At 65.6% G+C, this 57,671-nt stretch carries 46 protein-coding genes and 1 riboswitch (1 of these 47 running past the window's edge); of the genes, 20 read left to right on the top strand and 26 right to left on the bottom strand.

The genetic code is table 11. The features are described from left to right. Positions 1-263: 263 nt before the first annotated feature. The 6 genes from JMF82_RS08900 to JMF82_RS08930 all read left to right on the top strand — a co-directional run bounded on the left by JMF82_RS08900 (position 264) and on the right by JMF82_RS08930 (position 6,924). Complete coding sequence (locus JMF82_RS08900; protein WP_201314175.1) at positions 264-461, top strand: hypothetical protein; 198 nt, start codon at positions 264-266, stop codon at positions 459-461. Between the two features lie 215 nt (positions 462-676). Next, on the top strand, positions 677-1,177 hold the full coding sequence (locus JMF82_RS08905; RefSeq protein WP_201314176.1) for a formate dehydrogenase subunit gamma: 501 nt from the start codon (positions 677-679) through the stop codon (positions 1,175-1,177). After that, entirely contained in the window at positions 1,174-2,733 is a 1,560-nt protein-coding gene (locus tag JMF82_RS08910; protein ID WP_201314177.1) for a formate dehydrogenase beta subunit, read from the top strand. The genes JMF82_RS08905 and JMF82_RS08910 overlap by 4 nt, the downstream gene beginning before the upstream one ends. A gap of 14 nt (positions 2,734-2,747) precedes the next feature. Beyond that, positions 2,748-5,852 carry a formate dehydrogenase subunit alpha gene (fdhF, locus tag JMF82_RS08920; RefSeq protein ID WP_236585373.1) on the top strand — a complete coding sequence of 1,035 codons (3,105 nt, stop codon included), beginning with the start codon at positions 2,748-2,750 and terminating at the stop codon, positions 5,850-5,852. Positions 5,853-5,926: 74 nt separating this feature from the next. After that, positions 5,927-6,697 (top strand): formate dehydrogenase accessory sulfurtransferase FdhD, encoded by a 771-nt coding sequence (gene fdhD / locus JMF82_RS08925; protein WP_236585374.1) that lies wholly within the window; start codon positions 5,927-5,929, stop codon positions 6,695-6,697. Then, complete coding sequence (locus tag JMF82_RS08930; RefSeq protein WP_201314179.1) at positions 6,694-6,924, top strand: formate dehydrogenase subunit delta; 231 nt, start codon at positions 6,694-6,696, stop codon at positions 6,922-6,924. The genes fdhD and JMF82_RS08930 overlap by 4 nt, the downstream gene beginning before the upstream one ends. Before the next feature lie 7 nt (positions 6,925-6,931). Here the strand turns inward: JMF82_RS08930 and JMF82_RS08935 are convergent, their stop codons facing one another. After that, complete coding sequence (locus tag JMF82_RS08935; RefSeq protein WP_201314180.1) at positions 6,932-7,321, bottom strand: molybdopterin-dependent oxidoreductase; 390 nt, start codon at positions 7,319-7,321, stop codon at positions 6,932-6,934. 347 nt (positions 7,322-7,668) lie between these two features. Here JMF82_RS08935 and napE point away from each other — a divergent pair, with 347 nt between their 5' ends. The 6 genes from napE to JMF82_RS08965 all read left to right on the top strand — a co-directional run bounded on the left by napE (position 7,669) and on the right by JMF82_RS08965 (position 12,921). Continuing rightward, positions 7,669-7,830, top strand: a complete 162-nt coding sequence (napE, locus tag JMF82_RS08940) for a periplasmic nitrate reductase, NapE protein (RefSeq protein WP_201314181.1) — start codon at positions 7,669-7,671, stop codon at positions 7,828-7,830. A 45-nt stretch (positions 7,831-7,875) separates the two neighbouring features. Beyond that, entirely contained in the window at positions 7,876-8,172 is a 297-nt protein-coding gene (locus tag JMF82_RS08945; protein ID WP_201314182.1) for a chaperone NapD, read from the top strand. Continuing rightward, positions 8,169-10,670, top strand: a complete 2,502-nt coding sequence (napA, locus tag JMF82_RS08950; protein ID WP_201314183.1) for a periplasmic nitrate reductase subunit alpha — start codon at positions 8,169-8,171, stop codon at positions 10,668-10,670. The genes JMF82_RS08945 and napA overlap by 4 nt, the downstream gene beginning before the upstream one ends. A 14-nt stretch (positions 10,671-10,684) precedes the next feature. Further along, positions 10,685-11,272, top strand: a complete 588-nt coding sequence (locus tag JMF82_RS08955) for a nitrate reductase cytochrome c-type subunit (RefSeq protein WP_201314184.1) — start codon at positions 10,685-10,687, stop codon at positions 11,270-11,272. Between the two features lie 2 nt (positions 11,273-11,274). Continuing rightward, on the top strand, positions 11,275-11,874 hold the full coding sequence (locus JMF82_RS08960; protein WP_201314185.1) for a cytochrome c3 family protein: 600 nt from the start codon (positions 11,275-11,277) through the stop codon (positions 11,872-11,874). 165 nt (positions 11,875-12,039) lie between these two features. Then, positions 12,040-12,921, top strand: coding sequence for a hypothetical protein (locus JMF82_RS08965; RefSeq protein WP_201314186.1), 882 nt, complete (start codon positions 12,040-12,042; stop codon positions 12,919-12,921). 73 nt (positions 12,922-12,994) lie between these two features. Here JMF82_RS08965 and JMF82_RS08970 read toward each other — a convergent pair whose 3' ends face one another. Continuing rightward, positions 12,995-13,288, bottom strand: a complete 294-nt coding sequence (locus JMF82_RS08970; RefSeq protein WP_201314187.1) for a GYD domain-containing protein — start codon at positions 13,286-13,288, stop codon at positions 12,995-12,997. A gap of 192 nt (positions 13,289-13,480) precedes the next feature. Next, positions 13,481-13,897 carry a VOC family protein gene (locus JMF82_RS08975; protein ID WP_201314188.1) on the bottom strand — a complete coding sequence of 139 codons (417 nt, stop codon included), beginning with the start codon at positions 13,895-13,897 and terminating at the stop codon, positions 13,481-13,483. 201 nt (positions 13,898-14,098) lie between these two features. Then, positions 14,099-14,192: riboswitch (glycine riboswitch) on the top strand. 54 nt (positions 14,193-14,246) lie between these two features. Here JMF82_RS08975 and gcvP point away from each other — a divergent pair. Together gcvP and JMF82_RS08985 are read left to right on the top strand one after the other, a co-directional pair. After that, a complete protein-coding gene (gcvP, locus tag JMF82_RS08980) occupies positions 14,247-17,138 on the top strand; it encodes an aminomethyl-transferring glycine dehydrogenase (RefSeq protein ID WP_201314189.1) in 2,892 nt (963 codons plus the stop codon). A gap of 565 nt (positions 17,139-17,703) precedes the next feature. Next, a complete protein-coding gene (locus JMF82_RS08985) occupies positions 17,704-19,257 on the top strand; it encodes a carbohydrate-binding protein (RefSeq protein WP_201314190.1) in 1,554 nt (517 codons plus the stop codon). A gap of 87 nt (positions 19,258-19,344) precedes the next feature. Here the strand turns inward: JMF82_RS08985 and JMF82_RS08990 are convergent, their stop codons facing one another. The 11 genes from JMF82_RS08990 to JMF82_RS09040 form a co-directional block, all read right to left on the bottom strand. Next, positions 19,345-21,993, bottom strand: coding sequence for a M1 family metallopeptidase (locus JMF82_RS08990; RefSeq protein ID WP_201314191.1), 2,649 nt, complete (start codon positions 21,991-21,993; stop codon positions 19,345-19,347). Between the two features lie 732 nt (positions 21,994-22,725). Next, a complete protein-coding gene (locus JMF82_RS08995; protein ID WP_201314192.1) occupies positions 22,726-24,018 on the bottom strand; it encodes an adenylosuccinate synthase in 1,293 nt (430 codons plus the stop codon). A 147-nt stretch (positions 24,019-24,165) separates the two neighbouring features. After that, positions 24,166-24,351, bottom strand: a complete 186-nt coding sequence (locus JMF82_RS09000) for a DUF2065 domain-containing protein (RefSeq protein ID WP_201314193.1) — start codon at positions 24,349-24,351, stop codon at positions 24,166-24,168. Positions 24,352-24,364: 13 nt separating this feature from the next. Further along, positions 24,365-25,234: a protease modulator HflC gene (hflC, locus tag JMF82_RS09005; RefSeq protein ID WP_201314194.1), complete on the bottom strand. Its 870-nt coding sequence runs from the start codon at positions 25,232-25,234 to the stop codon at positions 24,365-24,367. Beyond that, positions 25,231-26,391, bottom strand: a complete 1,161-nt coding sequence (hflK, locus tag JMF82_RS09010) for an FtsH protease activity modulator HflK (protein ID WP_201314195.1) — start codon at positions 26,389-26,391, stop codon at positions 25,231-25,233. The genes hflC and hflK overlap by 4 nt, the downstream gene beginning before the upstream one ends. A 186-nt stretch (positions 26,392-26,577) precedes the next feature. Next, positions 26,578-27,894 (bottom strand): ribosome rescue GTPase HflX, encoded by a 1,317-nt coding sequence (gene hflX / locus JMF82_RS09015; RefSeq protein ID WP_201314196.1) that lies wholly within the window; start codon positions 27,892-27,894, stop codon positions 26,578-26,580. A 151-nt stretch (positions 27,895-28,045) separates the two neighbouring features. Then, positions 28,046-28,312, bottom strand: coding sequence for an RNA chaperone Hfq (gene hfq, locus JMF82_RS09020; protein ID WP_038619551.1), 267 nt, complete (start codon positions 28,310-28,312; stop codon positions 28,046-28,048). A gap of 175 nt (positions 28,313-28,487) precedes the next feature. After that, entirely contained in the window at positions 28,488-29,426 is a 939-nt protein-coding gene (gene miaA, locus JMF82_RS09025) for a tRNA (adenosine(37)-N6)-dimethylallyltransferase MiaA (RefSeq protein WP_201314197.1), read from the bottom strand. A 48-nt stretch (positions 29,427-29,474) separates the two neighbouring features. Then, on the bottom strand, positions 29,475-30,227 hold the full coding sequence (locus tag JMF82_RS09030; protein WP_201314198.1) for a carbonic anhydrase: 753 nt from the start codon (positions 30,225-30,227) through the stop codon (positions 29,475-29,477). 136 nt (positions 30,228-30,363) lie between these two features. Beyond that, positions 30,364-32,499, bottom strand: a complete 2,136-nt coding sequence (locus tag JMF82_RS09035; RefSeq protein WP_236585375.1) for a S46 family peptidase — start codon at positions 32,497-32,499, stop codon at positions 30,364-30,366. A 176-nt stretch (positions 32,500-32,675) separates the two neighbouring features. After that, positions 32,676-34,757, bottom strand: a complete 2,082-nt coding sequence (locus tag JMF82_RS09040) for a hypothetical protein (protein ID WP_236585376.1) — start codon at positions 34,755-34,757, stop codon at positions 32,676-32,678. 379 nt (positions 34,758-35,136) lie between these two features. On the opposite strand from JMF82_RS09040, the gene tdh reads away from it, so the two are divergent. The 3 genes from tdh to kbl all read left to right on the top strand — a co-directional run bounded on the left by tdh (position 35,137) and on the right by kbl (position 41,571). Next, a complete protein-coding gene (gene tdh / locus JMF82_RS09045; RefSeq protein WP_201314201.1) occupies positions 35,137-36,171 on the top strand; it encodes an L-threonine 3-dehydrogenase in 1,035 nt (344 codons plus the stop codon). Positions 36,172-36,361: 190 nt separating this feature from the next. After that, the gene (locus JMF82_RS09050; RefSeq protein WP_201314202.1) at positions 36,362-40,075 is read left to right on the top strand and encodes a DUF748 domain-containing protein; all 3,714 of its coding nucleotides are present in this window, start codon (positions 36,362-36,364) and stop codon (positions 40,073-40,075) included. 302 nt (positions 40,076-40,377) lie between these two features. Beyond that, positions 40,378-41,571 carry a glycine C-acetyltransferase gene (gene kbl / locus JMF82_RS09055; protein WP_201314203.1) on the top strand — a complete coding sequence of 398 codons (1,194 nt, stop codon included), beginning with the start codon at positions 40,378-40,380 and terminating at the stop codon, positions 41,569-41,571. A gap of 475 nt (positions 41,572-42,046) precedes the next feature. Here kbl and JMF82_RS09060 read toward each other — a convergent pair whose 3' ends face one another. The 4 genes from JMF82_RS09060 to JMF82_RS09075 all read right to left on the bottom strand — a co-directional run bounded on the left by JMF82_RS09060 (position 42,047) and on the right by JMF82_RS09075 (position 47,293). Next, positions 42,047-42,805: a pseudouridine synthase gene (locus tag JMF82_RS09060; RefSeq protein ID WP_201314204.1), complete on the bottom strand. Its 759-nt coding sequence runs from the start codon at positions 42,803-42,805 to the stop codon at positions 42,047-42,049. Positions 42,806-43,034: 229 nt separating this feature from the next. Continuing rightward, the gene (locus JMF82_RS09065) at positions 43,035-44,132 is read right to left on the bottom strand and encodes an OmpA family protein (RefSeq protein ID WP_201314205.1); all 1,098 of its coding nucleotides are present in this window, start codon (positions 44,130-44,132) and stop codon (positions 43,035-43,037) included. 371 nt (positions 44,133-44,503) lie between these two features. Next, the gene (locus JMF82_RS09070) at positions 44,504-45,634 is read right to left on the bottom strand and encodes an OmpA family protein (RefSeq protein WP_201314206.1); all 1,131 of its coding nucleotides are present in this window, start codon (positions 45,632-45,634) and stop codon (positions 44,504-44,506) included. A gap of 207 nt (positions 45,635-45,841) precedes the next feature. Next, the gene (locus tag JMF82_RS09075) at positions 45,842-47,293 is read right to left on the bottom strand and encodes a bifunctional 2-methylcitrate dehydratase/aconitate hydratase (protein WP_201314207.1); all 1,452 of its coding nucleotides are present in this window, start codon (positions 47,291-47,293) and stop codon (positions 45,842-45,844) included. Positions 47,294-47,586: 293 nt separating this feature from the next. Here JMF82_RS09075 and JMF82_RS09080 point away from each other — a divergent pair, with 293 nt between their 5' ends. Both JMF82_RS09080 and JMF82_RS09085 read left to right on the top strand, forming a co-directional pair. After that, a complete protein-coding gene (locus JMF82_RS09080; protein WP_201314208.1) occupies positions 47,587-48,273 on the top strand; it encodes a TerC family protein in 687 nt (228 codons plus the stop codon). Between the two features lie 57 nt (positions 48,274-48,330). Beyond that, positions 48,331-48,942 carry a glutathione S-transferase N-terminal domain-containing protein gene (locus JMF82_RS09085; protein ID WP_201314209.1) on the top strand — a complete coding sequence of 204 codons (612 nt, stop codon included), beginning with the start codon at positions 48,331-48,333 and terminating at the stop codon, positions 48,940-48,942. Positions 48,943-48,960: 18 nt separating this feature from the next. Here JMF82_RS09085 and JMF82_RS09090 read toward each other — a convergent pair whose 3' ends face one another. The 7 genes from JMF82_RS09090 to prpB form a co-directional block, all read right to left on the bottom strand. Then, positions 48,961-50,427, bottom strand: coding sequence for an acetate kinase (locus tag JMF82_RS09090; RefSeq protein WP_236585377.1), 1,467 nt, complete (start codon positions 50,425-50,427; stop codon positions 48,961-48,963). A 104-nt stretch (positions 50,428-50,531) separates the two neighbouring features. Beyond that, positions 50,532-51,119 carry a hypothetical protein gene (locus JMF82_RS09095; protein WP_201314210.1) on the bottom strand — a complete coding sequence of 196 codons (588 nt, stop codon included), beginning with the start codon at positions 51,117-51,119 and terminating at the stop codon, positions 50,532-50,534. Between the two features lie 9 nt (positions 51,120-51,128). Beyond that, on the bottom strand, positions 51,129-51,812 hold the full coding sequence (locus JMF82_RS09100; protein ID WP_201314211.1) for a C39 family peptidase: 684 nt from the start codon (positions 51,810-51,812) through the stop codon (positions 51,129-51,131). Beyond that, complete coding sequence (locus tag JMF82_RS09105) at positions 51,809-52,183, bottom strand: hypothetical protein (RefSeq protein ID WP_236585378.1); 375 nt, start codon at positions 52,181-52,183, stop codon at positions 51,809-51,811. Before JMF82_RS09105 ends, JMF82_RS09100 begins: the two co-directional genes overlap by 4 nt. 177 nt (positions 52,184-52,360) lie before the next feature. After that, the gene (locus JMF82_RS09110; RefSeq protein ID WP_201314212.1) at positions 52,361-53,452 is read right to left on the bottom strand and encodes a hypothetical protein; all 1,092 of its coding nucleotides are present in this window, start codon (positions 53,450-53,452) and stop codon (positions 52,361-52,363) included. A gap of 342 nt (positions 53,453-53,794) precedes the next feature. Then, positions 53,795-54,940 carry a 2-methylcitrate synthase gene (prpC, locus tag JMF82_RS09115; protein WP_201314213.1) on the bottom strand — a complete coding sequence of 382 codons (1,146 nt, stop codon included), beginning with the start codon at positions 54,938-54,940 and terminating at the stop codon, positions 53,795-53,797. 72 nt (positions 54,941-55,012) lie between these two features. Then, a complete protein-coding gene (gene prpB, locus JMF82_RS09120) occupies positions 55,013-55,903 on the bottom strand; it encodes a methylisocitrate lyase (RefSeq protein ID WP_201314214.1) in 891 nt (296 codons plus the stop codon). A gap of 140 nt (positions 55,904-56,043) precedes the next feature. Here prpB and JMF82_RS09125 point away from each other — a divergent pair, with 140 nt between their 5' ends. Then, on the top strand, positions 56,044-57,258 hold the full coding sequence (locus JMF82_RS09125; RefSeq protein ID WP_201314215.1) for a citrate synthase family protein: 1,215 nt from the start codon (positions 56,044-56,046) through the stop codon (positions 57,256-57,258). Positions 57,259-57,275: 17 nt separating this feature from the next. Here the strand turns inward: JMF82_RS09125 and prpE are convergent, their stop codons facing one another. Beyond that, positions 57,276-57,671, bottom strand: partial view of a propionate--CoA ligase gene (gene prpE, locus JMF82_RS09130; protein WP_201314216.1) — the final stretch only. Its footprint extends 1,494 nt past the window's final position; only the last 396 of its 1,890 coding nucleotides appear in the window; its start codon lies beyond the right edge, outside the window; its stop codon occupies positions 57,276-57,278.

Here is a 57,671-nt window from a genome sequence, read left to right on the forward strand (position 1 = left end):
CCTATCCCCTGTGTGCCTTGAACGCTATGGGGGTTGTGGTGAAGGGCCAGTGGACGTATATCCACGCATACCCACCGTCTCCGGGCAAGCCCAAGTTGGCCGCATGCCCGCACCCAAGGGTCGGTTGAACCGGTCACGACGCCGCCTCGACACGCGTGCCTGCCTTTCGGCCGGCGAGCCCGATCGGCCACCGGGTGCCATGCCAGCGTAGGCTACGGGGAAACGGCGGTGGCTTCTGCCTGTCGGACATCGTCGGCACGCGGATGGTTGGCGCGATCCATCGACGCCTGCTGACGATGTGGTCGGTGGCAGGCATCGCCGCGCCGCTACTCGTTGTGGCGGTGCATGAAACGCAGCTCAACGCCGGTGTTGCCAGGAACCTGGTCCATGACCGCACGCTTTGCATCCTCGCGGTGCTCCTGCTGATCGCATGCTCTGCAACCTGTTGGTCAAGCCGGTGACGGAGAGTGCCCTGATGACGGACGAGGAACGGGAGCGCGAGCGTTCGCTGCCGCACGAAGCGGCATCGTCTCGACCACCGTCCAGAACGCGGCACGCGGCCGTTTCGGCCTCGTGGGCCTGATGGCCCGGGCGGCGGTTGGCATTCCCTTCCTGATCGGTGTATGGATAACCATTGCCAAGGCTGCCGCACCGTTCTGAAGGGATCCACCAAGACATGAAACGAGCGATAGACATCGCCGTGCTGCCGGCCATTCCCGAGCACATCCGCGTTGCGGTGCTCGAAGTGACCGCCCGGCTCAAGGACACGCCCGGCGCCCTGTTGCCCATTCTCCACGGGGTGCAGGACGCGCTGGGTCATGTGCCGAAAGAGGCTGTCCCCCTCATCGCGCGCGAGTTGAACCTTTCGCGTGCCGATGTCCACGGCGTAGTCACGTTCTACCACTACTTCCGGCAACAGCCCGCGGGGCGGCGCGTGATCCATCTCTGCCGCGCGGAATCTTGCCAGGCGATGGGCGCTGTCGCGCTGGAGCAACATGTCAAGCATCGGCTGGACGTGGACTTCCACGAGACGACGGCCGACGGCGCCTACACGCTGGAGCCGGTCTATTGCCTCGGCAACTGCGCGTGCTCACCCGCCATGATGGTGGATGGTGAGCTCAAGGGTCGCATGACGCCTGACCGTTTCGACGCCTGGCTCGAGGCGGAGGCACGATGAGCATCACCGTCTACGTGCCACGCGACGCCGGCGCTCTTTCACTGGGCGCCGAAGACGTGGCCACCGCCATCACCGCGGAGGCTTCGCGGCGCCGCCTGGACGTGCGAATCGTACGCAACGGCTCGCGGGGGCTGTACTGGCTCGAACCTCTGGTGGAGGTCGAGACGTCCGTGGGCCGCATTGCCTATGGCCCCGTGCAGAAGGAAGACGTGGCCTCGTTGTTCGACGCGGATTTCCTCCGCGGCGGCGGGCACGCGCTCGCACACGGCCCGACCGGCGACATCGGCTACCTCAAGAGCCAGCAGCGCCTCACCTTCGAGCGCGTCGGCGTGGTCGATCCGCGAAGCCTGGAAGACTATCGCGCGCATGGCGGCTATCGCGGCCTTGCCGCCGCCCTGCACATGAGCGGCGAGGAGATCGTGCAGACCGTGCTCGATGCCGGCCTGCGCGGGCGTGGCGGCGCGGCGTTCCCGGCAGGCATCAAATGGAAGACCTGCCTCGACGCGCCGGCGTTCCGCAAATACGTGGTGTGCAATGCCGACGAGGGCGACTCGGGCACCTTCGCCGATCGCATGATCATGGAAGGCGATCCGTTCGTGCTGATCGAGGGCATGACCATCGCCGGCCTCGCCGTGGGCGCCACGCAGGGCTATATCTACCTGCGCGTCGAATACCCCCATGCCCAACGCGCGATGGAAGCAGCCATCGCTGCCGCCAAAGCGGCCGGGCTTCTTGGCGACGATGTCGCCGGCAGCGGCAAAGCCTTCCATCTTGAAGTGCGCATGGGCGGCGGGGCCTATATCTGCGGCGAGGAAACCTCGCTGCTGGAATCGCTGGAAGGCAAGCGCGGACAGGTACGCTTCAAGCCGCCGCTCCCGGCGGTCGAAGGCCTGTTCGGCAAGCCCACCGTGATCAACAACGTGGTCACGCTCGCCTCCGTGCCGATCATCCTCGATCGCGGGGCGGGCTATTACCGCGACTATGGCCTGGGCAAGTCGCGCGGCACCCTGCCCATCCAACTGGCCGGCAATCTCAAGCGGCCCGGGCTGGTGGAGCGCGCGTTCGGCCTCACCCTGCGCGAACTGGTCGAAGACTATGGCGGCGGTACGGCAAGCGGCCGTCCGATCCGGGCCGTGCAGGTCGGCGGGCCGCTGGGCGCCTATATTCCCGCCTCCCGGCTGGATACGCCCATCGACTACGAAGCGTTCGTCGCCATTGGCGCCATGCTGGGCCACGGCGGCGTGGTGGTGTTCGACGACACCGTCGACATGGCGGCGCAGGCGCGCTACGCGATGGAGTTCTGCGCCATCGAGTCGTGCGGCAAATGCACGCCGTGCCGGATTGGCTCCACGCGCGGCGTCGAGGTGATCGACCGCATGGTGGCGGGCGATGCGCGGCAACGCGAACGCAACGAAGTGCTGCTGCGCGACCTGTGCCAGACCATGATCGCCGGCTCGCTGTGCGCGCTCGGCGGCATGGCACCTTTCCCGGTGCTCAGCGCGCTCGATCATTTCCACGAAGATTTCGCAGGTGCGGCCGGCGAGGCCGGCGCCTGAGGAGGAAGAACGCCATGCTGTCCATCGTCGAAATCGACTACGGCACACCCGAGTCCAAAGCCGAGAGCCTGGTCGAACTGCATATCGACGGTCGTAGCATCCGCGTGCCCGAAGGCACGTCGGTGATGCGCGCCGCGGCGCAGGCCGGCATCGCCATCCCCAAGCTGTGCGCCACCGACATGCTCGAAGCCTTCGGCTCGTGCCGGCTATGCCTGGTCGAGATCGACGGGCGCAAGGGCTATCCCGCCTCGTGCACCACGCCAGTGGCCGACGGCATGCGCGTGCACACGCAGACACCGAAGCTGGCCGAGATCCGTCGCGGCGTGATGGAGCTTTACATCTCGGACCATCCGCTCGACTGCCTCACCTGCCCCGCCAACGGGCATTGCGAACTGCAGGACATGGCCGGCGTCGTCGGCCTGCGCGAGGTCCGCTACGGCTACGACGGCGCCAATCATGTCTATGCGCGCATCCCGGCGCGCGAAGATCAAAAAGCGGCCATCCACGACCGTACTGTTGACTATGCGCGCATCCCGGCGCGCGAAGATCAAAAAGCGGCCATCCACGACCGTACTGTTGACTATGCGCGCATCCCGGCGCGCGAAGATCAAAAAGCGGCCATCCATGGCCGCACTGTTGACTATGCGCGCATCCCGGCGCGCGAAGATCAAAAAGCGGCCATCCATGGCCGCACTCTTCAGATGGAGCTGAATCCGCTCTTTGCACCGAAGGACGAGTCCAATCCCTACTTTGCCTTCGATCCTTCCAAGTGCATCGTCTGCTCGCGCTGCGTGCGCGCATGCGAAGAGGTGCAAGGCACCTTCGCACTGACCATCCAGGATCGCGGCTTCGCATCCAAGGTATCGGCCAGCCAGGATGTACGCTTCCTCGATTCCGAATGCGTGTCGTGCGGCGCCTGCGTACAGGCCTGCCCCACGGCCACGCTGTCGGAGAAGTCGCTGATCGACAAGGGCCAGGCCGAGCACAGCGTGGTCACCACCTGCGCCTATTGCGGCGTGGGTTGCAGCTTCCGTGCGGAGATGAAGGGCCAGGACATCGTGCGCATGGTGCCGGACAAGGACGGCCACGCGAACCACGGGCACTCCTGCGTGAAGGGGCGCTTCGCCATTGGTTATGCCTCGCACCCGGACCGCATCACCACGCCGATGGTCCGCGCGAAGGTCTCCGACCCATGGCGCGTGGTGAGCTGGGAGGAAGCCATCGCCCACGTCGCCAGCGAGTTCAAGCGCCTGCAGGCGACCTACGGCAAGCAAGCCATCGGCGGCATTACATCATCGCGTTGCACCAACGAGGAAACCTACCTGGTGCAGAAGCTGGTACGCGCCGGCTTCGGCAACAACAACGTGGATACCTGCGCGCGCGTATGCCACTCGCCTACCGGCTACGGCCTGAAATCCACCATCGGCGAATCGGCCGGCACGCAGGATTTCGATTCGATCGAATCCACGGACGTGGTGCTGGTGATCGGTGCGAACCCGACGGACGCGCATCCGGTGTTCGGCTCGCAGATGAAGCGCCGGCTGCGCGAAGGCGCGCGGCTGATCGTGATCGATCCGCGCCGCATCGACCTGGTGCGCACGCCGCACGTGGCGGCGGATTTCCACCTCAAGCTGCGCCCCGGCACCAATGTCGCCATGCTCAACAGCCTGGCCCACGCCATCGTGACCGAGGGCCTGGTCGATGAGGATTTCGTGGCTCGCCGTTGCGAGCCCGAGGCCTTCGCCAGGTGGCGTTCCTTCGTCGCCCAGGACAAGTACAGCCCGGAGGCGATGGAAGAGGTGACCGGTGTCCCGGCCGAACTCGTGCGCGGCGCGGCGCGCCTGTATGCCCGCGGCGGCAATGCCGCGATCTACTACGGCCTGGGCGTCACCGAGCATGCGCAGGGCTCCACCGCCGTGATGGGTATCGCCAATCTCGCCATGGCCACCGGCAACATCGGGCGCGAAGGCGTGGGCGTCAATCCGTTGCGCGGGCAGAACAACGTGCAGGGTTCGTGCGACATGGGTTCGTTCCCGCACGAGTTCACCGCTTACCGGCACGTGAGCGACAACGCTGTACGCCACAGCTTCGAGGAAGCCTGGGGCGTCACCTTGCTGGCCGAACCGGGCTTGCGCATCCCCAACATGTTCGAGGCCGCGCTGGACGGCACGTTCAAGGGGCTCTACATCGAAGGCGAGGACATCGCCCAGTCCGATCCGGACACGCAGCATGTGACCGCAGCGCTCACCTCGATGGAATGCATCGTGGTGCAGGATCTGTTCCTCAACGAGACGGCCAAGTTCGCGCACGTGTTTCTGCCGGGCAGTTCCTTCCTCGAGAAGGACGGCACCTTCACCAATGCGGAGCGGCGCGTGTCGCGCGTCCGCAAGGTGATGGCCCCCAAGGGGGGCTATGCCGACTGGCAAGTCACCCAGTTGCTGGCGCAGGCCATGGGCTATCCAATGCGCTACACGCATGCCTCGGAAATCATGGACGAGATCGCCCGGCTGACACCCACGTTCCAGGGCATCAGCTTCGCCAAGCTCGACGAGCTTGGCTCGGTGCAGTGGCCCTGCAACAACGAGCGGCCTTTCGGCACGCCGGTGATGCACGTCGACGAATTCGTTCGCGGCAAGGGCCGCTTCATGCTGACCGAATACGTGCCGACCTCCGAAAAGGTCAACGCCGAACACCCGTTGATCCTCACCACGGGCCGCATCCTCAGCCAGTACAACGTGGGGGCGCAGACGCGGCGCACCGCCAACGTGATGTGGCACGACGAGGACCGCCTGGAGATCCATCCGCACGACGCTGAAGAACGCGGCATCGAGGAAGGCGACTGGGTCGGCATCACCAGCCGCTCGGGAGAAACCGTATTGCGCGCGCGGATTTCCGAGCGCATGCAGCCGGGCGTGGTCTACACGACGTTCCACTTCCCAGGATCCGGCGCCAACGTGATCACCACGGACAACTCCGACTGGGCCACCAACTGCCCCGAGTACAAGGTAACCGCCGTGCAAGTCACCCGTGTCACCCAACCCTCCGAATGGCAGCGCCGCTACCGTGCCTTTACCGAGGCCCAGGAAGCCCTGCTCGACCCATCGGTGAAGCCCGCTTGAGCGCCCCCGAACAAGAGGAACCCGCAAAGGGCTATGTGATCCGGCCGGTCGACCGGTGGCGGCATGGCGAATCCATGCGCGAGAGCGATTTCATCGCCGAAGAAGTACCCGTGGCCATGGTCTACAACGGCGCCACCTTTGCCGTGATGATGGCTACGCCGCATGACCTCGATGATTTCGCGCTGGGCTTCTCGCTCAGCGAAGGGCTGATCAACGATCCTTCGCAGCTGCTGCAGATGGAAAGCCATGCGCTGATCGAAGGCATCGAGCTGGCCATCCGCGTCACCGACAACGCTTCCGCTGCGCACCTCGACAAGGAACGCCAGCGCCTGCTGCCGGGCCGCAGCGGCTGCGGCATCTGCGGCACGCGCGAGCTTGAGCAGGCCATCCGCCATGGCGAGGCGGTCGGTGAGGGCCAGGTCATCGCGCGTGACGCGCTGGAACAGGCGCTGCAACAGCTCCACTCGCGCCAGCCGATGAACGCCGCCACCGGCGCCGTGCACGCGGCTGCCTGGGCCGATCGCGAGGGCCGGATCCTGCTGGTACGTGAAGACGTCGGTCGCCACAACGCGCTGGACAAGCTGATCGGCGCGATGCGCCGTGCCGGCTTCGATCCCGGCGACGGCATGGCGCTGGTCACCAGCCGCGCCAGCTACGAAATGGTGACCAAGGCCACCAGCGCCGGCATCACCGTGCTGGCCGCGATTTCCGCACCCACGGCACTGGCCATCGAACTGGCGCGCAGCGCCGGCATCACCCTGGTGGGCTTCACTCGGCCAGGCAGCCACAATATCTACACCCATCCCCATCGCCTGCAGCCGCCGGCTCCGCGGGAGACGCCATGAGAATCGAACGCCTGGTCACCATGGCCAACGACATCGCCACCTATTTCACCAGCGAGCCCGATCATGACGCTGCCGTGACCAGCGTGCGCGATCATCTCAAGCGATTCTGGGACCCCACGATGCGCCGGCAGATCAAGGCTCATCTCGCCCAGGGTGGCGAGGGACTGATGCCGCTGGCCAGGGAAGCCATCGTCGACCTGGAAGTACCGCCCGTCGACGACGCCTGAGCAAACGTCACGGACTCGCCGGCGCCGCCCCATCGACCACGTCGATGAAGGCCACGTTGCGAACCCAGCGCGCGGGCCGTTTGTCCCCTGGAACCAGCAACCGGTAGGGGCCGTCCTTGTCCAAAGGCTTGCCGTTGCGTTGATCCACCAACAGCACCTGGCTGTGACCAAGCGTCGGGTCCAGGTCGGACAGGGCAAACACGACCTGATAGCGGTCGGATGCCGTGACGCGGACAAACAACGCCAGGTCCCTGCCCCGCAACGGCTTGTCCAGCGCAACGCCTGCGCGCAACAGCACGTCCACCAGGGACACGCCCCTCCACGTGCTGGGGGATTCGTCATGCGCCGCGGCAGTGACATCGACATGCGGCATGTCCGCCAACATGGATGCGCTCAAGGTGGTGACCTTTCCAGTCACGTTGACTCGCATGCCCGGCAACGCATCCGACGCTATGTCGGCCGCGTGAACGGACAGCACTGACAGTGCGACAAGACCCATGACCAGGCAACGGCAGAACTTTCCGGATCGGCTCGACATTCATCACTCCCTTGGCATGATTTCACGCACCCTTCACTGCATGGCACAAGCCTGCTGCGTAAACTTGCCGCTGTCCACTTGAGTCGTCCAGTGTAGGCGCGTGCCCATTGTGATGCTGCCCTGACTTGAGTCAGAAGATGCAGGGGGCGATGCGCTTAGCTTGAGTGCCGGGAGTAACGCGGAAGCTTCCTGCTTGAGGGGTGTGCATGGAAACGTCACCGAAGGCGGCCTCAAAACGTCAGGAGAGGAATACGTTCCTCCTGCTTGCCGTTGTCCTCTTCCCCGTAGTGGCCGTGACATTCGTCGCCGGCTACGGATTCGTCGTCTGGTTCTGGCAAATGTTCGTCAGCGGCCCGCCCGGCCACTGAGGCGTGCACGCGCCGTTGGCCAACGCATCCGGCAAAGGGGACATCATGAAGGGCGAACAACACATATCCAGCCTCGTCGTACTTCACCGGCCCGACAGCGCCTCGATCGTGCGCGGGTTTACCACCACCCACGAGTCGCTGCAGATCGCCGCCGAACGCGACTGCCGCTGCGTCCTGCTGTGCGAGACGGACAACCAGCGGGCCATCGTCGATCACATCGACGCCCTGTCCCTGCTTCCCGGCGTGATCAACGTCTCACTGGTCTATCACCATGTCGAGTCCGCCGACGAGCTCGACCAACCCGCCATGACCATGGCATTGCACCAGGAAACCGACGCATGACAGCCCAGATGACGCGACGCGAGTTTGTCCGCAACACGGCCGTCGCCATTGCCGCCAACGTCGCCGGCATTGCGCTTCCCGCCAGCGCCACCAACGTACTGCTGGAGGGCGACCTCACGCAGCTCAAATGGAGCAAGGCGCCCTGCCGTTTCTGCGGCACGGGCTGCGGCGTGAATGTCGCCGTCAAGAACGGGCGCGTGGTGGCGACGCACGGCGACGTGCACGCGGAGGTCAATCGCGGCCTCAACTGCATCAAGGGCTATTTCCTCTCCAAGATCATGTACGGCACCGATCGGCTGACGCAGCCGCTGCTGCGCAAGAAGGACGGTGCCTATGCCAAGGATGGCGACTTCACGCCGGTGTCCTGGGACGAGGCATTCGATGTCATGGCCGCGCAGTTCAAGCGCGTGCTCAAGGAAAAGGGTCCCGGCTCGGTCGGCATGTTCGGGTCCGGCCAGTGGACCGTCTGGGAAGGCTATGCCGCCAACAAGCTCTACAAGGCGGGCTTCCGCAGCAACAACCTCGACCCCAACGCGCGCCACTGCATGGCGTCCGCGGTGATGGGCTTCATGCGCACGTTCGGCATGGATGAGCCGATGGGTTGCTACGACGACATCGAGGCCACGGATGCGTTCGTGCTGTGGGGCTCGAACATGGCCGAGATGCATCCCATCCTGTGGACGCGCGTCACCGATCGGCGCCTGTCGAACCCACAGGTGAAGGTGGCGGTGCTGTCGACATTCGAGCATCGCAGCTTCGAGCTGGCCGACATCCCGATCGTCTTCAAGCCGCAGACCGACCTGGTGATCCTCAACTACATCGCCAACCACATCATCAAGAGCGGCAAGGTCAACAAGGATTTCGTCAACCAGCACACCACCTTCAAGCGCGGCGTCACCGATATCGGCTACGGCCTTCGCCCCGACGATCCGCTGGAGGTGAATGCCAAGAACGCGAAGGACCCGACGGCCAGCGATCCCATCGACTTCGAACAGTTCGCCGCGTTCGTCGCGCCGTACACGCTGGAAAAAGCCGTCGAGATGACGGGCGTCGAAAAGGGTTGGCTGCAGCAGCTCGCCGAACTCTATGCCGACCCGAAAACCAAGGTCGTTTCCTTCTGGACCATGGGCTTCAACCAGCACACGCGCGGCGTGTGGGCCAACAACATGGTCTACAACCTGCATCTGCTGACAGGCAAGATCTCCACGCCGGGCAACAGCCCGTTCTCGCTGACGGGACAGCCCTCCGCCTGCGGCACCGCGCGCGAAGTGGGCACGTTCAGCCATCGCCTTCCCGCTGACATGCTCGTGGCCAATCCCGAGCATCGCAAGCATGCGGAGGAAATCTGGAACATCCCGCACGGCATCATCCAGCCAAAGCCCGGGTTCCACGCGGTGGAACAGAACCGCAAGCTGCGCGACGGCGTGCTAAACGCCTACTGGGTGCAGGTCAACAACAACATGCAGGCCGGTGCGAACCTGATGCAGGAGACGTATCCGGGCTACCGCGATCCGCGCAACTTCGTCGTCGTTTCCGATGCCTACCCCACCGTCACGGCCCAGGCCGCGGACCTCATCCTGCCGGCGGCCATGTGGGTGGAGAAGGAAGGCGCCTATGGCAACGCCGAACGGCGTACGCAGTTCTGGCATCAGCTGGTGAAGGCCCCCGGTGATGCGAAGTCGGACCTGTGGCAGCTGATGGAATTCTCCAAGCGCTTCACCACCGATGAATGCTGGCCGGCGGACATCCTCGCGGCCAATCCGCAATACAAGGGCAAGACCTTGTTCGAGGTCTTGTTCAAGAACGGCAAGGTGGACAAGTTCCCCACCTCGCAGATCGAAGCGGGTTATGACAACGACGAATCGGCGGCGTTCGGCTTCTACGTGCAGAAAGGCCTGTTCGAGGAGTACGCCGAGTTCGGTCGCGGCCATGGCCACGACTTGGCGCCCTTCGACGCCTACCACCAGGCACGCGGCCTGCGCTGGCCGGTGGTGGATGGCCATGAAACGCGGTGGCGTTATCGCGAAGGCACAGACCCTTACGTCAAGGCCGGCACCGGCTTCCAGTTCTATGGCAACAAGGATGGCCGCGCGGTGATCTGGGCCTTGCCTTACGAACCGCCCGCGGAAAGCCCCGACAAGGAATTCGACCTGTGGCTGGTGACCGGCCGCGTGCTCGAGCACTGGCACTCCGGCTCGATGACGATGCGCGTGCCCGAGCTCTACCGTGCGTTTCCGCAGGCCGTGGTGTTCATGAATCCCGATGATGCGAAGGCGCGCGGATTCAAGCGCGGCGATGAGGTCCGCGTGGTGTCACGCCGCGGCGACATGCGATCACGCATCGAAACGCGCGGGCGCAACCGCATGCCGCCCGGCGTGGTATTCGTGCCGTGGTTCGATGCGGGCCAGCTGATCAACAAGGTCACGCTGGACGCCACCGATCCCATCTCCAAGCAGACCGACTACAAGAAGTGCGCGGTCAAGGTCGTGGCCGTCTAAAAGGGGACATCGAAATGCGCGACAAGCCTCTCATCGCCATCGGCCTGCTGGTTGTCATCGTCGTGGCAGCGATTGCCTTCGTGGCGGGCCGGAAGGCAGGCAGTGCCCCGCCACCGGTGGTCGCTACCGCATCGACGTCGGCCAACCAGCCGCCGCAGGCTGCCAAACCCGCGACGGAGGAGGCGCCGCAGGGCAGGCAGATCGACGCCATTCGCCGAGGCATACCGATCGACCTGGAAGGCATGGCGCCTGCGCTTGCCCATGTGGAAAACGCGGACGTCAAGCGCAACCGCGCCTATCCCATGCAACCGCCGACCATTCCGCATTCCATCGACAACTACCAGATCGACAAGAACTCCAACCGCTGCCTGCTGTGCCATGCACGCGCGAATGCAGACAAGTTCCAGGCGCCACCGGTCAGCGTGACGCACTACATGGACCGCGACGACCAGTTCCTGGCGACCATTTCGCCGCGACGCTATTTCTGCAACCAGTGCCACGTCGTGCAGACCGACGCGCAGCCGCTGGTCGCCAACAACTTCAAGGATATCGACACCATCCTGTCCGAGCAGTCCGAACAGCCCGAGCACAAGGCGAACTGACCATGTGGACACGGATCAAGTCGTGGGCCCTCGCCGTCTGGCGGACCATGCGCCGCCCCAGCGTGCATTACAGCCTGGGCTTTCTCACGCTGGGCGGCTTCATCGCCGGCGTGATCTTCTGGGGTGCCTTCAATACCGCGCTCGAGGCGACCAACACCGAAGCGTTCTGCACCGGTTGCCACGAAATGCGCGACAACGTGTTCCAGGAGCTGAAGACCACGATCCACTACACCAATCGCTCGGGCGTGCGCGCCACCTGCCCCAACTGCCATGTGCCGCATGACTGGACCGACAAGATCGCCCGCAAGATGCAGGCTTCCAAGGAGGTCTGGGGCAAGATCTTCGGAACGATCGACACGCGCGGGAAATTCCTTGATCACCGGCTGGAACTGGCCGAGCACGAATGGGCGCGACTGAAGGCCAACGACTCGCTCGAATGCCGCAACTGCCACAACTACCAGTCGATGGACCTCACGCGGCAGTCGAGTCGCGCCGCGGAGATCCACCAGCGCTGGCTGGGATCGGGCGAAAAGACCTGCATCGATTGCCACAAGGGCATCGCGCATCACCTGCCGGACATGGCGGGAATTCCGCAGGGTTGAGCACCGCAAGTTCAAACGAAAACCATGCCGTCGGTGACATGGCGGCAAGCTCCTTCACATCGCCTGCACTGTCCGTGTCATCCAGCGACGTAGACTTGTGGCTGGAGTCCGGCGGGAGCACTCGCCAGGGAACGGCATCGGCCATGAGCCGCCGTTCACCCGGCCATGATTGCTACGACCCGATCGATCGCACGTCATCGATTGCGCAGCCGGCGCAGGGCATGGCTGCCACCGCTGCTGGGCCTGCTTTGCGCCATGCCGGCGCGCGCCGACGACACCTCGTGGCACCTGCAACTTTCCGGCGAATGGAGTGCGCCGGGTGGATGGGTGCAGGTCCGCGAAAACGACATCCAGGGCACCCGCCTGCATCTCAGCGACGACCTCGACGTCAACGACATGCAGACCATCCGCCTGCAGGCCTGGAAGTCGTTCTCCGATGGGGGCGAGTTGCACCTGGGCTTCGCCACCCATCAGCTGCAGGGTCGTTCCAGTACTGACGTGCCCGTGTACTTCAACGGCACCACCGTCGCGCCGGGGCGGCTCGACACCGCGACGCACTTCCAGGATTTCATCGCCTTCGACGCGTCTTACTGGCACCGTCTCGTCGATGTCGGCCGCGGCGGCAGCCTGTACGGAAGCGTCGGCGCGACGTATGTGATGCTCAATTTCGTCGTCCACGGCACCCTTGCCGCGGGCAGCGTCGGCAACGAGCTCAAGGAAGATTTTTACGTTCAGGAGTTGCCGGTACCCATCTTCGGCCTGCATCTTCGCTATCCCCTGGGCGGCCAGCTGCGCTTCACTGCCGATGCCAGCTGGGGGCGCCTGCCGTGGGTCAACAGCTTTCGCACCGAGGGCGGCGAAGTGAAGACCGCGCAGACCCATTGGGAGGCGGTGCTGGGCCTGGAATACACGCTGTCGCCGCGGTGGAAACTGGCGGGCTACGTCTTCCACCGCTACTACGCGCAGGACGAAAGCAGCCACGAGGACGGCAACCAGATCAGCCTCGCCACCAACGGCGGCGGCCTTGGCGTTACCTATCAGTTCTGAGGTGACCATCCTCGTGCGCTAGTGGCAGGCCTCACCCGCTCGGGCCGGCCCACCACGCCATTCCCGCAACGCGCTACCCCACGCGGGTCAATACCCCCTTCATTTCTTCCGATGAGAACGCCCGCAGCGTTTCCGAGCGCGTATTGCCCAATGCGCCGATGCTGAGGCCGAAGGCGTCGGCGGACTGCTCGTCCTGGCTTTCGATGACCACCACGATGTCGTACTGGCCCAGCGTCCAGCAAATGTCCTTGATCGTCGCGCCGAACTTGCCTGCCAGTGCCTTGACCGCGTCGGCCCGCTGGGTGGTGTCCTTCACCGCGCGCATGCCCTGGTCGGTCAGGCGGGTCAATGAAATATAGGTCGCCATGCTCGCTCTCCTCGTCGAAACACACGTCAATGGAGGGACCTGGGCGGTAACGACGGTGGCGTCGGTCCCACGGCGCCTGACGGCGAACCCGTGGGCACGGGGCTATTGCCGACCGCATGAACGACACGCGGCCGGCGCGACATGATGCGACGATGGGCGCATCCCTTGCGTGAGCGCGCGAGGCGGCCGCCATCAGGCGTGCGGCGGCCCCTTCAGTTCGACCATGTTGCCCTGGGGGTCGTGCAGGTAGATCGACGGACCTTCACCCAAGGCGCCGTAGCGCGAGCCGACCTCGCCGATGCGCACGCCATGAGTCTTGAGGTGAGCCACGATGGCCGCCTCGTCATAGGGTTCCACCTGCAGGCACAGGTGGTCCATGTTGTGCCCTTCCGCACCCGGCCCGGCTCCGCCCAGCCGGCCGAGCTTGCCGTCCAGCGCGACCAGATCGATCAACGAATCGCCGGCGCGCAACTGCACCAGGCCGATCTCGTCCTGCCGGCGCTCCTCGCGGCAGCCGAGCACCTCGCAATAGAACCGCTGCATGGCGGGCAGGTCGTGCACGCGCAGCACCACATGGTCGATCCGGGCCAGTTGGAAGGGAGGCGTCATGGCGCTTGCCGGGAGTGGGGGTGCTCATCTTACGCGGGGTGAGACTCGACCCCCACCGCGACTGAAGCGGCGGCCAGGGAGGGAGGCAAAGCGCGCCCGGGCACCCTATAATCGACGTTTAGCGTGTGGTGGGAGAAGCGGTGCGAACCGCTGCCGAAGGCGCAACGCCCGTAATCGCTCAGGCCCCATACCATCACCACGCACCAACACTCTGGAGAGACCGGTTGAATCCGGCGCCGAAGGGGCACGAAGCGCAAGCTTCCAAACTCTCAGGCAAAAGGACAGAGGGGCGCTTCACGTGCGGCGTGCACGTCCGGCCGTCATCGGTCATTTCCGGAAGCCCCTGCCAATGAGTCAGAACGCCCATCCTTCGCTGCGCGACCTCGAGCACCACGACGCCTTCATCGAGCGCCACATCGGCCCCAACGACGCGGAAATCGCCACCATGCTCGGCGTGGTCGGCTACGACTCGCTGGAAGCGATGACCGATGCCATCGTGCCGGGCAAGATCAAGTCGCCGGCCCCGCTGGCCCTGCCCGCCCCGGTCACCGAGGTGGAGGCGCTGGCCAAGATCCGCGCGATCGCCGACAAGAACCAGGTCTTCAAGAGCTTCATCGGCCAGGGCTACTACGGCACGCATACGCCGAACGTCATCCTGCGCAACATCCTGGAGAACCCGGCGTGGTACACGGCCTATACGCCGTACCAGGCGGAAATCTCGCAGGGCCGCATGGAAGCGCTGATCAACTTCCAGACCATGTGCGCCGACCTTACCGGCATGGAAATCGCCAACGCGTCCCTGCTCGATGAAGGCACCGCAGCCGCCGAAGCCATGACCCTGGCCAAGCGCTCGGCCAAGTCCAAGTCCAACGTGTTCTTCGTGTCCAGCGCCGTGCATCCGCAGACGCTGGAAGTGATCAGGACCCGCGCCGAAACGCTCGGCATCGACCTGCATATCGGCGACGACAGCGAAGCCGCCACGGTCGACAGCTACGGCGTGCTGCTGCAGTACCCCGACACCTTTGGTCGCATCAACGACTACCAGGCCCTGGCCGACGCGGTGCATGCGCGCCACGGCGTGGTCTGCGTGGCCACCGACCTGCTCGCGCTCACCCTGATCGCCGCGCCGGGTGAATGGGGCGCCGACATCGTGGTCGGCAACACCCAGCGCTTCGGCGTGCCGTTCGGCTTTGGTGGCCCGCACGCGGCCTTCATGGCCTGCCGCGACAGCTACAAGCGCTCGATGCCGGGTCGCCTGATCGGCGTGTCCATCGACGCCGAAGGCAAGCCGGCCTACCGCCTCACCCTGCAGACGCGCGAGCAGCACATCCGCCGCGAGAAGGCCACCTCCAACATCTGCACCGCGCAGGTGCTGCTGGCCGTGATGGCCAGCATGTACGCCGTGTACCACGGCCCGGAAGGCCTCACCCGCATTGCCCGCCGCGTGCATCGCCTGGCCTCGATCCTGTTCGTGGCGCTGCGCCAGGCCGGCGTGACCGCTGGCGCCGACTTCTTCGACACGCTGCACGTCACCGGCGTGGACGCCGCCGCGCTGCATGCCAAGGCACGCGCCGCCGGCATCAACCTGCGCACGATCGACGCCAGCAGCGTCGGCGTCAGCCTTGACGAGACCACCACGCGTGCCGACGTGGTTGCGTTGGCCTCCGTGTTCGGCGCCACCATCGCAAACATCGATGCGCTCGATGCCGACACGCACGATGCGCTGCCCCGTCATCTGCTGCGCAAGACCAGGTTCCTCACCCACCCGGCCTTCAACACGCACCACAGCGAGCACGAGCTGCTGCGCTACATGCGCTCGCTGGCCGACAAGGACCTGGCGATGGATCGCACCATGATCCCGCTGGGCAGCTGCACCATGAAGCTCAACGCCACCGCCGAGATGATACCGGTGACATGGCCCGAGTTCGCCAACATCCATCCGCTGGCCCCGGCTGAGCAGGCCACCGGCTACAAGCAGCTGATCGACGAGCTGGAAGCGATGCTGGTGGAGTGCACCGGCTACGACGCGGTGAGCCTGCAGCCGAACTCCGGCGCGCAGGGCGAATACGCCGGCCTGCTGGCGATCCGCGCCTACCACCGCTCGCGCGGCGAAGGCCATCGCGACATCTGCCTGATCCCCGAGTCGGCGCACGGTACCAACCCGGCGTCCGCGCAGATGGCCGGCATGCAGGTGGTGGTGACCAAGTGCGACGCGAACGGCAACGTCGATGTCGAGGACATCAAGCGCGCCGCCGAGAAGTTCAGCGATCGTCTCGCCGCGTTGATGATCACCTACCCGTCCACGCATGGCGTGTTCGAGGAAGACATCGTCAAGATCTGCGAGATCGTGCATGAGCACGGCGGCCAGGTGTACACCGACGGCGCCAACATGAACGCGCTGGTCGGCGTGGCCAAGCCCGGCAAGTGGGGCTCGGACGTCTCGCACCTCAACCTGCACAAGACCTTCTGTATCCCGCACGGTGGTGGCGGCCCGGGCGTGGGCCCCTGCGCGGTGAAGTCGCACCTCGCCCCGTTCCTGCCCAGGACCTACGGCGCCGAAGGCAGCGTAGGCATGGTCTCCGCCGCCAGCTTCGGCAGCGCCAGCATCCTGCCGATCAGCTGGATGTACATCACCATGATGGGCGCCGCCGGCCTGCGCCGCGCCACCCAGGTGGCCCTGCTCAACGCCAACTACATCGCCAAGCGCCTGGCGCCGCACTACGAGACGCTCTACACCGGCCGCAACGGCCTGGTGGCGCATGAGTGCATCCTCGACCTGCGCCCGCTCAAGGACGCCACCGGCATCGGTGCGGAAGACGTGGCCAAGCGCCTCATCGACTTCGGCTTCCATGCACCGACGCTGAGCTTCCCGGTGTCTGGCACGCTGATGGTCGAGCCGACCGAGAGCGAATCGCAGTACGAACTGGATCGCTTCATCGACGCGATGATCCAGATCCGCGACGAGATCCGCGCCATCGAAAGCGGCAAGCTCGACCGCGAAGACAACCCGCTCAAGCACGCGCCGCATACCGCGGTGATGGTGTCGGCTTCGGAATGGACGCACGCCTACACCCGCGAGCTGGCCGCCTTCCCGCTGCCCAGCCTGAAGTTCCAGAAGTACTGGTCGCCGGTGGCCCGCGTGGACAACGTCTACGGCGACAAGAACGTGTTCTGCAGCTGCGTGCCGGTGGAAGCGTTCAAGGGCGAGATCGAGGCCTTCAGCGAGCCGAACGTCGCGTAACGCATCGCACATCGCAGTAACCAAAAAGGGCTCCGTTCGCGGAGCCCTTTTTTTGTGGCCGGTGATGGCGCCCTCCCTCAGCTGTAGGAGCGCACCCAGTGCGCGACCGCAGAGGTACCGCGCCACCGCTCCGCAGGCTTTTCGCGCACTGGGTGCGCTCCTACAGGAGAGCCAATGCAGACAACGTTGTCACGGCGAGGAAAACGGATCGTTTCGGTAGTCCGCACCTCTGATCGCGACGCAGCACCGACCGCGCGGCAATTTATTAGTCAATCACTGAGAAAATCGCTGCAAAGCAACAGAATCCTGCTGCGCCGCGGGACATAACCAGACGTCCATGAGCCCCTACTGCTTCGCTCAATTTCACGGCACCCGTCACAGTTCCGTGGAGTCATTGAGGACAACGTTGTCATTCCGGGGACACAAGACGACATCGCTCCAGCCATGGCGCACGCCAGGCCGGTATGGACATCGGAACGATCGGACCCGGTTGGCCGGCGGGACACGGCCAGTCGCCGCAACAGCTTCATCCTGGCATTGCACTTTTCACCCAAGGAGAAACCCTATGCGTGTAAAGCAATCGGTGATGTGGTTTCGCACGGCCCTCCATGCGCTCGGCAGCACCGCCGGCGGCGTGATGGCCATGAGCCTGATGACGATGGCGCCCGTGCAGACGGCGCAGGCCCAGAGCACGCCCGCCTGCGCGGCCGCGTGGAGCGCCAGCACCGCCTACAACGGTGGCGCCGTGGTCAGCGAGAACGGCAGCAATTACGTCGCCAACTGGTGGACCCAGGGCAATGACCCGGCCACCAACAACGGCGGCAGCGGCTCGGGCCAGCCGTGGACCTCGCAAGGAGCTTGTGGTGGCTCAGGCGGCGGTACGGGTGGCGGTGGCGGCACGGGCTCGGGCGGAACGTGTGCGGCCGCGTGGGTTTCAAGCCAGGTCTATACCGGGGGCCAGGTCGCCAGCGAAAACGGCATCAACTACGTCGCCAACTGGTGGACCCAGGGCAATGATCCCGCGACGAACAATGGCCCCACCGGCTCCGCACAGCCGTGGACATCCCAAGGCTCGTGCACCGGCGGCGGCAGCGGAGGCGGCACGGGTGGCGGTGGTACGGGAGGCGGCGGCACAGGCGGTGGCGGCACGACCAACCCGCCGGGCACGGGCGCCAACCTGCTGTTCAGTCCCTACAAGGACATCACGATCAATCTCAACTGGAACACCAACGTGATGCAGACGGCGACGGCCACGGGCTCGGCGATTCCGGTCGTCGGCAGCGGCAGCCTGAAGTCGAACTACGTCACCAACCTCAGCGCCATCACCCTCGCCTTCGCCACTGGCGAATGCGGCAGCGAGAACTGGGGCGGCGTACCGGGCGCCAGTTTCGCCAGCGCCAACATCAGCGCGCTCTCCAATGCCGGCCTGCCCTACGTGGTATCCACCGGTGGCCAGGCGGGCACGTTCACCTGCGGCAGCACGGCGAACTTCGCCACCTTCCTCTCGCGCTACATGTCGCCGCAGATGGTGGGCGTGGATTTCGACATCGAGGGTGGCCAGTCGCAACAGGGCATCAACAACCTCGTGGCCGCCGCCGTGTATGGCCAGTCGCTGTACCCCAACCTGCGTTTCTCCTTCACGCTCGCCACGCTGGGTGCGTCGGACGGTAGCTATGGCGGCGTGAACAGCCTGGGCGACATGGTGGTGAAGGCGATCAAGGCCTCATCGCTGACCAACTACACCATCAACCTGATGGTGATGGATTTCGGCGGACCGAGCGCCGGCGTATGCGTGGTGTCGGGCGGCGTGTGCGACATGGGCCAGTCGGCCATCCAGGCGGTGACCAACCTGCAGCACACCTATGGCATCCCGGCCAGCAAGATCGAGTTGACGCCGATGATCGGCGTCAACGACGTATCCAACGAGAACTTCTCGGTGGCCAACGCCGACGCCATCACCAGCTACGCCGTGAGCAACGGCCTCGCCGGCCTGCACTTCTGGTCGCTCGATCGCGACAACCCGTGCAACCAGAGCACGGCCTCGCCCACCTGCAACTCGGTACCCTCCAGCACGAACCTGCAGTTCACCAAGCGCTTCCTCAGCGACCTGGGAAGATAAACGCCATCGATCCAGGGGGACATCCAAAAAGAGAGGGCCCCGTCAAACCGGGCCCTCTGTTTACCACATGCTGAAGACCGCTTTCGGTCAGCCGCCGTTCTTCGCCAGCCAGGCATCCACCGACGGCAGGCGTTCATTGCGCACCATCATGCGGTACTTGATGTTGGCCACGGCGGTCTCGGCATCGCGACGCGAGCTTGGCGCCAGGTACTGGGTGGCGTAGGCGTTGATCTTGTCGATCATGGCCTGGTCGAACGCACTGGTGCCGAGCGCGGGGTAGTAGCGGCTACGCGAGCTGCCATCGACCACCTTGTCGACCTGCTCGCGGTGCGCCATGGCGAAATCGAAGGCCAGCTCCGGATGCAGGCGCGACACGATGCGGATCATGCCGGCGCTGTTGGTGGCGCCGGGCTCGTCGGTCAGCGCGAGATCGAGGGCACGCCTGGCAAGCGCTTCGTCTTCCACCGACGCCAGCTGCGCGTACAGGCGGTCCTTCACCAGCGGCGTCGTCTCGGCCTTGGCGGCGGCATGCATCTTGTCCCAGGTGGCCGCGTCGGCGTGGGTGGCCACGATCGCCAGGATGGTCTTGCGCAGCTCGGCGGGCACGGCCTTCGGGTCGGTGGCCTGCGCCGCGTAGCGGCGACGTGCCTCGCCGATGGTCGCGCTGTCGCCCAGGCTGGACAGCGTATTGATCAGGTGGCTGCGCAGGATCGTGGTCGGCACGCTCTCGTTCGGCCTGGCTTCCCAGCCCACGCGCGCGAACACCGGCGACAGGCGCTTGATGGCGTACGCGCGGAACGTCGCCTGGCGTTTGGCGTCGCTGCGATAGTAGTCGTTGAGCGCGGAGAAACTGCCGGCCACTTCGTCCCAGATCTGCGGATCGGCATCGATCGGCGTGGCCTGGGCCATATCCAGGAAATCCGCCACGGGTTGCAGGCCGGCCATGCTCAGCGCCCAGGTGTCGCTCATCACGCCGAGTTGGTCGATCGGCTCGAGCTTGGCGAAGCTGCCCTTGATCGCCGCGACCTGCGCCGGCGCGTACAGCGTGCGGTAGTAACCGCTCTGCCCCGCATTCACCAGCACCGGACCGCAACCGGGCACGGCCAGCGTGGCTTCGCCATCGACCAGCGTGCGCACCGGCTGGCCGCCGATGCTCTGCGCGGTCACCGGCACGTGCCAGCGCAACGGCTTCTTGTCCGGGCGATCCTTGGTGAACTCGCCCTGGGTGAGCTTGAGCGTCACCGTATTGTTTGCGCACGCGCCGGCTTCCACGCGAATGAGCGGAATGCCCGGCTGCAAGGTGAATTCATGGGCGATGGTGGTGACCTGCTTGCCCGGCACGACCGCATCCATGGCGTGCCACAAGTCGTCGGACACCGTGTTGCCGTAGGCGTGGGCCTTGATGTAGTTGCGCACGCCGGTGCGCCAGCTGTCGGCACCCACGTAGTTTTCCAGCATGCGGATCACCGACTCGCCCTTGGAATAGGTGATCGAGTCGAAGGCCTGGCTGGCCTGTTCCACCGTATCGATGCGCTGCACGACCGGATGCGTGGTCACCACGGCGTCGCGCGACATCGCGCCTTCGCGGATGCCGACCGCATCGAGCTTGGTGTTCCACTCCGGATGCAGGCGATCGGTGGTGCGCGAGGCCATCCACGAGGCAAAGCCTTCGTTGAGCCACAGGTCGTCCCACCAGCGCATGGTCACCAGGTCGCCGAACCACTGGTGCGCCATTTCGTGCGCGGCCGTGCCGAACACGTTCTGCTTGTCCTGCAGCGTGGAGAAGGACGGATCGAGCAGCAGCGCGTATTCGAAGGTGTAGATCGCGCCCCAGTTTTCCATCGCCGAGAAGAACTGGCTGCTGCCCGGCGAGGCAACGTTGTCGAGCTTGGGCAACGGATACGGCACGCCGAAATAGTCGTTGTACTCCTTCAGCACCGCCTTGCCCGATTCCAGCGTGAAGGCGCCCTGCGAGCTCAGGCCCTTCTGCGTCACCACGCCGATTTCCACGCCTTCGGAGGTCGTGGTGATGCGATCGAACTCGCCGATGCCGAAGAACAGCAGGTAGGTCGACATCTTCGGCGAGGTCTTGAACGTGATGTGCGAGAGGCCGTTGCCGGCGTCGGTCTTCGACGCCACCGGCATGTTGCTCACCGCCATGTCATGGGACGGCACGGTCACGTCGAGATCGAACGTGGCCTTGTAGTTCGGTTCGTCCCACGACGGGATGAAGCGGCGCGCATCGGAATTCTCGAACTGCGTGTACAGCGCGCGCTTCTTGCCAGCCTTGGTGTCGTAGTCGATGGCGAACAGGCCGTTGGCCTGCGTGCCGATCTTGCCGGTGTAGCTCATCGACAGCTGGTACTTGCCCTTGGCGACCGGCTTGTCGAAGGTGAAAGTGGCGGTCTGCGCATCGTTGTCCGTGCCCACCTTCGGCACCAGCGCGGAGGCGCCCTTGCCCGCCGTGAGCTCCACCTTGCCGAAGCTCATGTCGATGGCGTTGAGCGTGATGCTGTTGGTGGGCTCGAGCACTTCCACGTCCACCGTCACCTTGCCGTCGAAGCTCAGCGTGGATGCATGCGGCGTGATCGACACCGCGTAGTGCGAAGGACGCACGGCGCGCGGCAACTGGGTGGTGGTCTGCGCCATCGGCGCGGCATCGGCGGCCAGGGCAGCACCGGTGAAAGTCACGCCGGCCAATGCAAGCGCAATGGCGGAAACCAGGCGAGTACGCATGTTGTATCCCCTCGTTGGTGGGCCAAGCGGGCGGCCCTGAAATGGTGCAAAACAGGTCGATCGTCGCGCATGCGGGCGCCAGCCGACATGGCCGGAAGTCATGGTGGGCCGGCACCGCGTCCTTTCTGTAGGAGCGCACCCAGTGCGCGAAAAGCCTACGGAGCGATGACGCCGTGACTCCGCGGTCGCGCACTGGGTGCGCTCCTACAAAGGGGGCCTGCACGTCACGATGGTGTCCTCGCGGCCGGCGCCGGTGACGACGAGCGAGATCTTGCGGCCGGAGAGCTCCTCCACCGCGCATCACGGTGGGCACCGCGCCACGCCCTTTCTGCAGGACCGCGCCCTGTGCTGTAGGATCGCACCCAGTGCGCGAAAAGCCTACGGAGCGATAACGCCGTGACTCCGCGGTCGCGCACTGGGTGCGCTCCTACAAAGGGGGCCTGCACGTCACGATGGTGTCCTCGCGGCCGGCGCCGGTGGCGACGAGCGAGAGCTTGTGGCCGGAGAGCTCCTCCAACGCGCGTCATGGTGGGCACCGCACCACGCCCTTTCTGCAGGACCGCGCCCTGTGCTGTAGGAGCGCACCCAGTGCGCGAAAAGCCTACGGAGCGATGACGCCGTGATTCCGCGGTCGCGCACAGGGTGCGCTCCTACAAGGAAGGGCGTGTGCGTGGCGCAACAAAAAGCCCCGCCATGCGGGGCTTTTTGGGTTCTGCACGTGAGGTCGCTCGATCAGGCGAACGGATCGTCCAGCACGATGGTGTCCTCGCGGTCGGCGCCGGTGGCGACGAGCGAGAGCTTGCAGCCGGAGAGCTCTTCCACCGCGCGCAGGTAGGCGCGGGCGGCGGGCGGCAGCTTGTCCCACTCGCGGATGCCCGCGGTGGATTCTTCCCAGCCCGGGAACTCCAGGTACACCGGCTTGCACTCGGCCCAGCCGTCGGCGTCCAGCGGTGCCAGCTCGCGGCGCTTGCCGCGGTATTCGTAGGCGATGCAGACCTTGATGCTCGGCAGGCCGTCGAGCACGTCGAGCTTGGTGATGGCCAGGCCGTTGATGCCGTTGATCTGCACGGCGCGCTTGAGCGCGACGAGGTCGATCCAGCCGCAACGACGCGGACGGCCAGTGCTGGCGCCGAACTCGTTGCCGACCTTGCGCAGGCGCTCGCCCATCTCGTCGTTGAGCTCGGTGGGGAACGGACCGCCACCCACGCGCGTCGCATAGGCCTTGCAGATGCCCAGCACGTAGTCGATGTCGCCCGCGCCCACGCCGGTGCCGGCCAGCGCACCACCGACGGTGGTGTTGGACGAGGTCACGTACGGATAGGTGCCGTGGTCGATGTCGAGCAGCGCGCCCTGCGCGCCTTCGTACAGGATATGACCGCCTTCCTTGCGCACGTCGTGCAGGATGGTGGCGACGTCGTCGACCATCGGGCGGATGAACTCGCCATAGGCCAGCGCGTCATCCAGAACCTGCTGGAAGTCGACCGGCTCGGCCTTCAGCCACTGGGTCAGGATGAAGTTGTGGTACTCCACGGCCGCCTTGATCTTCTCCGGCAGCTCATGCGGGTACATCAGGTCGGCGACGCGCACGCTGCGGCGGGCCACCTTGTCTTCGTACGCCGGGCCGATGCCGCGGCCGGTGGTGCCGATCGCCGACTTGCCGGCGGCGGCTTCGCGCGCCTTATCCACGGCAATGTGGTACGGCATGATCAGCGGCGTGGCCGGGCTGATCTTCAGGCGCGAGCGCACTTCCACGCCCTGCGCCTCCAGCTCTTCGATCTCCTGCTTGAGCGCCTGCGGCGACAGCACCACGCCGTTGCCGATCAGGCACAGTGCGTCATCGCGCAGGATGCCGGAGGGAATCAGGTGCAGGACGGTCTTCTTGCCCTTGATCACCAGCGTGTGGCCGGCGTTGTGGCCGCCCTGGAAACGCGCCACGGCCCTGACCTGCTCGGTCAGCAGGTCGACGATCTTGCCCTTGCCTTCGTCGCCCCATTGCGCGCCGAGGATGACTACTGACTTGCCCATGATGTTGCTCTCGTCAATTTGAAAAGGTCGGTGCCCTGACGGGCGCATTCGTTCCGCAGCCTGGCTTTCCGTCGGCAAGCGACTTGCCGCAACCGCCACGCCCTGCATGTTCACGATGGTTTTGAACGGCCCATCCGCCGCATCAACTCAATGCACCAACTGCAACGCGACCAGTCCAATGCCGACCGCCACCGCGCCGAACACGCGCAGCGTGCGCGGATTCAGCTTCACCGCCTCGCGCATCGTGGCCTGCCAGCCGCGCGGCGCGGCAAACAGCACCAGCCCTTCGATCACCAGCACGAGACACAGCGCGGCCAGCAGTTCACGCGACATCGCCTTCCACCACTCAGTGCCTGGACGATGCGCCGTCGTTGAAGTACCTCAGGAACTCCGAGTCAGGCTTGAGCACCAGCACGCCCTTGCCGTCCTGGAACGACTTACGGTACGCCGCCAGGCTTCGATAAAACGCGAAGAACTCCGGATCCTGCCCGTAGGCCTGTGCATAGATGGCGGCGGCCTGGGCGTCGCCTTCGCCACGCACCTTCGCGGCATCGCGCTCGGCTTCGGCCTTGATGATCTGGGCCTGGCGATCGGCGTCGGCCTTGATCGTCTCGGCCGCCTGCTGGCCGGTGTAGCGCAGCTCGTTGGCGAGCTGGGCGCGTTCGGCGCGCATGCGCTTGTATACCGACTCGCTCACTTCGTCCGGCAGGTCGATGCGCTTGATGCGCACGTCGACCACGGCGATGCCGAGGTTCTTGCGGGCGGCGATATCGGTCTGCTTGCGCACGCGCTCGGTGACGTCCTTGCGGCCGGCCGAGACCAGCTCCTGCAGGGTGCGGCCGTTGAACTCGAAGCGCAGCGCGTCCTTCACGATCGGCGTGAGGCGGTTGGCGGCCTGCAGCTCGTCGCCGGCGGTGGCGCGGTAATAGGCGGCGTTGTCGGCGATGCGCCACTTCACGTAGAAGTCGACGTTGACGCTCTTCTTCTCGGAGGTGAAGTAGCGCTCCGGCTGCGCTTCCAGGGTGAGGATGCGGTTGTCGAAGGTCATCACCTGCTGCACGAACGGCATCTTCACGTGCAGGCCCGGCGTGTCGCCGGTGCGCACGATGCGGCCGAACTGCAGTACCAGGGCAGTCTGGCCCTCGTGCACCACGAACAGGCTGTTGAAGCCGAGCAGCACGAGCAGCACGGCGACGATGGCGGAGGCGAACTTCATGGCTGCTTCTCCTTGCCGGCCATCGCATCGCTGGCTGCGGACTGCATCACCGCGCCCACGCCCGGCACGTCCTTGCCGGTGGCGCGGTCGAGCGGCAGGTAGATCATGTTGCGGCCGCCGGAACCGTCCAGCACCTTGGGATTGTTGGACATCACGTCCTCGACCGTTTCCAGCCACAGACGGCGCCGGGTCACCTCGGGCGCGCCCTTGTATTCCTTGAGGATCAGGTTGAAGCGGGCCGCGTCACCCGTGGCGACTGCCACGCGCTGCGCGTTGTATCCCTGCGCCTCGGCCAGGATGCGCGCAGCGTCGCCGCGCGCCACCGGTACCACCTGGCTCGCATAGGCGCGGGCGTTGTTCTCGGTACCCTGCTTGTCTTCGCGGGCGGCGTTGACGTCGTCGAAGGCGTCCTTCACTTCCTGCGGCGGCGCCACGTTCTGGAAGCTCACGTCAGTAACCAGCAGGCCTGCGTCGTATTCGTTCAACGTAGCCTGCAGGATTTCGCGGGTCTGCTGCTGCAGCGTGTCGCGCACCGCGGCCGCCGGCGTCGCAGGCACCACGGGCGCGGCGACCGTCGCCGCCGTGCTGGCGGTGGCCGGCATGGCGGCCGTGCCCTGCTCGTTGCCCTGGCTGGTGAGGACGTTGTCCATGATGTTGGCGCCGACCACCGTGCGCACGGCAGCCTCGGCCGCCTGGCGCAGCGTGTCCTCCGGCGGGCCGCTCAGCGAGAACAGGTATTTGCGGGCGTCGGACACTTGGTACTGCACGTTGAAGTCGACCGAGATGATGTTCTCGTCGCTGGTGAGCATGCGCACCTTGTCCGACACCGAGCGGATCTCGGTGGTGCCGACCTTGGTCACGGTTTCCAGCGGCCGCGGGAACTTCAGGTGGAAGCCCGGCTGCAGCGTGCGCGAGTACTTGCCAAAGCGCAGCACCACGCCAGCCTGGCGGGCATCGACGATGGTGTAGCTGCTCATCACCACCCACACGATGACGAAGGCCAGCAGGATGACGAAGATGCCGCCGGCGCCGCCGCCGAGCTTGCCGAAGCGGTCGCGAAGCTGCTTGAGGATGTCGTCCAGCCCCGGCTTGTTGCCGGTCGGTCGATTCTTGCCCCAGGGATCACGTTGCCCGTTGCCGGGTTCGTTCCAGGCCATGGTCAGTCTCCTTGAGGCCGCTGGGAGGCCGGCTGCATTGGCCGGGAAACGCGTTGAACGGGTTTTGGCATGGTCTCGGGTGCTTGTCGTGACAAGTGTGCCGCCCGGGCCCGGATGGCCGCACAAACACCGACCATTCTACCAGAGCCGGGCGGGGATTCCTCCCCGTTGCCGGTGGCGACCGGATTACAGGGATTCCTGCTCTTCCACGCTGCCCAGGATGTCGCGCAACAGGGCGGCCTCGGCGGCGCTGCCACCGCTGAGCGGGGCGATCACGCTGCGCGGGGCGTCGATGCTCAGGCGCCAGCCCTGCTCGTCCACTTCTTCGCCGGCGATGGCACCCGCCGCCTTGAGGCGGGCATGCAGGCGACCGGCGGAGTGCGGCAGGCGTAGTTCCGACTGCACGCGGTCGCCGCCCAGCAGTTCGCCCAGCGCCTGCTTCAGCAGGTCCACGCCCGCGCCGGTGGCAGCCGACAGCCATACGGTGGTGGGTCGGCCTTCCGCGTCGCGGTCGATGCGCGGCTCGAGGCCGGCGAGGTCGATCTTGTTCATCACGCGAAGCTGCGGCAGGTCGCCCGCGTCGATTTCCTCCAGCACGCTGTCGACCACCTTGGCCAGGCGCTCGCGCTCCTCGTCGGCGGCGTCGCTCACGTGCAGCAACAGGTCGGCATCGCGCGCCTCGGCGAGGGTGCCGCGGAAGGCGGCGACCAGGTCGTGCGGCAGCTCGCGCACGAAACCCACCGTATCGGCCAGCACCGCCGGCCCGCAGGACAACCCGTCGAGCTTGCGCACGGTGGGGTCCAGCGTGGCGAACAGCAGGTTGGCGGCGAACACCTCGCCCTCGGTCAGCACATTGAACAGGGTGGACTTGCCGGCATTGGTGTAGCCCACCAGCGCCACGCGCGGCACCGTGTTGCGCAGGCGCGCACGACGCTGCTGCACGCGCTGGGTCTGCACCTTCTCCAGGCGCTTGGTGAGCATCTTCACCCGCTCGGCAAGCAATCGGCGGTCGGTTTCCAGCTGGGTTTCGCCGGGACCGCGGTTGCCGATGGCACCGCCGCGCTGGGCGTCCAGGTGGGTCCAGCCACGCACCAGGCGCGTGGCCAGGTGCTTGAGCTGGGCCAGCTCCACTTCCAGCTTGCCTTCGTGCGACCGGGCGCGCTGGGCGAAGATGTCCAGGATCAGGCCCGCGCGATCGACCACGCGGATGTTGAGCAGCTTCTCGAGGTTGCGCTCCTGCACCGGCGTGAGGAGATGGTCGACCAGCACCAGGTCGGCCTCGAGCGCACGCGCCGCCTCCGCGATCTCGTCGGCCTTGCCGGTGCCGATGTAATAACGCGGATTGGGCACGTCGACGCGCGCGCTGATGGTGCCGAGGATGTCGGCACCCGCGGATTTGGTGAGCTCGGCGAATTCTTCGGCACGCCGCACTGCATCCCCTTCCCCGCGCGAATGCGGGAGGACCAGGAGGGCGCGCTCGCCTTTCTTTTGACGATCAAACACGGATAGGGACGGACCTGTGGGAAGGCGCAACGCCGCGGGCTAGGCCCACGGCGCCAGGCAGGAATGGAAGTGTATGTCGGCGCACCGCCAGATCCCACTGCGGGTCCGGCCGGGTGCCCTCTCACTCACATGGGTCGACAGGTCCGCCGAATCAACCTTCGGTATCGGCCGTGGCCGTGGCGGCTTCGTGACCCTCGTGGCCATTGCCGACGCGCACGTTGCGGCTCGGCACCACGGTGGAGATCGCGTGCTTGTAGACCATCTGGCTGACCTGGTTGCGCAGCAGCACGACGAACTGGTCGAAGGATTCGATGGTCCCCTGCAGCTTGATGCCGTTGACCAGGTAGATCGCCACCGGGACGCGCTCCCGGCGCAGTGCGTTCAGAAACGGATCTTGCAGTGATTGCCCTTTGGACATTTCTTGTTCTCCCCTCGCAAAACGGACGGGCCGGAGAAAAAGACGCACGCCGCGTCCCGGCCCAAGACTGAGGAATATTAACCACTTTTAAATCGTTGATGAAAGACCGGAAGTGAGTCGATTGGATGTGTGAAGAAGACGTTTAGAAAACACGCCGCAAGATGTGTCCGGCGTCTCAGAGAAACAGCGCCAGGGCATCCACGGCGCGCGCCTGCAGGCCGGGTTTGTCCGGGTCGAGCACGCGGGCGTCGAGCTCGCCGCGCAACCAGGTGATCTGCCGCTTGGCGAGCTGGCGCGTGGCGAAGATGCCTTTGTCGCGAAACTCGCTCGCGCTCGTTTGGCCGTCCAGATGCTCCCACGCCTGGCGGTAGCCGACGGCGCGGATGGCCGGCAGGTCGGCATGCAGGTCCTTGCGTTCGCGAAGCGCCCGCACTTCGTCGAGGAAGCCGTCGGCAAGCATGGCGTCGAAGCGGTCGGCGATGCGCGCGTGCAGCGGCGCACGATCAGCCGGCAACAGCGCCAGCTTCAGCACCCGCCACGGGAACCGCTCGCCGCTGCCGCCCTGCTGCTGCTCGGACAAAGGCCTGCCGGTGAGCTCGATCACCTCCAGCGCGCGCTGGATGCGCTGGGCGTCATGGGGCCCGATGCGCGCGGCCGCCGCCGCGTCGAGGCTTTGCAATCGGGCGTGCAAGGTCGGCCATCCCGCTTCAGCGGCCTCCGCGGCAAGGCGTTCGCGGATGGACGCGTCAGCCTCCGGCAATCGCGACAGCCCCTGCTGCAGCGCGCGAAAATAGAGCCCGGTACCGCCGACCAGCAAGGGCACCCTGCCCCTGGCCGTGATGTCCCGCATGGCCGCCATGGCGTCGCCGCGAAAATCAGCCGCCGAGTACGGCTCGGCAGGATCGCGGATATCGATCAGGCGATGCGGGTACGCCGCCAGCATCGCCGCATCCGGCTTGGCCGTGCCGATATCCATGCCGCGATACACCAGCGCCGAATCGACGCTCACCAGCTCCACCGGAAAGCGTTCGCTCAAGGCGCAGGCAAGCGCCGTCTTGCCCGACGCGGTCGGGCCCATCAGGAACACGGCGAGCGGGCGCTGATCGATCGGCATCCAGCCATTGTACGGTGCCGCGCCAGCGCGCTCACAGGCCAACGCCGCTCAGGAATAGAACTCCACCTTGCCACCCGCCAGCTGATACATCGAGCCGACGAGCTTGATCTTGCCGTCCTTCTCCAGGCCAGCGAGCACGTCGCTGCGACGGCGGATCTCCTCGATGGTGTGCTGCACGTTGGTCGCGGCCACCGCATCGACAAAGGCGTCATTCTTGCTGCTGCGCTCGCCGTCGAACCGGGTCGCTTCCACGGCCGGCTTGATCTTCTCCAGCAGGCCGGTGAGGTTGCCGAGCTTCGCGCCATCGATGGCGCCCTTGATGGCCCCGCACGACGTGTGCCCCATGACCAGCACCAGCTTGGCGCCCGCCACGGCGCAGGCGAATTCCATGCTGCCCAGCAGGTCATCGTTGGCGATGTTGCCGGCCACGCGCGCGTTGAAGGTATCGCCGATGCCGGCATCGCAGATGATCTCGGCGGGCGCGCGCGAGTCGATGCAGCTGAGGATGACCGCCGCAGGATATTGCCCGGACGCGCTGGCGCGTTTCTGCGCGAGATAATCGTGGGTGTCGAGCTTGCCGGCGCGAAAGCGCTCATTGCCCTGCTTGAGCAAGGCGACCACCTGGTCGGGTGTCATCGCATCGCGTTGTGCCTTGGTCAACGCGGCGGCCTCGGCGAGCCGGGGCAGCAGCAACGGCGTGACGCCCATTGCCCCCAACGCGGCCAACCCCAGGGCCGACTTGAGCACGGTGCGCCGACCCGGATGGACGCCTGCGCAACAAGCCTCTTCATGCATGTCCATGACGCCCTCCTCCCGGAGCGAATGAACACTTACTCCACGCCCAGTGCAATGAAACCGGTGTGAACCGGATGGTGCACGCCCGGGAGACGACGGTGCCGTGCTGGCAGCCGCCGGGGCATGCCAGCCGAGCCAAGGATCAGGGCGCGGCGTGGGCCGGCACGCCGAGTTCCTTCAACAACTGCGGCGCCGGGTACACCTTGTCCATCAGCCAGCGCATGTAGCGCAGGTCCACGTGGATGGCGCGCTTGTAGCGTGGGTCGAACATCCAGCTGGCGCTCACCGCCTCCCAGTTGCTGTCGAAGTTGAGGCCGACCAGTTCGCCCTTGGCGTTGAGCACCGGCGAACCGGAGTTGCCTCCGGTGGTGTCGAGGTTGCTGAGGAAATCCACCGGCATGGCGCCGGTCCTGGCGTCGGCGTAGCCGGCATAGTCGCCGCGCGCGATCGCATCGAGCAGTGGCTTGGGCGCGTCGAACGGTTCCACGCCGGTGTTCTTCTCCACGATGCCCGCCGTCGTGGTCAGCGGGTGATAGATCACCGCATCGCGCGCTTCCAGCGGCGTGACCTTGCCGTAGCTCACGCGCAACGTGGAGTTGGCGTCGGGATAGACCGCGCGCCCCTGCTTCTCGCGGTACGCGATCAGCGCATCCATGTACGCCGGCCGCAGGCGCAGCAGGTCACCCTCGCGCGCCTTGCGTTCTTCTTCCATGCGCAGCAAGGCCGGCTGCAACCTCGCGGCCAGCACCAGCAGGGCGTCGTCCGACGTGGCCAGCTCCGCCGGCCCGGCCTTCAGCCAGTGCAGGCGCTGCGCCTCGTCGCCGAGGCGGGTGGCGGCGTAGATCTTGTCCAACGCGGCCATCAGTTCGGCCGGCGTGCGCCCGAAGGCGGCATCGAACTCGGCCAGTCGCTGGGCCTCGGGCAGCTTCTGATAGCGCGCCAGCAGCGACGCCAGCAGTTGCTTCTCCACCTTCGGATCGTAACGGCGCTGCACCTGGCGCAGCATGCCGGCGGTGAGATCCTCGTCGCGCTGCTGGTAGCCGGTTTCGCGTTGCGCATCCGGCTTGGCGCGCTCATGGGCGAGGCGCTGCAGGGTCAGCGCCGAACGCATCAGCTGCGTCTGCGCCTGCATCACGGCGACCAGCAGGTCACGCTCGCGCGTGGCATTGCCGGCGGCGATCAGCTGCGCTACTTCGTCGATCTGCGGCCGCAGCGTGGCCGCCGCGGGTTGCGTCGCCAACCAGGCCATCATCACGTCCTCGTCCTTGCGGCGGATGGCGACGGCGTTGCTGCGCTTGAGGCCATCCAGCTCGCCGCTGAAACGCTTGATGCTGTTTTTCAGCGATTGCAGCTGCGAGGCATAGCGGATGGTCGCCTGGCGGTCGGTGTGACCGACCTCCTCGATCACGTCCTGCAACTGGCGCAGTACATCCACCGTGGCCGGCAGGCGCCATTGCACCTGATCGGCGAACTCGGCAGCCGTGCGATGTCGATAAGTCACGCCCGGGTAACCCGCCAGCATCACGAAGTCGCCCTCGCGCACGCCCTGCGACGCGATCTGCAGATGCGCCGGCGGGTGATAGGGCACGTTGCCCTTGGCGTAGTCCGCGGGCTTGCCGTCCGGCCCCACGTAGGCGCGCAGGATGGTGAAGTCGCCGGAGTGGCGTGGCCACACGAAGTTGTCCACCTCGTCGCCATAGTTGCCGATCGCGCGCGGCGGCGCGTACACCAGGCGAACGTCGCGCAGTTCCAACTGCTTCACCAGGTAGAAATCGCGGCCATAGAACATGTTGACCACGCTGCAGCGCACGCCGGGCTCGCGCTCGCATTCGGTCACCAGCGCCTTGCTCGCGGCATCGACGGCGTCGTAGTACGAACGCCCTGTCTTGCCCTTGGCCGCGCCGAGCACCTTGTCGGTGACCTTGTCGAAACCGGTGGTGACGCGCAGGCGGAAATCCGGATTGGCCGGCAGTTCCTCCGAGCGGTCGTGCGAGACGAAACCGTTCTGGATGAGATCACGCTGGGCGTTGCTGTTGTACTGGATGACGCCGAACGCCACGTGGTGGTTCGTCAGCACCAGGCCGTCGCTGCTGACGAAGGAACCGGTGGCGCCACCCACCTTCACCACTGCACTCAAGGGCGCCTTGGTGAGATCGGCGAGATCGGCGGGATTGCCCTGGAAGCCCGCGGCACGCAGCTGCTTGCCGATGCCGGGCAACTGCGACGGCATCCACATGCCTTCATCAGCGTGTGCCGTCGTGGCAAGCACCATGGCCATGACCCACCCCATCTTTCTCAAACGCATGCCTGTTCCTCGGGCGATTCGCAATAACTTGCGACCATAGAACGAATCACCCGCGCGGGTAACGCTGCATTGCACACCGCGAGCGAGGAAGGACCGTCGCTGGCCGTGGCAAACCGACGCCCGCCATGAGCCGCGGGCGTCGACATCGATCAACGGCAGGACAGCCCCGCGGGCGCCGGCAGCGCCAGGAACACCGTGCTCCACAGTTGCGCGGCGTTGGATTCGTCCTCGTGCGCGCCTTCCGCGCCGAACGGCTGGATGCGGTACTGGCCATTGGCGTAGGACCACGACCACAACTCGGAGGTACGCACCGCCTGCGCCGCACAGATTGCATGCCAAAGCCCCGCCTGGGCCGCTTCAAGATGCTGGCGCGTCGTCGCCGGCAGATCGCTGCGGGCCAGCTGGCGCTTCAGGCCCGCGGCCATGATCGCCTGCTGCCAGGCCCAGACCACGGTGCCGTGGTAGGCGTTGTTGCCAAAACGCGACCACACGTCGTGATCGGCGTAGGCGGGATTGGCGACCAGCATGCCCACGTCCGTCATCAGGCCGGCCGGGAATGGCCGCATCAGGTTGCCGACATTGCGATCCAGCACCGCCGCATCCGGCTTGCCGAACAGCAGCTGGAAACCCTCGTCGGAGTTCAGCACCGGGATCGGCTTGCCCTGCGCGTCCAGCGCGATCGCGGGGAACTCGACGGGAGAGGCATCCACCGCTTTCAGCGCAGCGGCGTCCGACACACCGATCTGCCTGGCGTAGTCGCGAACCTGCTCGCTGGCACGTTCGTTCGAAACGCGCACGGCAAACAGCGCGCTGGCATGGCGCTCCCATGCATCGGCGCTGGTCGCCGCCGCGCGCAGGCGCTCGCGCTGCACGGGCGTGGTGTAGTCGTCCAGCAGTCCGGCATCGAGGAACTGACCGATCGCACGCAACGCGGACGGCATCCAGACGGCGTTGACGTCATAGGGATAACGGCCGCGGCCGATGCCCTCGTTGCTGTCGCGCCACTGGCCCACCTTGGCGTTGGGCTTGAGCGCGATCAGGTTGGAATACACCGGCTGGCGCGCGAACGCCTCGCTGCTGTTGGCGACGAACAACAGGTTGCGCACCAGCGCATCACCCTGCCGCCCCGCTCCCAGCTTGCCGGCGAGAAAGGCGCGTGCGCCATGGCGGCCACGCGGGTCATCCAGCAGCCAAGCCGCCGCCACCGGCGGGAGCATGACATTGCTGTCGACCATGACGTAGTCGTAGATCGGCTCTGCCGAGGGTTTGCCGTCTTCCTTGAGGTGCTGCATCACCGCGAACTCGCCGATGCCTTCCTCGTGCGCGACCTGTCCGTCGGGCGAGAGGCGCGCCAGCACCGAGGCGATGCCGGCATCGACCGCCGCGGGCTGCAGCACTGGCATCAGCAGGCGCAGCGACATCATCGTGTCGCGCCCGAAATAGGTGTCGAAGCGCCACGAGCCGGCAAGGAACTTCTCGCGGTAGCTGAGGAACTGCAAGGCCTCGCGGCTGCGTTCATCCGGCTGCGCATGGTCGTTGAGCAGGTGGGTGAACGGGGTCAGCGGGGTTTCGCCGGTGCTGGCTTCGATGTGCAGGCGCATCGCCTCGCCCGCGCGCTGCGGACGCAGCACGAGGTGCCCGTCCTCGCGGGTGAAGCGGCCGTTGTCCGTGCTCAGCGCGATGGCATAGCCCGGTGCGCCATCCAGTCGCTCGCGCTGCCAACTGACCGAGCGCTCGGTGAGCTGCGGCGTGGCGGCTACCTTCGGTGTGGCCGCGAGCTGGGCGGCGTAGCCCTGGCCTTGCTGGTAATCGCGCAGCATGCGGATGCTGCCCAGCACGGCATCCTTCAGCACCAGCCGGTCCGCGGTGACGCTGGCATCGGCGGCGATGCCGTTCCAGGCATGGCCATCGACGGTGCGACGCTGGCCCGTCACCTGGCCCAGGGACCAGTGCACCGGCTTGTCGGTCGGCTCGAACCACAGGCCCGCCCCGCTGTTGCCGGCCGGGAAGGCCACCAGCACGCGCGGCTTCTCGCCGGAGCTGAGCAGCAGATGGGCGGCGACGCTGCCGTCCTGGAAAAACGCGTTCTCGATGTTTCCTTCGGTGATGCGGAATTGCAGGGGCGCCCTGGAGCCCTGCTCCGGCGCCGCCCAGGCCGGCGACAGCGCCAGGCCCGCGACCCATGCCAGTGTAGCCGCGACCGGCCACCCTCCCAGCTTCCGCCTCGCCAAAACCGGACTCCCCATCGTGCTCAAACGCATTCGCCCGCTCCGTTCAGTGACGCACAGTCTTGCGACAGTAAGGCAACATTGACTCAGTATCGTCGCTGTCACCAGCCCTGTCTGTTCGCAGGCCACAGGGGCGTCGGCGCCGGCAGCCTGGCTGGCCGCGGAGACGACGGACCGAATGGATGCGTACAGACCGGGCTGGCCCCAACCGGTTGAAAATCAAAGAATGGGGTGATGCCTGGAAAGCGTCATGGCGAGGACGATACTGAGCCGATGTTGCCTTAAAGCATGGGCCCGGCACCACAACGTTGCAGTGCATGAAGCCGGCAACCCGGTGGCCTTCTATAATGTCGGTTTTCCCGTCCTTCCCCACGGAAATCCCATGCCTCAGACGATGAAAGCCCTGGTCAAGCGCAAGCCCGAACAGGGCATCTGGATGGAAGAAGTGCCCGTCCCCGAGGTCGGCCCCAACGAGGTGCTGATCAAGATGGAAAAGACCGCGATCTGCGGCACCGACCTGCACATCTACAAGTGGGACGACTGGTCCCAGCGCACCATCAAGCCCGGCCTGACCATCGGCCACGAGTTCGTCGGCCGCATCGTGGAAATCGGCCCGGGCGTCACCGGCTACAAGGTCGGCGACCGCGTCTCGGCCGAAGGCCACATCGTGTGCGGCCACTGCCGCAACTGTCGCGCCGGTCGCCAGCACCTGTGCCCGAACACCGTGGGTATCGGCGTGAACCGCAACGGCGCGTTCGCTGAATACATGACCATGCCGGCCTCGAACTTGTGGCCGATCCCCGACCAGATTCCGTCCGAGCTGGCCGCCTTCTTCGATCCTTATGGCAACGCCGCGCACTGCGCGCTGGAATTTGACATGATCGGCGAGGACGTGCTGATCACCGGCGCGGGCCCGATCGGCATCATCGCCGCCGGCATCGCCAAGCACGTGGGCGCACGCAACGTCGTGGTCACGGACATCAACGACTACCGCCTCAAGCTGGCGGCGGACATGGGCGCCACCCGCGTCGTGAACGTGGCCAACCAGTCGCTGAAGGACGTGATGAAAGACCTGCACATGGAGGGCTTCGACGTGGGCCTGGAAATGAGCGGCAACCCGCGCGCCTTCAACGACATGCTCGAATGCATGTACCACGGCGGCAAGATCGCCATGCTCGGCATCATGCCGCGCGGCGCGGGCATCGACTGGGACAAGGTGATCTTCAAGGGCCTCACCCTGCAGGGCATCTACGGCCGTCGCATGTACGAGACCTGGTACAAGATGACCCAGATGGTGCTGACGGGTTTCCCGCTGCAGAAGGTGCTCACGCACCAGATCCACATCGACGACTTCCAGAAAGGTTTCGACCTGATGGATGCGGGCAAGTGCGGCAAGGTCGTGTGCTCCTGGAGCTGAGCTTCCACGAAACCATCACATAATCGAACATCCCGCCGGTGCATCCGGCGGAAAAACCGATGCTTCAGACTCGGCCGCCCTAGTACACTTCCCGCCTAGGGCGCGCCGACAGCATGACCGGGATTGGGACGTTGCCAGGTCGACGTGGCCTGGCATGGTCGGCTCGCGATGACCTTGGAGCATCGTCGGCATGGCTGAGCTGTTCGGCAATCCCCGTCTGGCCGCAGGACGCGACCGCGCCCTCGCCGTTTACCATTCGCACCGCGTCCGCAAGTGGAGCCTGATCGCTGTCATCGCGATCGTGGTGTTCGGATTGCTCGGCTTCCTCGCCGCGCCGTACATCATCCGCAGCCAGATCGAGAAGCGCGCCAGCGTCGCGCTGCAGCGCCAGGTCACCCTGGGCGCCGTGCACCTGAATCCCTATACGTTGCGCCTGCAGTTGGACCAGCTGCATATCGCCGACGGCGACGGCAAATCGCCCTTCGTCGACATCGACCAGGCGGTGATCAACGCCTCGTGGGGTTCGCTGTTCCGCCTGAAGCCGGTGCTGGACGAACTCTCCCTGCGGCGTCCGCGCATCCATATCGCGCGCACGGGCGACCAGCGCTTCAATTTCAGCGACATCATCGATCGCTTCAATGCGACGCCGTCGGACCCGAATGCGCCGCCCACGCGCTTCGCGCTGTCCAACATCAGCGTGCACAACGGCGACATCCAGTTCCAGGACGAGGCGCTGAAAACCAGCCATCACGTCGAGAACCTCGAGCTGGGCATCCCCTTCATCGCCAACCTGCCCAGCGACACCGACATCTTCGTGCAGCCCCTGCTGTCGATGAAGGTGGATGGCAGCCCGTTGCGCATGGATGGCCACACCAAGCCCTTCGCGGACAATCGCGAATCGACCATCGATTTCCGGCTCGACCGGCTCGATCTCGCGCGCTACATCGGCTATGCGCCGACGACGCTGCCCGTCGCGATCCCGAAGGGCCTGCTGAGCGGCGACCTCACCCTGCATTTCGTGCAGGCCAAGCCCGAGCCCCAACTGCAGCTCACCGGCAAGCTGCAACTGGACGACTTCGCGCTCAACAGCAGCGACGGCCAGGCGATCCTGGGCCTTGGCAGGGGTACCGTCGACCTGTCCGATGTGCAGCCGCTGCAATCGCGCTATGTGATCGGCGCACTCGCGCTCGAACAGGCACAGCTCTATTACACCGCCACCGCGGACGGACGCAGCAATTTCGATACGTTGACGGCGGCGCCCGCGAAACCGGCCACCGATGCGAAGACCCGGCCGATGGATCTGCGCATCGCCGCGATGACGCTCGCCAACAGCGGCATCCACTACGCCAATGCCACCGGCAAGATCGATCTCGGCAACCTGCACGGCGGCATCCAGGGCTTGAGCATGCAGGCCGCCCCGGCAGCGAAACTGGATGTGACGGCGCAGTTCTTTGGCGGCGAGCTTTCCATGAAAGGCACGGTGGATCTCGCCAAGAGCAAGTTCGTTGCCGCGCTCAACCTCAAGCGGGTCGACATGGCACCGCTGCAGGCAGCCACCTACCAGGGCCTGGCTGCGCGCCTGACCAACGGCAAGCTGGATGCCAGCGGTCAGTTGCAGGTCGATTGGGGCACGCCCTTCAACGTTCACTTGTCCGATGCCCACGCCACCGTCACCGACTTCGCGATGGAGCCGCAGTACAAGGGCCACGATTCGCCGGTAGCCTGGAAGGTGCTGGAGGCGGAGGTCACCCAGATCGACCTGGCCTCGCAACAGGCACAGCTCGGCACCGTCAAGGCGACGGGCCTGGGCCTGGACGTGCAGCGCAACAGCAACAAGTACATCAGTCTCGTCGACCTGTTCGCCGCCAAGGGAGCACCGGCGAAGAAAGCCGAGGCCAACAGCACGCCATGGCACTGGAGCATTGCTCACCTGGTGTTCGACAACGCCGCCGTCGCCTTCACCGACCTGGCGGCCGGCAGCGACAAGCCCGTCAAGATCAAGATCAGCGCGCTCAGCGGCGGCATGGACAACCTGAGCGACAAGCTCAACGAGCCGCGCGACATGAAATTGTCGGGCACCATCGACAAGGGCAGCTTCACGGCCAGCGGCAAGGTCCAGCCGATGCCGACGCTCGCCGACATCCAGCTCGACACGAAGCGCCTGGATATCTCCAGCTTCCAGCCGTACATCAGCGTGCCGCTGAACGTGACCATCTCCAGCGCGCGCATCACCAGCAACGGCAAGCTGCATTACGACGGGCGCGGCGCCGAGCCCAAGATGACCTACAAGGGCAACGCCGCGCTGGAGCAGGTGCGCATCCAGGACAAGCTCACGGGCGATGACTTCCTGCGCTGGCGCACGCTGAGCGGCAACCAGCTCGATGTCTCCTACGGCGTCGGCGCTCCGCGCATGCACGTGGCCAGCCTCGCGCTCAGTTCGTTCTACGCGCGCATGATCGTCAACTCGAACGGCACGCTGAACTTGTCCGAGGTGGTGGCGAACCCCGAAGCGGCGCCGGTGTCGGTGACGCGCGGCGAGAACGAGCAGCCCGTCGCCGGCGCCAAGCCGGCCCCAGCGCCTCCCGCGAAGGCACCGCCCTCCGCACCGGCTCCGGCCGCCGCCTCGACGGCAAAAGCGCAAACCGCTGCCGCGGCGCCGGCGCCCTCTTCTTCCGCACCCGCGGCACCGGCCGCTGACATCCGCATCGGCGGCATCACGCTGATCAACGGCCAGCTCAACTACACCGACAACTTCATCAAGCCCAACTACACGGCCAACATGACCAAGGTCACCGGCAAGATCGGCGCCTTTGGCACCACGCCGGGCGATCCGCCGGCGGACCTGTCGGTGCAGGCCGCGCTGAATGACAACTCGCCCATCGATATCGACGGCACCATCAATCCGCTGCAGCCCGTGGCCTTCCTCGACATCAAGGGCAAGGCGAACGAAGTGGAGCTGACCGGCCTGAGCGCGTATTCCACCAAGTACACGGGCTATCCCATCACCGGCGGCAAGCTGACGATGGACGTCCATTACATGCTGGACCAGCGCAAGCTCAATGCGGACAACCACATCTTCATCACCCAGCTGACCTTCGGCGACCGCGACGAAAGCCCGGGCATCCAGCATCTTCCGGTGAAGCTGGCGGTGGCGCTGCTGAAGGACACCGAAGGCAACATCGACGTCAACGTGCCCGTGTCCGGCTCGCTGGACGATCCGCAGTTCAGCATGGGCGGCCTTATCTGGCGCGCCATCGGCAACCTGATCGCCAAGGCGGTCACGGCGCCGTTCCGGCTGCTCGGCGCCGCCTTTGCCGGCGGCAACCACGAGGATCTTGGCTATGTCGAGTTCGATGCGGGTTCCGCCGTGCTCGACAAGAATGCGCAGGATCGCCTGGGCAAGGTCGTGGCCATGCTCAACCAGAAGACCTCGCTGAATCTCGACGTCACCGGCCGCGTCGATCCGTCGAAGGACCAGGACGGCCTGCGCAAGGTCACGGTGGACACCATGGTGCGCCGCCAGAAGGCGCTGGACCAGGACGGCAAGAACGCCGACACCTCCGATGCCGCGCTCGCCGCGGTCAACGTCACGCCGGACGAGTACGAGAAGTACCTCAGGCGCGCCTACAAGGACGACGATTTCAAGGGCAAGCCGAAGAACTTCATCGGCCTCAAGAAGTCGCTCGATCCCGACGAGATGCGCAGCTTGATGGAAACCAATGTCGCGGTCGACGAATCCGCCATGCGCGACCTCGCCCAGCGCCGCGCCGCCGCCGTGCAGGCGTGGCTGAAGGGCAAGCTGGACGACAAGCGTGTATCGCTGAAATCGCCCGTACTGGATACCAAGGGCATCGACGACAAGGGCAAGACGACCCGCGTGGAGTTTGGCCTGCACCAGGGGTGAGGTGGCTACACCGCCTCGCCCTTCAACGCCGTCATTCCGGCGCAGGCCGGACAAGCGCGCAGCGCGCAGAACGCCCGTAGGGCGGCCCCGAAGGGCGAGCGTAGCGAGTCATCCAGCAGCGACATGGCTCGATTGTCGCCATAAGCCTTGCTCGTTGCCCGTCGCGAAAAAACCGGCGCTACCGGCACTGGATTCCGGCCTGCGCCGGAATGACGGCAGGAGGGGCTGCCGCCCTGCCGCCTTCCTTCACAGCCCGCCCCTGAGGGGTCAAAATAGCTCTTTGCCCCAGCGGACCCTTCCCCATGAGCTACCCCGGCCAGTCGCGCTTCGCCGCCGAACTCGAATCCATCCGTGAGCAGGGCCTGTTCAAGGCCGAGCGCATCATCGTCTCGCCGCAATCGGCGAAGATCCGCCTCGACAGCGGCAAGGAAGTGCTCAACTTCTGCGCCAACAACTATCTGGGTCTCGCCGACCATCCCGACGTGATCCAGGCCGCCAAGGAAGCGCTGGACACCCACGGCTTCGGCATGGCCTCCGTGCGCTTCATCTGCGGCACGCAGGACCTGCACAAGCAGCTGGAGCAGAAGATCGCCGAGTTCTTCGGCACCGAGGACACCATCCTTTACGCCGCCTGCTTCGACGCCAATGGCGGCCTGTTCGAGCCGCTGCTGGGCGAAGAGGACGCGATCATCTCCGACGCGCTCAACCACGCCTCCATCATCGACGGCATCCGCCTGTGCAAGGCCAAGCGCTTCCGCTATGCCAACTGCGACATGGCCGACCTGGAGAAGCAGCTGCAGGCCGCCGACGCCGCCGGCGCGCGCACCAAGCTGATCACCACCGATGGCGCGTTCTCGATGGACGGCTTCATCGCGCCGCTGGACGAGATCACCGCGCTGGCCGAGAAGTACAACGCGCTCGTGCACATCGACGAATGCCATTGCACCGGCTTCCTCGGCGACACGGGTCGTGGCTCGGCTGAAGTCAAAGGCGTGCTCCACAAGATCAACATCATCACCGGCACGCTGGGCAAGGCGCTCGGCGGCGCGCTGGGTGGCTTCACCACCGGCCCGCGCGAAGTGATCGAGATGCTGCGCCAGCGCTCACGTCCCTACCTGTTCTCCAACTCGCTGCCTCCACACGTGGTCGCCGCCGGCATCAAGGTATTCGACATGCTCGCCGCCGCCGGGGAACTGCGTGACCGGGTCAAGGCCAACACCGCCTACTTCCGCGAGCAAATGGCCAAGGCCGGCTTCGACATCAAGCCGGGCGTGCATCCGATCGTCCCGGTGATGATCTACGACGCAAAGAAGGCGCAGTCCATGGCCGCCGAGCTTCTGGAGGAAGGCATCTACGTCACCGGCTTCTTCTACCCCGTGGTGCCGCAAGGCCAGGCCCGTATCCGCACGCAGATGAGCGCGGCGCATACGCGCGAACACCTGGACCAGGCGATTGCCGCGTTTACCAAGGTGGGCAAGAAGTTGGGTGTGATCTAACTAGGCAACACAACGAAGAGGGTGTCGCCTTGAGCCCTCTTCGCCACCTCGCCTTAAGTCTTCTGTGCATCGACGCGTTGCGGTGTAGCCATTCCGTTCGCGGGAGCAGCAAGCGCATTCCGGCTGGCCCCGGTCGGCCGACGCTTCTATTTCAGGTGCTGCTATGGACGTTGGCGCGGCACCCCAGCGAAAGGCAACCACCCGAACTCGAAAGAGCAACAGCCCTGCGGACCGGCGCGAAAGGCTGTCGCGCACTGGGTGCGCTCCCACAAAAAGGGCAGCGATTTTGCGGGGACCGCGGCGGAGGGCTGTCGCGCACTGGGTGTGCTCCTACAAAAGGGGCAGCGATTTTGCGGGGACCGCGGCGGAGGGCTGTCGCGCGCTGGGTGCGCTCCTGCAGTTAGTAGCCATAGCCGTTGGCGAGTGGTAACAAAAGCCGTTGGCAAGGACATGGAACGGCCCTCGCCGGGAATGCTTACGGCTGGGACAATGCCCGCACCTCAGCGTCACTGAGGTGGCGCCACTGCCCTTTGGCCAGCTCGCCAAGCGCCAGCGACCCGATCGCCACCCGGATCAACCGCAGCACCGAAACATCGTGCGCCGCCAGCAATCGTCGGATATGCCGGTTGCGCCCCTCGTCCAGCACGATCTCCAGCCACGCATGCTTCTCACCCTGGCGCAGCAACACCGCACGGCGCGCGGCGAGCCGCTCGCCCTGCTCCACCACGCCTTCCACCAGCGCATCCAGCAAGGCCTGACCGGGAATGCTGTCGACCTGCACGTGATAGGTCTTGTCGACGTGATGCTTCGGCTCGGTGAGCCCCGCGGCCCATACGCTGTCGTTGCTCAACAGCAGCAAGCCCTCGCTCGCCTTGTCCAGCCGCCCCACCGGCCCCAGCCACGGCAATCCTGCGCTCTTCAACAGGTCATAGACGGTGTCGCGGCCGCGCTCATCCGCTGCACTCACCACGATGCCACGCGGTTTGTTGAGCGCGATGTAGACGCGTTCGCTTGCCACCACGGCTTCGCCGTCAAGCGTAATGCGTTGCCGCTGCGCATCGGCGGGACGCTCGGGATCGAGCACGACCTTGCCGTCCACGCGCACCCTGCCCTCGCGCACGGCTTTCTCCGCCTGGCTGCGCGAACACACACCCAGCTTGCTGAGCACGCGCGCCAGGCCATGCCGGGGCGTCGACGGCGCAGGTATTCGCGGCTTGGGATGGGATGGACGCATGAGGGCACTCGAAGACCGGCAAGTACGACACGGCGATGGTAGGCGATCCGCACGGCATGCGTGCTCCTCCACCTGTAGGAGCGCACCCAGTGCGCGACCGCGGAGCCCCGTCGTTATCGCTCCGCATTCATGTCGCGCACTGGGTGCGCTCCTACAAAAAAAGCGTTCGTGCCGCAAAAGAAAAGCCCGGCTTGCGCCGGGCTTTTCGGTACTGCGTTTACAGGTCCGATTACTGCTGGACCTGCAGCTCCGTACGACGGTTCTGGGCGCGGCCAGCGTCCGTGTCGTTGCTGCCAATCGGATCGTTCTTGCCGTGACCGACCGGGCCTTCCAGACGGCTGGCGGCGATGCCGTGAGCGGTCAGGTAGTCGAACACGATCTGGGCGCGACGCTCGGACAGATCCTGGTTGTAGGCGTCCTTACCGACCGAGTCGGTGTAGCCGGCAACGTTGACCTTGACCTGCGGGTAGCGCTGCAGGGTGTCCACAGCCTGGTCGAGGATGGCGATCGAGTCGGTGGTCGGCTCAGCCAGCGCCTTCTTGATGTCCTTCTCGCCCTTCTTCGGACGATCGAACTTGAAGTTGACGCCGCGCAGGTCGATCACGACCTTCTGCGGGCAGCCGTCCGGACCAACGATGGTGCCAGCCGCGGTGTTCGGGCACTTGTCGTCGCAATCGTTGACGCCGTCACCGTCGCTGTCGAGCTTCGAGCAGTCCGGAGCGGCCGGCGGCGGGGTGGCAGCCACCGGGGCAGCAGCCGGCTCGCCGAAGCGCGACACGATGCTGAAGCCCAGGAACCAGTCGCCGTAACCGTTCTTCGCCGGCTGGGTCTTGTCGTCCCAGTCGTAGCGATAGCCGGCTTCGATGCGGATGTCGGTGCTGTCGGTGACGGTCTTGGACACACCAGCGCCGAGCTCGGCAGCCGGCGACCAACCATTGTCGACGGCATTCTGGTGGTAGCTGCCCATCACGCCGGCCAGCAGGTACGGACGCCATGCGTTCCAGTCGCCGTAGTAGAAGCGGGCGGCCACGCCGAAGTTGTTGTTCGCCCAACGGCCGCCGGCATCGGCGTCACGCTTGGTGCGATCCACGAACAGGTCGATCGAGGTGTTCGGGGCAATGAAGCGACCGAAGCCCAGGCCGTAATAGACCTGACGGCTGTTGGTGTTGCGATCGGTGTCGTTGTAGTAGCCGCCCACGGTCGGAGCGATGTACCAACGGCCGTCGTAGCTCGGCGTGGTCGCACCGGCAGTGTTGTCTTGCGCGTGAACGGCACCTACGCCGCCCAGGGCCAGGGCAATCAGGAAATACAAGCCCTTACGATTCATCAGGTGTCTCCTTGTTTATTGGTATTCGCGTCCGCTCCACCCCAGACGGAAAACGCGCGTCACTGACTTCTACATCCAGGGGACTTACTTCCGCCCCCTTGCTTTGCGTCCCGATCAATTTGGTGTCAAAGATCAAAGCGGGGCGAAGTGTAGCAAAACCGTTAAGCGCATCGCACGCCTACGGAGACGCCGTTGGTGAAGCGCTGTTCAGACAACGCGCATTTGCTGCGCGCGAGGACTGCAATGCGTGCGACAAGATGTCGCGCTTCGGCCTCATCGATCGATGCGCCTACACGGGAGCCGCCTGCAGCTGCACCAAAAGAAAAGCCCGGCTTGCGCCGGGCTTTTCGATGCTGCGGTCAAATGTCCGATTACTGCTGAACCTGCAACTCCGTGCGGCGATTGCGCGCACGACCGGCATCCGTGTCGTTGGTATCGATCGGGTCGTTCTTGCCATGACCGACCGGGCCTTCGAGACGGCTTGCATCGACGCCATGGGCGAGCAGGTAGTCGTACACGATCTTCGCACGACGCTCCGACAGACCCTGGTTGTACTGGTCCGTACCCACGCTGTCGGTGTAACCGGCCACCATGACCTTGACCTGCGGATAACGCTGCAGGGTGTCGACGGCCTGGTCGAGGACCGCGATCGAATCCTTGCTCGGTTCGGCCAGCGACTTGCTGATGTCCTTCTCGCCCTTCTTCGGGCGATCGAACTTGAAGTTGACGCCGCGCAGGTCGATCACGACCTTCTGCGGGCAACCATCCGGACCGACGATCGTGCCGGCCGGCGTGTTCGGGCACTTGTCGTCGCAATCGTTGACGCCATCGCCGTCGCTGTCGAGCTTCGAGCAATCCGGCGGCGGCGGCGGCGGTGCCACGACCGGCGCGGCAGCGGGTTCGCCGAAGCGGGACACGATGCTGAAGCCCAGGAACCAGTCGCCATAACCGCTCTTGTTCGACTGGGTCTTGTCGTCCCAGTCATAGCGATAACCCGCTTCGATGCGGATATCCGAACTGTCGGTAACGGTCTTGGACACGCCGAGGCCGGCTTCAACGGCGGGATCCCAACCGTTGTCGTTGCTGTTCTGGTGGTAGCTGCCGATCACGCCGCCCAACAGGTACGGACGCCAGGCGGTCCATTCGCCGAAGTAGTAACGCGCGGCGACGCCCCAGTTGTTGTTCGCCCACTTGCCGCCACTGGTGGTGAGGCCATTGACGTAGGTGTCGCGATCACGCTTGGTGCGATCGAAGAAGAAATCCAACGAGAAGTTCGGCGAGAAGAACCGGCCGACACCCAGGCCATAGTAGAACTGGCGGCTGTTGGTATTGCGGTCGGTGTCGTTGTAGTACCCGCCAACGGTCGGGGCGATGTACCAACGGCCGTCATAGCTTGGCGTTGTGGTCGGAGCCGGAGCGGAAGAAGTGTTGTCCTGCGCGTGAACGGCGCCTGCGCCGCCCAGGGCGAGGGCAATGAGCATGTACAAGCCCTTACGTTTCATCAGGTGTCTCCTCGTTTATTGGTGTACGCGTCCGTTCACCCCAGACGGGAATAACATCAGTCGTGGATTCGTGTTCCTATGAAGCCGCCGACCTACCTCAGAACCTCGATGCTTGGTTTACCCGAAACGGGCGCGGAGTAGCTTAGCAAAAGTTAAACAATTGCAAATCGACCCCAAACGCCCGTTCATTTTCTGCTAACGCCGTCTTTACAGCGTGAAGAGACCCAGGAAATCCTGGATCGGCATGGCATCCAGCCTGGCTGAGTCCGTGGTGGCCTCCAGGATGGCCTTGACCCGGTGGGCTGGCAAGTGGCCCCGGATCGCCTCCTCGAACTTCTCCAACAGCAGCGGAATGCCCTCCCCACGCCGCTTGCGGTGGCCGATCGGGTAGTCGATGGACACCTTGTCCGTGCGGGTCCCGTCCGTGAAGAAAACCTGCACCGAGTTGCCTATATAGCGCTTTCCGGGGTCGAAATAGTCCCTGGTAAATTGCGGGTCCTCACTGACCACCGTCCTGGCGCGCAAGGCATCGATGCGCGGATCGGCCGCCACGTCGTCGTTGTAGTCCTCGGCGGTGAGGCGCCCGAAGATCAGCGGCACCGCCACCATGTACTGGATGCAATGGTCGCGGTCGGCGTAATTGGCCAGCGGGCCGGTCTTGTCGATGATGCGGGTGGCCGCCTCCTGCGTTTCGATCACCACCCGCTCGACCTGGTCCAGCCTGCCCGCGACGGCGCCGTGAAGCTTCATGGCGCACTCGACGGCGGTCTGGGCGTGGAATTCGGCCGGGAAGCTGATCTTGAACAGCACGTTCTCCATCACGTAGCTGCCGAACGGGCGCTCGAACTGGAATGCATTGCCCTTGAAGGCCACGTCGTAATAGCCCCAGGTCCTGGCCGTCAATGCCGAGGGATAACCCACCACGCCCCGGTACACGGCGTTGATGGCGTGCGTGACGGCGCGGCGGCAGGCATCGCCCGCCGCCCAGCTCTTGCGCGGACCGGTATTGGGGGCATGGCGGTAGGTGCGCAGCGAGCCGTTGTCGATCCAGCTGTGGGAGAGGGCGGTGACGATCTCTTCCTTGCCGCCGCCCAGCATGGCCGTGGCGACGGCCGTGGAGGCCAGGCGCACCAGGATCACGTGGTCCTGCCCGATGCGATTGAAGCTGTTCCTGAGGGCGTAGCAGCCCTGGATCTCATGGGCCTTGATGGCGTAGGTGAGCACATCGCGCACCGTCATCGGCGTGCCGCCCTCGCGCGCGGCCTTGCGGCCCAGGTAGTCGGCCACCGCCAGGATGGCGCCGAGGTTGTCCGAGGGATGGCCCCACTCGGCGGCCAGCCAGGTGTCGTTGAAATCCAGCCAGCGGATCTGCGTGCCGATGGCGAACGCGGCCTGCACGGGATCCAGCTCGTGGCTGGTGCCCGGCACGCGCGCGCCGCCTGGCAAGGTGGCGCCCGGCACCACCGGCCCCAGGTGCTTGACGCACTCGGGGAACCGCATCGCCAGCATCGACGTGCCCAGCGAGTCGAGCAGCATATGGCGCGCGGTGTCGTAAGCCTCCGCGGAGTCGATCGTGTAGTCGAGCACATAGTCGGCGACGTCGACCATCGGCTGGTCGGGGTCGGGGCGCTTGGCGGAACGAAGATCAGGCTCGCTCATCCGGTGGTTCCCGTGGCGGCAAGGGAGGGTCGATGGTAGCCCGGCGACCTCTCCGGCTTAAGTGTCCCCGCTTGACCACCCGGCCTGCCCGCACGGACAATGCCTGGATACTTATCCCAAAAGGGAGTAGTTCCGGACACCGGCTCTTCGAGTGTCCTTGCGGTCGTCGTCACCACGGGCAGTGCCCTGCCCCGGTTACCGCAGCGGCTTTGCCGTGAACGAGACTTTTGCGGTAACGACGGGCTGCGCGTGTCCGTCGTTGCTGCATTGGTCCCACGCGCAGAGACACCTGCATGGAACTCACTGGTACCGACTTCCTCTCCGGCCTGCTGGCCATCGTGCTGCTGGACCTGGTGCTCGCGGGCGACAACGCCATCGTGATCGCGCTGGCGGCACGCAATCTTCCGCGCCAGATCCAGAAGAAGGCCGTGCTGTGGGGCACCGTGGGCGCCATCCTGGTGCGCCTGTTGATGACGGGCATCGTGGTCTATCTGCTCAAGCTGCCCGGCCTGATGCTGGCAGGTGGCCTGCTGTTGCTGCCGATCGCGTGGAAGCTGCTGCAACAGGAGCCCGAGCCCGCGCATGAAGTCGACGCCGCCTCCAGCTTCTGGACGGCGATGCGCACCATCATCGTCGCCGATGCCCTGATGGGACTCGACAACGTGCTGGCGATCGCCGGTGCCTCGAAGGGACACATGCCGCTGGTGGTCATCGGCCTGGCGATCAGCGTGCCGCTGGTGGTATGGGGCTCCACGCTGATCCTGCGCCTGATCGAACGCTTCCCCGTCATCGTGTACATCGGCGCGGCCGCCATCGCCTGGACGTCGGCGCGCATGATCGCCCACGACCATTGGTTGTCGCCTTGGTTCGACGCGCGTGCGTGGTCGCGCTACGCGCTCGATGCCTTGCTCGTGGTGGGCGTCTGCCTGGGCGGCTGGCTGATGCAGCGCCGACGCCTGCGCCTTGGCGCAAAGGCTTGAGGTAAGCGGGCGGCGCAAGCCACACTGCGTGGTTTCCGCTGCCCTAGGACCGCTTGCATGAAGTTGTACTACCTGCCCGGCGCCTGTTCGCTTGCCGACCACATCGTGCTCGAATGGATCGGCCGCCCCTATGAAACCTATCGGGTCGCGCGCGAAGAACTCGGCACGCCGGACTACCTGCGGATCCATCCGTCGGGCGCGGTGCCTGCGCTGCAGGACGACGATGGCTGGGTGCTTACCGAGAACGCCGCCATCCTCAACTACCTTGCCGACCTGAATCCGGAAGCGAAGCTGGGGGGTGATGGTTCGCCGCGAGGTCGTGCCGAGGCGAATCGCTGGCTCGCCTTCATCAACTCCGATCTGCATCCGCTGTTCCGGCCGGTATTCCGCCCCGAGCGGTTCATAGACGACGAGGCCGCCCAGGAAGCGCTGCGCGCCAAATCGATCGCGCGGCTGCGCGGCTATTACGAGCGCCTCGACGCGCAGCTCGACGGCAAGGATTGGCTCACGGGCTCGCGCTCGTTCGCCGATCCCTACCTCTTCGTGGTGCTGCGCTGGGCGATGGCCAGGGGCGTGGACCTTGGCGGCCTGGACAATCTCGCGCGCTTCCACCAGCGCATGCTTGAAGACGCCGGCGTGAAGGCGGCCATGCGGCAGGAAGGCCTGTAGCGCGCGCACGCGCGTGTTCTAGTACATCATCGGCACGCGCACGGTCACCGTCGCGTCGGGTGTGTCGCGGGTGACGCCCACACCGACCGTGAAGTTGAGCGTGCGCTTGTCGTTGAAGCGCCATGAGCCGCCGATCAGGAGCGTGCCGAGCACGATCTTGGTCGACCCCGGCACGCGCTGCCCGTTCTGCTTGGTGGGCCCGACGAAGGCCTGCTCGTAGCCGATGCTCATCGACGCCTTCTCGTTGAGCGAAAGGCCCATGCCAAGGCTGAGGTCGACGATGTCACCGGGCTTGACCTTGCCGAGCTGCTCGGTGCCACCCAGCAGGATGTGCCGCGTGACGTTGTCGCGCGGCACGTTGTAGAGATAGCTGACATTGCCGAACAGCACGATCGGGTCGGTGGGATACAGCCAGGTGACGCCAGGCTGCAGCGACCAGAAGCCGGTGCCCGAGGGTTGATGCAGCGGCAGCCCGGTGCCGGTCACCGACAACGGAACCTCCGACAGCACGTTCTCGACGCAGCGCTGGATGCAATCGGTGGTGACCTCGAACGGGTCCTTGCCCGTGTTGGATTTCACGCGGAACCAGCCGACGTAGAACGCCTTGTCAGGGCCGCCGATATTGAGCTGGTAGCGGATGGTCGCTTCGATATCGCCCAGGCCGTTGCCGCTCGAGCCGAAGGCATTGTCGGTCGCGGTGCCGGTGAAGATCTCGCGGCTGACGGTGTCCTGGTGCGTCCACACATAAGGCACGCGCAGCTCCACTTCCATGCGGTCGGTGATGCCATAGCGCCCGGTGAGCCAGCCTATCTGCGTGGTGGTCTTCACCTGCCGCGCATCGATCAGGCCGATCAGGATCGCCGGAATCACCGTATAGCCCACCAGTGCCACGCGGTCGACCGACGAATAGCCGAACTGGTAGGCCGGCTCGATGACGAACCTGCCCTTGGGCGTGAGCACGCCAGGCTGCTGGAAGATGGGCGCCACTTCCGGCGGGCGCGTATCGGGCTTCGGCGCTTCGCCCACGGGTTGCTGCTGCGGTGCCGGCGCGACGGCCGCCACCGAATCGGCGGCAGGCATGGGCAAGGCCGAGGCGCCCGCCCCTCCCGCGGCGATGTTGCCAGCGCGCTGCTTGTCCAGCACGTCGATGCCTACCGCGTGGCGCAATGACTGGTAGTCGGCCTCCTGCTCCGCCAGCGCGCGCTTCATCGCATCAAGCTGGGCCATCTGCGCACTGATCTGGCTGCGCATCGCCTCGATGCGCTCGCCCTGCTCCGCGACCTTCTTGCGGATCTCATTCGAATCGGTGGATGCCGACGCCGCGGAAGGGGCGGACGGAATGGGATTGGACGCCACGGGCGGCGGCACGCCGGCCACCTCGCCCGCCGGTGCTCCAGCCTGCTGGGCCGCGACCGGCAGGCCCAGCATCACCAGGCCCGCGCATCCTGCCGACCATACATATCGCCACGTTGAGTGTCGCATCATGCTTCCTCATGAGCCGGGTTCAGGATCCTGCTGGCGAAGACGCCGCGACGATCGACGGCGACGGCTTCACGTGTGGATACGACGGTGGCGTGGCGCATCTCATGTCAGTGCCCGATGGCCTGCAGCTGCGCCTGTTGCAACGCATCCTGGAAATTCGCCTGGCGGAATGCGTTGAGCGTGTTGACCGATGTGTTGATCGTGGTGATGCTCTGGATGTGCTGGCCGTTAAGCGTGTTCTGGATGACCGTTGCGCCCGCGTTCTGCCCGATCGATGAAGGGTCGAACGTGTTGTTCGGTCCCACCTGGGTCACCGTGACGGTGTTGAGCGCGGTCTGCATGGCGGTCGCCTGCGCCGGCGTCATGTGCCCGATGTCCGGCACGTTGAAGCTCGTCGAGGTAACGAGGTTGCCGTTGACGTAGACCGCGCGATCGATGCCGAACGACGCCATCAGTCCATTGCCCAGGTCATAGCCGCCACGCGCTTCGTCCAGCGTTTCCGGGCTCACCGGCGTCCAGTCGGCCAGATCACCGGACGTGGGAATGCCGCTCACGACATGGGCAAGTGCGGCGGGTCCGGCCGCGACGGGGGCGGGCATGGGCGCCGTGCCGTCCTGGGCCTGCGCGCCCACCACCCACGGGCCGCAAGCGAGGAGCAGCGTGCCAAGTCCAACGATGCGTGCGACGGATTTCATCATCGCTCCCTAGAGATCGTCCGGCCCTTTCTTGGGCATCACTAAGTTGTAGAGGCCATTGCGGTCGATGACATTGCTGACGGGCGCGCCCGGCGCGACCTTCCAATCATTCGCACTGTTGAACACCGCCAGGTTGCGACGGTTGTGGATGACGAAGACCAGGCCGTTCTTCCACATCGACATGAACTTCGTCTCGGACAGCACGCGCGTGCCACGCGCCGGATCCCCAACCAGCACGCGCCCGCTGCGCATGCCCTTGACCACCACGAAATGGTGGTAGCCCTTTTCGTCGATCAGCACGATGGCCGGCAGGTTCTCCTGGGCAAGCTTGTCGAGCGGCACCCTGTAGCCGTCCGCCTGGAAACCGTTCGCTTCGAGAAAGCGCTTGATGTCCAGCAGCGAGAAACCTTCGCGGTTGATCTTGGCCTGGTCGCCATGCGTGTACATCTGCTCGAACGCGACCTGCTCGTCGACGGGATAGCCGTACTGGTAGGTCAGCAATGTCGCCACCGCGGCCGAGCCGCAGCTGAAGTCGTACTTCTGGTGGATCGTGGCCTTGTAGCGTGCTTCCTTCACGCTGGTCAGGTGCACGGTGTAAAGGCCCGCGCCACCCGACACGGCGACCGGCGTGGTGGCGTGTCCTTCCAGCGGCAGCGCCGCGATCAGGATCCACAGCGCCGCCCGCTTGTTCATGGCTGGAACTGGACGTTGAGGACGGTGGCGTTCTGGATCAGCACGCTGTTGCCAGAATTCTGGATCACCGTCGGAAAGCCGGTGGCGCCGCTCAGGGAGTTGCCCGTGATGATGTTGTCGCCCGTCACCACGTGATCGACATTGTTGTCGGACATCGTGCCGGTGAGATTGGTGTCCTGCCAGATCAACGTGCCGCCGCTGAGATCGGCAAGGGTGGCGTTGTCCACGCTCGCCCCCAGGTCGTCCACCACGCTCCGGTGGTCTACGCGGGTCGCGGCGACATAGACGGCTATCGGCGATTCGGAGCCATCGGAGAGGTACGCAGGAGGAATCTGCGCGTCTTTCGCGCAAAGCACTGCAGGTGCCGCCAAGGCACAACATGCAGTGACAGCAAGCATCCACTTGAAGGATCGCACGGCACAATCTCCCAGGGCGCGCGGGCACCCATTCGATCGAAGCTCGCATCAATCAGTCGTCCCTGGAGACGGCCGCCTTGCAGCACCACGCACGGTGGGACAGGCGCCCCACCGTGCGTGGACTCCTCACACTTAGTGACTGAAGTTCAGGTTGGCCTGAACGTTCACGCTCTGCTGTACCAGCGAAGCTGCACCGCTGTTCTGGGCAAGAATCGACACGCCTGCCGCTGCGGAAGCCGAGCCATTCATCTGGTTCGACATGTCGAACGCGCCCGTGGTGGCATAAGCCGTGCCGCCTGCGCCAGCCGCGCCGCCTGCGCCGCCCGCACCACCCATGCCCGCACCGCCGGTTCCGCCGGTGCCCGCGCCGCCTGCGCCGCCGGCACCTGCCGTGCTCGACGAGCTACCGCTGCTGCCGCCGGTCGCCGAGGCGCTGCCGCTGGTTCCAGTGCCTGCACCTGCCGTGGCGGAACCGCCGGCCCACGAGCCGTTACCGCCGGTCGAGGTGTTGGTGTTGGTGCCCGCGCCGCGTGCGCGCGAATGAGCGCTGGCGTAGTTGTCGCCATCACTGCTTCCACCACCGGCCAGCGACGCACCGCCGGCATCACCGCTGGACGCGCCGCTGCCGCCCGCGCGACCGCTTGCGGAGAGGGCATCACCACCGGATCCGCCACGGCCGCCGTTGCCGCCAACGGCCTTGCCGCCGTCACCGCTGCCACCGCGTCCGCCGCTTCCGCCACGACCGCCATTGGCGTTGCCGTTGTTGGTGGCGTAGTTGCCGATGTTGCTTACGCTCACGTCACTGACGGTGCCGCTCAGATCGCTGCTGGCAACGGCCGTGCTGCTGTTGAACGCATCGGAGAACGACGCTGTAGCGGTTCCGCCATTGTTGGCGGCCGCAGTACCCGCACCGGCAGAAGCTGCGTCGCCCGAGTTGAACGCATCCGTGAAGGTCTTGGTGTGCGTGCTCGAGTTGGTATTGGAGTGAGTGCTTGAGTTCGTACTGGTACTGGTGATTGCGCCTGAATTGCCTGAGTTGTCCGTGTTATCCGCGAAGGCGGGAAGTGCCAATCCCAATCCCAGCACGATCGCGGTCGCAATTAGAGTCTTACGCATGGTCATTACTCCTGGAACGATGCGGTGACCCCCTGTATTGCTGGTGTTGCAGAATCCAGCACGTGGTAGACGCAACATGCGTGCCATGTATTGCCCGCGCTTGTTCATGCTCGGGAGCCCCATGAAATCAGGCGTTTGAAGAGACTCATTTCCACTGAGTCGCGAAGCCGGTCAGCTTCCCGGAGGCGAAGCTGCTTCATGGTTGTTACATGCGATGGGAAGCCGGGTATAGAGCGGGCGCGCGCGCCTCGCGGCCATCCATCGAAGAATCAGCGTGTTGCGGTGATTTCCGCGGCCAAGGCTGCACTCCGCGGCCGCTGTATCAGTGGCTTTACACCCATACACACAAAACGATAGCAATGTCGTACAGGGTCCTGAACCGCAACGAAAGTTAAGGAAAAAAGAAGGGAGCCAGCTGGCTCCCTTCTTTCATGACAAGCGCGTGGCGACTCAGCGCTTTTCGATCGGCACGTAGGCCTGGTCCTCGGGACCGGTGTAGTTGGCGCTGGGACGGATGATCTTTCCGTCGATGCGCTGCTCGATCACGTGCGCGCTCCAGCCGGAGGTGCGGGCGATGACGAACAGTGGGGTGAACATGGCGGTCGGCACGCCCATCATGTGATACGCGCTTGCCGAGAACCAATCCAGGTTCGGGAACATCTTCTTCTGTTCCCACATCAGCTTCTCGATCTTCTCCGACACGTCGAACAAGGTCGGGTTGCCACCCTCGGTGCACAGCTTGCGCGAGACTTCCTTGATGATCTCGTTGCGCGGATCGGACACGGTATACACCGGGTGGCCGAAGCCGATGATGATTTCCTTGCGCTCGACGCGGGCGCGGATATCCGCTTCCGCCTCGGCCGCGTTGCGGTAGCGCGCGATGATCTCCATCGCCACTTCGTTGGCGCCGCCATGCTTGGGACCGCGCAGCGCGCCGATGGCGCCGGTGATGGCCGAGTACATGTCCGAACCGGTGCCGGCGATGACGCGGGCGGTGAAGGTCGACGCGTTGAACTCATGCTCGGCGTACAGCACCAGCGACTTGTCCAGCGAGTGCGCGTGCAGTTCGCTCGGCTTCCTGCCGTGCAGCAGGTGCAGGAAATGGCCGGCGATCGAATCGTCGTCGGTTTCCGTCTCGATGCGCTTGCCGTTGTGGCTGAAGTGGAACCAGTACAGCAGGATCGAACCGAAGCTGGCCATCAGGCGGTCGGCAATGTCGCGCGCGCCGGTGATGTTGTGGTCGTCCTTCTCCGGCAGCACGGTGCCCAGCACCGAGCAGCCCGTGCGCATCACGTCCATCGGATGCGTGGCGGCGGGCAGCAGTTCCAGCGCGCTCTTCACCGGCGCGGGCAGGCCGCGCAGGCGCTTGAGCTTGGCGCGGTAGGCATTGAGCTCCGCCCAGTTCGGCAGCACGCCGTGCACCAGCAGGTAGGCCACCTCCTCGAAGCAGCCCTTGGCCGCCAGATCGTGGATGTCGTAGCCGCGGTAATGCAGATCGTTGCCGCTGCGTCCCACCGTGCACAGCGCGGTGTTGCCCGCGGCCACGCCCGACAGCGCGACGGATTTCTTGGGCTTGGGAAGGGTTTGCTCGCTCATCGGATACGTCTCCTCAATGCATACGATCTTGCCGGCCACCGCGTCATCGTGGCCCGGCGAATGGGGTGGCCGTCAGGCCTTCTTCTGGTTCGCGAACAGGCTGTCGAGCTTGTCCTCGTAGGCGTGGTAGCCGAGGAAGTCGTACAGGTCCGCGCGCGTCTGCAACGTGTCGATGATGTTCTTCTGCGTGCCTTCGCGGCGCACCGTCTCGTAGAAGTTGAGCGCGGCCTTGTTCATGGCGCGATAGGCGCCGCAGCAATACAGCGCGATGTCCACGTTGGCGTTACGCAGTTCGTCGGTGGTGAAGAACGGCGTGGAGCCGAACTCGGTAAGATTGGCCAGGATCGGCACCTTCACCGCGTCGCGGAAGCGACGATAGTCGTCCAGCGTCTTCATCGCTTCGGGGAAGATCATGTCGGCGCCCGCCTCGACATAGGCGCAGGCGCGATCGATCGCCGCGTCGATGCCTTCCATGGCGGCCGCGTCGGTACGCGCCATGATCACGAAACCGGCATCGGTGCGGGCGTCCACGGCGGCTTTCACGCGGTCGACCATCTCTTCCTTGGACACCACTTCCTTGCCCGGGCGATGGCCGCAACGCTTCTGGCCGACCTGGTCCTCGATATGCACGGCCGCCACGCCCACGTTGATGAACGAGCGGATGGTGCGACCGATGTTGAACGCCCCGCCCCAGCCGGTATCGATGTCGACCAGCAGTGGCATCTGCGTGGCATCCACGATGCGGCGGGCGTCGGTGAGCACGTCTTCCATGGTGGAGATGCCCAGGTCCGGCATGCCCAGCGAATTGGCGGCGACGCCGCCGCCGGAGAGGTATAGCGCCTTGTAGCCCACGCGCTTGGCCATCAGGCCGGCATAGGCGGTGATCGCGCCCATGACCTGGAGGGGACTTTCGGCGGCAACGGCGGCGCGGAAGCGCGCGCCGGCAGATTCGGGATGGGACATGGTGGTTCTCCGAAACCTCATATTCTAGGCGATGCGATGGCTGCACCGCGCCGCGCCGCAGCAGGCGCCGGGGCGCGGCAGACACTCTGTCATCGGGCGATGTATTGATCAATCTTGATCCAAAGGATCAATATGTCGGCATGCGAGCCGATTATCTTTCCGCCCAGGAAGCCGCCACGCGCCTCGGCGTGAGCTCCGCCACGCTCTACGCCTACGTGAGCCGCGGCAAGATCGATTCGCGACCCGGCGCCGACGGACGCAGCCGCGAGTATCTGGCTGACGATATCGAGCGGTTGATCGAACGCCGCCAGGCGGGCCGCGGTGCTGCAAAGGCAGCCGCGCGCAGCCTCACCTGGGGCCTGCCGGTGCTGGAGACGCGCATCTCGCTGATACGGCCGCACGGCCACTATTACCGCGGCGAATCGGCCATTGCGCTGGCGACGCGGGGCGCGACCCTGGAAGACGTGGCGCGGTTGCTGTGGGGCGGTGACGGCGATCCGTTCGCCGCCATGCCGCCCCGCAACTGGCCAGGAGCCGTGGCCCTGCTCATGCGCCGCGACGATGTGCCGCCACAGGAACGCACGGCAGCCGCGCTGCCGCTGATCGCACTGACCTCGCCCTACACCCACAGCCTGGACCCGCAGCAGCGGCGCGAGTGCGCGGCACGCCTGCTCCGGGAGACGGCCGCCCTGCTGTGCGGGACGCGTCCCAGTCATCACCCGATCCATCGCGTGATGGCGGAGAACTGGCGTGCCGGCGACGAGGGTCTCGCCGAGATCGTGCGCAGCACCCTGGTGTTGTGCGCGGACCACGAACTCAACGCGTCCGCCTTTGCCACGCGCGTGGCCGCCTCCACCGGCGCCAGCCTGCACTCGTCGGTGAGCGCGGGATTGGCGGCGCTGTCCGGGCCGCAACATGGTGGTGCCGCCGCCCGCGCCTACGCGCTGATCCAGGAAGCGCAGCGCGATCGGCGTCCCGCCGACCACGTGCGCGAGCGCCTGCGTCGCGGCGACGAACTGCCCGCCTTCGGGCATCCGCTTTATCCCGATGGCGATCCGCGCGCCGCCTTGCTGTTGCGCATGCTCGACGACACGCGTCCGCGCCTGGGCGGGCTGGTGCGCATCCGGCAGCTGGTCGATGCCGTGCACGACAGCGTCGGACGCCAGCCCAGCCTCGATTTCGCGCTGGCCGCCATCGCTACGCTGTACGGGCTCGGCCCGCATGCCGCGCTGTCGCTGTTCGCGGCAGGACGCATGGCCGGCTGGCTTGCGCATGCGCTGGAGCAGCAGGACCACGGCGGACTGATCCGCCCCCGCGCCAACTACGCCGGCACCCTGCCCGGCCGGCGTGACTGAGGCCCAAGCGCGCAGCGTCAGGCGTCGGAGCCACGCTCCAGCGCGCGCCGCACTTCTTCCAGCGCATGGGGGTCATCCAGCGTCGACAGGTCGCCCGGATCGGTGTGCTGCACCAGAGCCTGCAGCGACCGGCGCAGCAGCTTGCCCGAACGCGTCTTGGGCAGGGCGTTGACCACATACACGCGCGCCGGCTTGGCCACGCCGCCCAGCTGGGACACCACGCGCTGCTGCATGGCGCGGGCGACGTCGGCCGACGGTTCGGAAACGCCCTGCTTGAGCGTGGCGAACACCACGGGCACCTGCCCTTTCAGTTCGTCCTGCACGCCCACCACGGCCGCTTCCGCGCACGCCGGATGCGTGGATACCGATTCCTCGATCTCGCGCGTGCCCAGGCGATGACCGGCCACGTTGAT

Source organism: Dyella sp. EPa41 (assembly GCF_016586165.1).
Taxonomy (GTDB): domain Bacteria; phylum Pseudomonadota; class Gammaproteobacteria; order Xanthomonadales; family Rhodanobacteraceae; genus Dyella.

Coding starts and splice junctions, on each gene's coding strand:
- JMF82_RS08900 (WP_201314175.1), top strand. CDS start 264: ATGGTTGGCGCGATCCATCGACGCCTGCTGACGATGTGGTCGGTGGCA.
- JMF82_RS08905 (WP_201314176.1), top strand. CDS start 677: ATGAAACGAGCGATAGACATCGCCGTGCTGCCGGCCATTCCCGAGCAC.
- JMF82_RS08910 (WP_201314177.1), top strand. CDS start 1,174: ATGAGCATCACCGTCTACGTGCCACGCGACGCCGGCGCTCTTTCACTG.
- fdhF (WP_236585373.1), top strand. CDS start 2,748: ATGCTGTCCATCGTCGAAATCGACTACGGCACACCCGAGTCCAAAGCC.
- fdhD (WP_236585374.1), top strand. CDS start 5,927: ATGCGCGAGAGCGATTTCATCGCCGAAGAAGTACCCGTGGCCATGGTC.
- JMF82_RS08930 (WP_201314179.1), top strand. CDS start 6,694: ATGAGAATCGAACGCCTGGTCACCATGGCCAACGACATCGCCACCTAT.
- napE (WP_201314181.1), top strand. CDS start 7,669: ATGGAAACGTCACCGAAGGCGGCCTCAAAACGTCAGGAGAGGAATACG.
- JMF82_RS08945 (WP_201314182.1), top strand. CDS start 7,876: ATGAAGGGCGAACAACACATATCCAGCCTCGTCGTACTTCACCGGCCC.
- napA (WP_201314183.1), top strand. CDS start 8,169: ATGACAGCCCAGATGACGCGACGCGAGTTTGTCCGCAACACGGCCGTC.
- JMF82_RS08955 (WP_201314184.1), top strand. CDS start 10,685: ATGCGCGACAAGCCTCTCATCGCCATCGGCCTGCTGGTTGTCATCGTC.
- JMF82_RS08960 (WP_201314185.1), top strand. CDS start 11,275: ATGTGGACACGGATCAAGTCGTGGGCCCTCGCCGTCTGGCGGACCATG.
- JMF82_RS08965 (WP_201314186.1), top strand. CDS start 12,040: ATGATTGCTACGACCCGATCGATCGCACGTCATCGATTGCGCAGCCGG.
- JMF82_RS08970 (WP_201314187.1), bottom strand. CDS start 13,288: ATGGCGACCTATATTTCATTGACCCGCCTGACCGACCAGGGCATGCGC.
- JMF82_RS08975 (WP_201314188.1), bottom strand. CDS start 13,897: ATGACGCCTCCCTTCCAACTGGCCCGGATCGACCATGTGGTGCTGCGC.
- gcvP (WP_201314189.1), top strand. CDS start 14,247: ATGAGTCAGAACGCCCATCCTTCGCTGCGCGACCTCGAGCACCACGAC.
- JMF82_RS08985 (WP_201314190.1), top strand. CDS start 17,704: ATGCGTGTAAAGCAATCGGTGATGTGGTTTCGCACGGCCCTCCATGCG.
- JMF82_RS08990 (WP_201314191.1), bottom strand. CDS start 21,993: ATGCGTACTCGCCTGGTTTCCGCCATTGCGCTTGCATTGGCCGGCGTG.
- JMF82_RS08995 (WP_201314192.1), bottom strand. CDS start 24,018: ATGGGCAAGTCAGTAGTCATCCTCGGCGCGCAATGGGGCGACGAAGGC.
- JMF82_RS09000 (WP_201314193.1), bottom strand. CDS start 24,351: ATGTCGCGTGAACTGCTGGCCGCGCTGTGTCTCGTGCTGGTGATCGAA.
- hflC (WP_201314194.1), bottom strand. CDS start 25,234: ATGAAGTTCGCCTCCGCCATCGTCGCCGTGCTGCTCGTGCTGCTCGGC.
- hflK (WP_201314195.1), bottom strand. CDS start 26,391: ATGGCCTGGAACGAACCCGGCAACGGGCAACGTGATCCCTGGGGCAAG.
- hfq (WP_038619551.1), bottom strand. CDS start 28,312: ATGTCCAAAGGGCAATCACTGCAAGATCCGTTTCTGAACGCACTGCGC.
- miaA (WP_201314197.1), bottom strand. CDS start 29,426: ATGCCGATCGATCAGCGCCCGCTCGCCGTGTTCCTGATGGGCCCGACC.
- JMF82_RS09030 (WP_201314198.1), bottom strand. CDS start 30,227: ATGGACATGCATGAAGAGGCTTGTTGCGCAGGCGTCCATCCGGGTCGG.
- JMF82_RS09035 (WP_236585375.1), bottom strand. CDS start 32,499: ATGGCCATGGTGCTTGCCACGACGGCACACGCTGATGAAGGCATGTGG.
- tdh (WP_201314201.1), top strand. CDS start 35,137: ATGCCTCAGACGATGAAAGCCCTGGTCAAGCGCAAGCCCGAACAGGGC.
- JMF82_RS09050 (WP_201314202.1), top strand. CDS start 36,362: ATGGCTGAGCTGTTCGGCAATCCCCGTCTGGCCGCAGGACGCGACCGC.
- kbl (WP_201314203.1), top strand. CDS start 40,378: ATGAGCTACCCCGGCCAGTCGCGCTTCGCCGCCGAACTCGAATCCATC.
- JMF82_RS09060 (WP_201314204.1), bottom strand. CDS start 42,805: ATGCGTCCATCCCATCCCAAGCCGCGAATACCTGCGCCGTCGACGCCC.
- JMF82_RS09065 (WP_201314205.1), bottom strand. CDS start 44,132: ATGAATCGTAAGGGCTTGTATTTCCTGATTGCCCTGGCCCTGGGCGGC.
- JMF82_RS09070 (WP_201314206.1), bottom strand. CDS start 45,634: ATGAAACGTAAGGGCTTGTACATGCTCATTGCCCTCGCCCTGGGCGGC.
- JMF82_RS09075 (WP_201314207.1), bottom strand. CDS start 47,293: ATGAGCGAGCCTGATCTTCGTTCCGCCAAGCGCCCCGACCCCGACCAG.
- JMF82_RS09080 (WP_201314208.1), top strand. CDS start 47,587: ATGGAACTCACTGGTACCGACTTCCTCTCCGGCCTGCTGGCCATCGTG.
- JMF82_RS09085 (WP_201314209.1), top strand. CDS start 48,331: ATGAAGTTGTACTACCTGCCCGGCGCCTGTTCGCTTGCCGACCACATC.
- JMF82_RS09090 (WP_236585377.1), bottom strand. CDS start 50,427: ATGATGCGACACTCAACGTGGCGATATGTATGGTCGGCAGGATGCGCG.
- JMF82_RS09095 (WP_201314210.1), bottom strand. CDS start 51,119: ATGAAATCCGTCGCACGCATCGTTGGACTTGGCACGCTGCTCCTCGCT.
- JMF82_RS09100 (WP_201314211.1), bottom strand. CDS start 51,812: ATGAACAAGCGGGCGGCGCTGTGGATCCTGATCGCGGCGCTGCCGCTG.
- JMF82_RS09110 (WP_201314212.1), bottom strand. CDS start 53,452: ATGAACAAGCGCGGGCAATACATGGCACGCATGTTGCGTCTACCACGT.
- prpC (WP_201314213.1), bottom strand. CDS start 54,940: ATGAGCGAGCAAACCCTTCCCAAGCCCAAGAAATCCGTCGCGCTGTCG.
- prpB (WP_201314214.1), bottom strand. CDS start 55,903: ATGTCCCATCCCGAATCTGCCGGCGCGCGCTTCCGCGCCGCCGTTGCC.
- JMF82_RS09125 (WP_201314215.1), top strand. CDS start 56,044: ATGCGAGCCGATTATCTTTCCGCCCAGGAAGCCGCCACGCGCCTCGGC.